Origin of the sequence: Mycobacterium sp. (assembly GCF_049608025.1) — a bacterium.
Taxonomy (GTDB): domain Bacteria; phylum Actinomycetota; class Actinomycetes; order Mycobacteriales; family Mycobacteriaceae; genus Mycobacterium.
On the sequence record NZ_JBMYXC010000028.1, the window covers coordinates 1 to 43393 of the forward strand.

A 43393-nucleotide genomic window follows, 5' to 3' on the forward strand; every position below is an offset into this window, starting at 1 on the left:
GATCACCACGCCAGCATAAGGGGATGGCGTCTGACGCTTTCCGGCAGCCGGGACAAACTGGCAGTTCACGACACGTGTTTGCGCTTTTTAGCTGTCCCGTGCCGGCCGCCTTCCCGGCGGTTCCGTACTTGCGTTTGCGTGCGCTGGCGAGTGTATAGTAAGCGTCACTCGACTTATGTCGGGTGTGGATCAGCCCGACCCCCCGGGGCTGATACACGACGACCTCCGCCTCCTCCCCCTTGGCGGGGGTCGTCCCTTTTGGTAGTGACTTTTATGGCGACGGCCCGCGAATTTTCACGGCTGCTCCCCGCAAGTTCCTTGGCGGCGACCCGCAAGTTCCTTGGCGGCGACCCGCGAATTTTCACGGCTGCGGCCCCCGAAGCGTTGGGTTGTGCGAACTCCAAGAAGTTGCCGAATCGCATTTCTTGGGGTCGTCCCAGTGCCTGATCTGTCCCCAACTCCGAGTTGATCCACAGATTCCAACCACGCACTTTCGGCAGGCCCGGCGACAGTCGACGCTTGGGTCATGACCAAGCCCGCAGATCCCCCGGGGATCCTGGCCGTGATCGACGGCAAGGCGCTCAAGACCGATATCGACCGCGTGGTGGCCGCCGCGGGCTTGCCGGTGGCGCGCACCAGTGACCCGTCCAGCCGCAGGGTTTGGACCAGTGCCGCGGCGATTCTTCTAGACGCCCGTGCCGCGCGGCGGTGCGCCGAGCGTGGAATGCCCCGGCGTGCGCGGGTATTCCTGGTCGGTAACGCCGAGCCCGGCCCAGCCGACTGGGAGGCCGCTGTTGCCGTTGGTGCGCAAGGAGTCATGACGTTGCCCGCAGGTGACAGCGATCTGATGGCGGCCCTTTCCGACGCCGCGGAGGCTTCGCCGGCATCGGGCAATCGCGGCGTACGCGGACCTGTCGTAGCTGTCCTTGCAGGTCGTGGTGGTGCCGGGGCTTCGGTGTTCGCCACCGCGCTGGCCCAAGAATCCGCCGAGTCGCTGCTCATCGACGGGGACCCCTGGGGCGGTGGACTCGATCTGGTTCTCGGTAGTGAAACAGAACCTGGCCTGCGCTGGCCCGATCTCTCCTCGGCCGGCGGCCGCCTGAGTTACGCGGCATTACGTGATGCCTTGCCGGGGCGGCACGGGGTCAGCCTGCTTTCGGGCGGGCGCGTACTGCCCGGCGATCCATCCGGCGGTGAGATCAGAAGCAGTGACAGCAGATGCAGCGAAATCAAGCCGGTGCCGCTGTCCGCGGTGATCGACGCGGGAAGCCGGGCGGGGGTGACGGTGGTCTGCGATGTGGCCCGGCAGCCGACCCCGGCCGCCGAGACCGCGCTCGCCGCTGCGGATCTCGTCGTGTTGATCACAACGGCTGACGTGCGCTCATGTGCGGCCTCGGCTGCTATCGCACTGTGGGCCTCGGCCGGCAACCCGAATACCGGGGTGCTGGTACGCGGTCCGTCTCCGGGCGGTCTCCGGCCCACCGACATCGCCCAGATCGTGGGTTTGCCGGTGCTGGCGTCGATGCGTCCCGAACCCGGTATCCGGCCTCGCCTCGAGCGCGGCGGGCTCAGGCTTGGGCGCCGTTCACCGTTGGCAGGTGCAGCCCGCAAAGTCCTCGCAGTCCTTTGCCAGAACCCGCACCTCGGACACCCCGCCGAGTCCAGGGCATGAGCGCATCGCTGGTCGATCGGGTGCGAGAGCGGCTCGCGGCCGACGGCGTACCGCTGCGGGCGAGCGTGGTGGCGGCAGCCATCCGTGCGGAATCCGGCGGCGTGCTCGGGGATACCGAGGTGTTGACCAGTCTTCGCGAAATGCAGACCGAACTGGTTGGGGTGGGAGTTCTGGAACCATTGCTGTGCGGTCCGGGTACTACCGATGTGCTGGTGACGGCCCCCGACGGCGTCTGGGTGGACGACGGCAACGGTTTGCGACGGAGTTCAGTTCGATTCGCGGACGAGGCTGCGGTGCGCCGGCTTGCCCAGCGGTTGGCGTTGAGCGCCGGACGCCGCCTCGACGAAGCCCAACCCTGGGTCGACGGGCATCTCAGCCATCTGGGCTCGGCCCACCCGGACGGCGTCCTTACCGTGCGATTTCACGCGGTGCTGCCTCCGGTTGCCGCGGCGGGCACGTGCCTGTCCTTGCGGGTACTGCGGCCGGCCACTCAGGATCTCGACGCGTTGGTGGAAACGGGCGCGATCGAGGCCGAGGCAGGCGAATTGGTGCGCGACGTCCTCGACGCGCGGTTGGCTTTCGTCGTCTCCGGCGGAACCGGAGCCGGCAAGACCACCCTGTTGGCGGCCATGCTCGGCGCCGTGAACGCAGACGAGCGCATCGTGTGTGTGGAGGATGCCGCCGAGTTGGCACCCCGGCACCCCCATCTGGTGAAGCTCATCGCCCGCTGCGCCAACGTCGAGGGCGTCGGCGAGGTGACCGTTCGCGACCTGGTCAAGCAGGCGCTGCGGATGCGGCCCGATCGGATCGTCATCGGTGAAGTCCGTGGAGCCGAGGTCATCGACCTGCTCGCGGCGCTGAACACCGGGCACGACGGTGGCGCGGGTACGGTGCACGCCAATAATCCGGCAGAGGTACCCGCCCGGTTCGAAGCGCTGGGGGCGCTTGGCGGACTCGATCGCGGCGCATTGCACAGTCAGCTGGCCGCCGCCATCCAGGTGGTACTACACGTGAGACGCGACAGCGCGGGAAGTCGCCATCTGAGCGAGGTGGGGCTGCTGCAACGTGGCGAGGACGGCCGAGTGTGTGTGCTGCCCTGCTGGAACCGGAACAGCGGTTTCGGGCGCGGCGCCGAGACTCTGGGCACCTTGGTGCGCGCACGAAGGCGACCGTGATTGGCGCGGCCCTGGCCTTGGCCGCGGCAGTGCTGCTCGTCCCGTCCTCCGCGCGGCAGCGTGCCCGGGCACTCATGATGCTGCGACGCCGACGCCAGCGGCTCACGGTGTTGCCTTTCGCGGTGACCGCTTGCGCAGCACTGTCGTTGCTGATGCCGTGGACTGCTCTTTCGGGGCTGGGCCTGCTGATCGCGACGTTTGTGGTGCGTCGCCGCCTCGGCCTTCGTCGGCGAGCCGCCATCGCGGAAGCATCCGCACTGCAGAGTGCTCTCGATGTTCTGGTCGGGGAGTTGAGGGTCGGCGCGCATCCCGTCGCCGCGATCGGCGTAGCCGCCCAGGAGTCGGACGGTTGCGTCGCCCACTCACTGCGTTCGGTCGCCTCGCGCGCCTTTCTGGGAGCCGATGTGGCTGCCGGATTGCGCGCCGAGGCGCAGCGGTCAACGTCGCCGGGCCACTGGGAGAGATTGGCGGTGTGTTGGCAACTCGCGCACACACATGGGTTGGCAATCGCGACCCTGATGCAGGCCGCGCAGCGAGACATCGTCGAGCGCCGACGCTTCCATCAGGGTGTGGAGGCAGGAATGGCCGGCGCTCGCGCGACCGCGGCGATCCTCGCCGGCCTGCCGCTGCTCGGTGTCCTGCTCGGTCAATCAATCGGTGCCGATCCATTGAGTTTCCTATTCTCACAAGGAGCGGGCGGCTGGTTTCTCGTCGTCGGCAGCGGTTTGACCTGTTGCGGCCTGCTCTGGTCCGATCGCATCACCGCGAAGGTATTGACATGACCTGGGCTGCAGTGCTTCTCGCGGCATCTGTGTTGGCAATACCCCGAGCATCGTTGACCCGGATGAGGGCAGATCTGCAGCCGGTTGGCGAACGTCGGCGACGCCCGGTCGTCGACGATGCGCTCTCGGCGGCGGCCACCCTGGACCTATTTGCCGCCTGTCTGCGCTCCGGAATGGCGGTGTCGAGGGCAGCGGCTGCAGTGGCTGAGTCCGCGCCCGCATCCATGGCTGCGCTGTTCCGGCGTGCGGCCGATCTCTTGGCGCTTGGGGCGGACCCGGCTACAGCTTGGGTGAGCCCTGTTCAACCGGCGGACAAAACCATTCAGGCGTTGATGAGGATGGCGCGCCGATCGGCGCGTTCGGGTGCCGGACTGGCGCAGGGGATCGAGGATCTCGCTCTTCAGCTTCGGGCCGAGGCAGTCGACGCTGCGAGGGTGAAGGCCGAGCGCGCCTCGGTGTTGATCGCGGGGCCGCTCGGGATGTGCTATCTGCCCGCGTTCCTGTGCTTGGGCGTTGTGCCGGTAATCGCTGGACTGGCCGGTGAGGTCCTGCGCTCGGGAGTGCTGTGATCAGAAATGAATGAGAGGATCCATGATGAGAGAACGTTTTCGGGACCTACGGACCCGCCTAGTCGTCGCGGCGGTAGCCGACGACGGCATGTCGACCGTCGAGTACGCGATCGGCACCATCGCTGCGGCCGCGTTCGGGGCCGTCCTCTACACCGTCGTCACCGGGGACTCGATCGTCGGTGCATTGACCAATATCATCAGCCGGGCGCTGAACACCAAGTCCTAGGTGGGGAATGCGGAATGGCCACCGCGGAAGCGGCTTTCGCGATCCTCGCATTGGTGGCAGTGCTGGCTGTCTGCCTGGCAGGCCTCACCGCAGTATCCATGCAGGTGCGCTGCGTGGACGCGGCTCGGGAGGCGGCCCGACTGGCCGCGCGGGGTGACGACCTGGGCGCCGACTGGGCGGCGCGCACCGTCGCACCCGGCGGCGCGGTGCTGCGCTTACGCCGCAACGGATCCTACGTGGTCGCCACGGTCACCTCGAGATCGCCTTTCCTACCGGGTGTTTCGATCGATGCAGAGGCTATCGCCGCGGCTGAACCCGCTGCTCGGTGATCGCGGCTCGGCCAGCCTGATTGCTGCCGCGATGATCGCGGCACTGGCCGTGGTGACCGTGGGCGGTGCACATGTTGGGGCGGCGGTCATCGCGCGACACCGGGCGCAGGCAGCCGCGGATCTTGCCGCCCTCGCCGGAGCGGCTTACCTGCCTGCCGGAGCCGACACCGCGTGTGCGCAGGCTGCTGTGCTGGCGCGTGCGATGGGCACGATTGCGCTCACTTGCGCGGCGGAGGGGTTGGACCTCGTCGTAACTGTGGAGGCCTCGCCCGCTGTCGGTCCAGCCTGGATGGGGGCAGCCCGGGCGGTGGCCAGGGCTGGTCCAATAGATGTGGCCAGGGTGGGCCCATAGATACCGCGAGCTAGTCCGTGCCGGTTTTTTTCGTGCCGATCTTCTTTGTGCCCGTCTTCTTCTTGGCGGCTTTTTTCGTGCCGGTCTTCTTCTTGGCGGCGTCCTTCTTGCGCGAGGGCGCCTTTCGCTCACTGCCGGTCGGCTCCTCGGGCCCATCGAGGCCGGCGACGGCGAGTTCTTCCTGCGTGGGTAACCGAAATGCAGCCGCTCCGGCGTAGACGCCTTCATTGAGTTCGACGCGGTCCACGGTCGCGTGAACCGGGGTCCATCCGCCATGGTGGGCGACCATCCTCAGCACACCCGAGGTACCCCCAGTGTCGAACTCCGCAGCCATTCTGGCCAGCGTGGCCTGATCGGCTGGGTGGGCCCGGTCTCCCACGATCCCCGCCCGCCAGTCGAAGAACGGCGCGGGGTCGTCGAGCCACTTCAGCAGAGCCCATTGCCTGGGGTCCACCAGCGCCCGGTGCACGCCCGGTTCTGCCGTGTCATCGAGGATGCGTTGACCGAGGAGGTCCTCCTGGATGCTGGGCCCCTCCTGCACGCTGCGCCAATTCATCGCCCGACAGATCAACCGGGCCTTGCCGTCATCCTGTTCCTCCGAAAGGGAACGGGTGACGAATCCGACCGTGATCCGCTCGCCCAGGTAGTCGGTGAAGTCCCAGGTATCGCAGATCGACTGCCCCGCTTCGGGGTTTATCACCATGCTGATGATCTCGGACTCGCTGGGATCGAGATCGCGCCGGGGAAGCGCCTCGGCGAACACCCGTCCCAACACGGGCGCCTGGTCTGGATCCCACCCACCGATGCGCAGCGACTCGGGGGTGTCGGTGACGGTTCTCGCTGTGAGATCCACGATCAACGATCCGACGAGCGGCCGCGGTGGCGGTTCCTCGTCGGGTGTCCCCACCCAGATCTGCACCCCATGGATTCGGTTGTCCGACATCTGGACAACCTCGGTGCGAATCACGCGGTCGTTCTTGGGCGTGATGCTCGTCAGGCCCGTGCCGGCGCGAACCGTCTCGCCGATGGCGGTCTGGATAGCCATCAGGTGTGGGTCTCGCCCCAAGAACGTGTCGACCGGTAGCAGATTCTTGGTGTGGGCGCCCTGCGCGACGACGGCAGGCTCGCTGCCCAGTGTTTCCACGAGCAGCCAGTCGTGGGTCATGGCGGTAAGCCTACCGAGGGGTTGGGAGTTCCTGCTGATCCCGTTGCCATGGAATCCGCCTTCTTGTGTTTCCGAGTAGCTCCGCGTGCCGCCGGACCGCCGCGCGGGAGTTGCAGCCACGGCGCTCACAAGGTAATTTGCCATCATCCTAGTAGTCAGGGTCCAGGACAGATCGTACGGCGCAGTTGGTCTTTCGGTCGGCGTGTTTTGTTTGCCGTGATTTTCGGCTACGGTTTCCTAGCTCTGGTATCCAGAGGCGATCGTCGAGGGGTCGACCGCCGGGTGGATTCATGGGATCGCAGCCGCGAGTAGGCTGGCCACCAGTCGCAACACCCGGACCGCACCTTCTTTGTCCAGGGGGTCGTTGCCGTTCCCACACTTGGGCGACTGCACGCAGGACGGACAACCCGTCGGGCAGTCGCAGGCCTCGATTGCCGCGGCGGTGGCCCGCCACCAGGTATCGATGGTGGCGAATCCGCTGGCGGCGAAGCCTGCGCCACCGGGATAGCCGTCGTAGACGAATATCGCCGGCTGCCCGTCGACCGGGCCTGCTGCGGTGGACACCCCACCGATGTCGCCGCGATCGCAGCCGGCGAGCAACGGCAGCAGACCGATCGCGGCGTGTTCGGCCGCGTGCAGCGATCCAGGAATTCGTAGCGGGCCGATACCGCTGTCGCGCAGCGCTTCCGACGTGATCGTGCACATCACGGCCATGGTCTCGAGGGTGCGCGTCGGCATATGGAGGTCGACGAAGTCGATCACCGCACCGTCGGTGCGGCGGCGCAGGTATCCGGTGACCGTGTTGCTGACCGACACGGGCACCAGCCCCACGGTGACCGGCCCATGGTCGCAACATTCGCCCGGCCCGATCACATCGATAGCGGTTAACTCGCGGGCGAATGTCGTGTATCCGGGATCCTCGGCGTGGACGAAGGCAATGCCGTCCTCGAAGTCGAGGGAATCGACTACGTAGCTGTCACCTTGGTGCAGATAAACCGCCCCGGGATGGACCGATGCGGGTGCCTGCCCCACCCCGGTACTGCCCACCATGCGGCCCGTACCGCCTTCCAGGATCGCGATCTGTCCGCCGCTGGAGCCGCGGATGTCCACCCCGGGGTGCGGATCGACTCCGGGGGCGGGGAAGTAGCCGTTCGGCCGCCGGCGCAGCAAACCATCGTCGACCAATGTGCTTGCCACCGCTTCGGCGTTCCAACTACGCACCTCGACTTCGGTCAACGGAAGCTCGGTTGCCGCGCAAAGCAGCTGTGGTCCAAGGACATACGGGTTGCGCGGGTCTATGACGACCCGCTCTATGGGTTTGTCGAGCAAAGCGGCGGGGTGGTGAACCAGATAGGTGTCCAGGGGATCGTCGCGGGCGATCAGCACCACAAGTGCTCCCTGCCCGCGTCTGCCGGCGCGTCCCGCCTGCTGCCAGAACGAGGCGACGGTGCCGGGGAAGCCGGCCAGAACCACGGCATCAAGACCCGCGATGTCCACCCCCGACTCCAGAGCGTTGGTCGTTGCCACGCCGCGAAGTTCACCGCTGGCCAACGCCCGTTCGAGTACGCGACGGTCCTCGGCGAGGTAGCCGGCACGGTAAGAGGCAACCTGTGTTGACAGGTGCGGTGCCGTCTCGGCCAAGCGGACCTTGGCGCCCAACGCGGTGAGTTCAGCGCCCCGGCGAGACCGCACGAAGGTGAGCATGTGTGCCCCCTCCTCGATCAGGTCGGCCATCACCCGGGCGGCCTCGGCGCCGGCCGTTCGTCGCACCGGGGCTCCGTTCTCCCCCGCGAGGCCGTCGATCAGGGCTGGCTCCCACAGCGCGACAGTGCGTGCCCCCTGGGGTGAGCCGTCGTCAGTCACCTCCACCACACTTTGACCTATCAACTGGGAGGCAGTGATCGCCGGCTGCGCGGTGGTCGCGCTGGCGAAGATGACGGTGGGCCCAGAAGTGTTGGGCCCAGAAGTGTTGGGCCCAGAAGTGTTGGGCCCGGAAGTGTTGGGCCCGGAAGTGTTGGGCCCGGAAGTGTTAGGCCCGGAGGAGCGGGCGCCGGTCGCCGAATATCGAGCGCACAGCCGCAGGAGGCGGCGCAGCACCATCGCGATGTTCGACCCGAAAACACCTCGATAGTAATGGCATTCGTCCACCACAACGTACTCCAGATTGCGCAGGAAGACCGCCCATCGGGAATGGTTGCGCAGCATCGACAGATGAATCATGTCCGGATTGGAGAAGATCCACCGGGACCGTTCCCTGGCGAAGCGCCGCACCTCCGCAGAACTGTCACCGTCGTAGGGCGTCGGCGCGACGTCGGTGAGTCCGGGCATCCCGGAGATCAGTGAGACGGCCGATCGCAATTGGTCGTGCCCGAGCGCCTTGGTCGGCGCCAGGTACAGAGCCCGCGACCGCGGGTTGGCGTTCAGCGCTGTCACTATCGGCAGTTGGTAGGCGAGCGACTTTCCTGACGCGGCACCTGTGCTGAGTATTACGTGGCGTCCACCGTGAGCAAGCTCGGCCGCCGCCAGCTGATGCGACCACGGTGCCTCGATGCCGCGATCGCGGAAGCTTCTCACCACATCTGGGTCGGCCCACCGGGGCCAGGCCCGTTTTCTGGCCCGCCGCGGGGGCAGGTCTGCGACATGGCGCAGGGGTTTTTCGTCCGCTGCGGTGCCCTCGACCGCGCAAGCCAGCAGTCGGCGGCCGAAATCCGACACCGGATCTGTCACCTCGGCTCCTCCCGGATGTCGCGCGAATGCTGCCCACTGGCTGCCGAAAAAGCGCCCAGATGCCCTCGCAGGTAAATTGTTCACTACGTGATTTCTCCGAGACTGTCACCAGCGGCCCCGAACATGGTTGACTAACGGCGGTCGCAGCTTCTGTGTTCGTGTATTTGCACTCGCAGGATCGACGTTGCGGTCGCGGTTCCTGCGAGGGTGATGGTCGGGTCGACTCCGAGCACTCCAACCAGGTATGGCGGTCGGAACGGGCCCGGTACACCGGAAGTCGGTGGACCGCTCCCGGTAACGAGAAGGAAAGTACGAGAGATGCCCCAGGGAACTGTGAAGTGGTTCAACGCGGAGAAGGGCTTCGGCTTTATCGCCCCCGAGGACGGCTCTGCTGATGTGTTTGTCCACTACACGGAAATTCAGGGCAGCGGCTTCCGCACCCTGGAAGAGAACCAGAAGGTCGAGTTTGAGGTCGGCCAGAGCCCCAAGGGGCCGCAGGCTACCGGCGTTCGGGCCGTCTGAGGAACAGCGGGCCTAACCAGAGACCTCTTGCCCACCCTCGCGTCATCCATCACGGAATGCGCGGGGGTGGTCTGTTTCTGCGTGGTGTCCGGGACTGGGCCTTGTGGCCCGGCAACCTCTGTGCGGTCAGGCTGCCTTAATGTCACTGGTGTGAGCCAGCTGTCCTTCTTCTCGGCTGAGTCGGTGCCACCGGCTATAGCCGACCTGACAGGAATCCTGGCTGCGCCCGGACAGGCGTCCGTCGTTCTCAGCGCACAGGTGCCGGTTGCGCGGTTGTCGGTCGTGGTGGACCGGTTGTGGCGCGCCGAGGCGCTGGCCGAGATGATCACCGAGGCCGGCTTGCAGGCCGAGATCGCGCGGACCGATGAGGACACGCCGCTGGTTCGTACCGCGCTGGATGCTCGCCTGGTCCAGATCGCCGGGGATTGGACGAGGGGAGCGGTCAAGACCGTGCCGCCGCAGTGGCTGCCCGGGCCCCGGGAACTGCGGGCGTGGACGCTGGCATCCGGAACGCCCGATTCCGGCCGTTTTTTGCTCGGATTGGACCCGCATGCGCCCGACACGCACTCTCCGCTGGCCTCGGCGATGATGAGAGTCGGCATAGCGCCGACACTCATCGGCACCCGCGGGACGCATCCGGCGCTGCGGATCAGTGGCCGACGGCGTCTATCGCGCCTGGTGGAGAATGTGGGGGAGCCCCCCGACCGCGCTGAAGCGGTGACAAATTGGCCGCGGATATAGATGCTTGGCGGACAACCGTCGCGCGGGGGCCAGTTTGCGTCGGCAGGCCGGGGGTGCGAAATTGTCAGTTGCCGGAGCGGCTTGCAGGAATGGTGCGGGCCGACCAGGCAGTAGAAGAAGTGGAGCTAGGCGAAGGTGGCTGACGACAACCGCGGCAGCGGGAGCAACGTCCGGCGACTCGTGATTGTCGAGTCGCCTACCAAAGCGCGCAAAATCGCGGGTTATCTGGGATCCGGCTACATCGTCGAATCGTCCCGGGGACACATCCGGGACCTTCCCAGGGCTGCCGCAGATGTCCCCGCCAAGTACAAATCGGAGCCGTGGGCGCGCCTCGGGGTCAATGTCGATGCCGACTTCGAACCGCTCTACATCATCAGCCCGGAGAAGAAGAGCACCGTCGCCGAGCTGAAAGACTTGCTCAAGAGCGTCGATGAACTGTATCTGGCCACGGACGGCGACCGTGAGGGCGAAGCGATCGCCTGGCATCTCCTCGAGACGCTGAAACCGCGCGTCCCGGTCAAGAGAATGGTGTTCCACGAAATCACCGAGCCGGCGATCCGGGCGGCAGCCGAGGATCCGCGCGACCTGGACAACGACCTGGTCGATGCCCAGGAGACCCGGCGCATCCTCGACCGACTCTACGGCTACGAGGTCAGCCCGGTGCTGTGGAAGAAGGTGGCGCCCAAGCTGTCGGCCGGCCGGGTCCAGTCCGTCGCGACCCGGATCATCGTCCAGCGGGAACGTGAACGGATGGCGTTCCGCAGCGCGGGTTACTGGGATGTCACCGCTGAACTCGACGCCAGTGTGTCCGATGCAGCCGCGTCCCCGCCCAGGTTCACCGCCAAGCTCAACACCGTCGATGGTCGAAGGGTGGCCACCGGCCGTGATTTCGACTCGTTGGGTGCGGTCAAGAAGCCCGCTGAGGTGCTGGTCCTCGATGAGGCGGCGGCGGGCGAGTTGGCTACGGGGTTGCGCGGCGCGCAGTTGCACGTGTCCTCTGTCGAGCAGAAGCCCTATACGCGCCGTCCCTACCCGCCGTTCATGACCTCGACGCTGCAGCAGGAGGCCGGCCGTAAGCTGCGGTTCTCCTCGGAGCGCACCATGAGCATCGCACAGCGTCTCTATGAGAACGGCTACATCACCTATATGCGAACCGACTCCACGACACTGTCGCAGTCGGCGATTTCGGCCGCCCGCAATCAGGCTCGCCAGCTTTACGGCGAGGAGTACCTGCACCCGTCGCCACGGCAATACACACGCAAGGTCAAGAACGCCCAGGAAGCCCACGAGGCGATCCGCCCTTCAGGTGATGTGTTCCAGACCCCGGGTCAGTTGCACTCGGCACTCGACAGCGACGAATTCCGGCTCTACGAGCTGATCTGGCAGCGCACGGTCGCTTCACAGATGGCCGATGCCCGTGGCACGACGCTGTCGCTGCGCATCGCCGGCAGCTCCCGGCTCGGCGACGCGGCCTCGAGGGACGTGGTGTTCAATGCCAGCGGCCGCACTATCACCTTCTCCGGCTTCCTCAAGGCCTATGTGGAGAGCCTGGACGAACAGGCCGGCGGTGAGGCTGACGACGCCGAGAGCCGGTTACCGAGCCTGACCCAGGGGCAGCGGGTTGACGCAACACGGTTGACGGCTGACGGGCACACCACCAGCCCGCCGGCCCGCTTCACCGAAGCTTCGCTGATCAAGACGCTGGAAGACTTCGGCATCGGCCGGCCGTCGACCTACTCGTCGATCATCAAGACCATTCAAGACCGAGGCTACGTGCACAAGAAGGGCAGCGCGCTGGTCCCGTCATGGGTGGCGTTCGCGGTCATCGGGCTGCTCGAGCAGCACTTCGCCCGATTGGTCGACTATGACTTCACCGCGGCGATGGAAGACGAACTCGATCAGATCGCCTCGGGCAACGAGCGAAGGTCCAACTGGCTCAACAACTTCTACTTCGGTGGTGATCACGGGGTCGATGGTTCGATCGCCCGCGAAGGTGGCCTCAAGAAGCTCGTCGGCGGCAACCTGGAGGAGATCGATGCCCGTCTGGTCAATTCGATCAAGCTCTTTGACGATGACCAGGGCCGCGTGGTCAACGTCCGCGTCGGCCGAAACGGTCCGTATCTCGAGCGAATGGTGGCTCAAGACCCAGCCAAGCCGGGGGAGCTCACCCCGCAGCGAGCCAACCTGAGCGACAATTTGACACCGGACGAGCTGACGCTGGAGCTCGCCGAAAAAGCTTTCGCCACACCGCAAGAGGGCCGCAAGCTGGGTATCGACCCGGCGTCGGGGCACGAGATCGTGGCCAAAGATGGGCGGTACGGGCCCTACGTCACCGAGGTGTTGCCCGCGCCGCCCGACGGTGACGACGGCTCAGCTGGAACTCCTGCGAAGAAGGGCAAGAAACCGACGGGTCCCAAGCCGCGCACCGGATCGCTCCTGCGCACAATGGATCTCGAAACGGTGACCCTCGAGGATGCGCTGAAGCTCCTCTCGCTACCGCGGGTGGTTGGGGTCGACCCCGCGAACAATGAGGAGGTCACCGCGCAGAACGGGCGTTACGGCCCATACCTTAAGCGCGGCACCGACTCTCGCTCGCTGGCCACCGAAGATCAAATGTTCACCATCACGTTGGACGAAGCTCTGAAGATCTACGCTGAGCCCAAGCGCCGCGGTAGGCAAGGGGCGGCGACCCCGCCTCTGCGTGAGTTGGGTGAAGATCCGAACAGCGGCAAGCCGATGGTCATCAAGGACGGACGGTTCGGTCCCTACGTCACCGACGGCGAGACCAACGCCAGCCTGCGAAAGGGTGACGACGTGCTGTCCATCACCGATGAGCGGGCCTCGGAGCTGTTGGCCGACCGACGGGCCCGGGGACCCGCCAAGAAAGCTCCGAAGAAGGCTGCCAAGAAAGCCGCCAAGAAAGCCGTCGCCAAGAAGACGGCCAAGAAGACCGTCGCCAAGAAGACCGCCAAGAAAGCTGTAGCCAAAAAGTCTCCGGCGAAGAAAGCGGCCAAGGGAAGCTAGCGGGTCAGGTCGACTTCCTCGGCCGTGACCAGTTTGATCGGGCGAGCCAGCTGTGTCGGCTCGGTGCGCCCGCGCAGTTCGACGGTCTCGGCGACATCCCAGGCCAGTGCTTCCGAATCCAGGGCATCGCGGACGGCGATGGCGGAGGCCAGGACGTGTCCCTTTTCCATCTTCGCCAGCTCGGTCAGCCGGGCGGCCTCGTTCACCGGGTCACCGATCACCGTGTACTCGAACCGGGCCTGGGCGCCGATGTGACCGGCGATCGCCCTGCCGGCGGAGACGCCAATGCCGAATTCGGTCTCTCCGAGCACATTGATGAGCTCGTCATGCAGCTCCCGGGATGCAGCCAGCGCCGCTCCGGAGGCGTTGGGGTGCTCGATCGGTGCGCCGAAAATGGCCAGTGCAGCGTCACCCTGGAATTTGTTGACCAGCCCGCCATGCCGGTGAACCACGTCGACGACTACCCGGAAGAAGTCATTGAGCAGGCTGACGACTTCGGCGGCCGGGCGTGTTGCTGCCAGGTGGGTCGAGCCGACCAGGTCGACGAACAAGACGGCGACCTCGCGCTCCTGTCCGCCGAGTTGGGTGCCACGTTCCAGCGCCCGGCGAGCGACATCCTCCCCGACGTAGCGGCCGAACAGGTCACGCAATCGCTGCCGTTCAGCGAGGTCGCGCACCATGTCGTTGAATCCGGCCTGTAGTAGCCCCAGCTCACTGGCATCGTAGATCTGCATGTGGGCGTTGTAGTTGCCGCGCTGCACCTCGCTGAGCGCCCAGCGCAGCTGGCGCAGTGGGTCCGCGATGGACATCGCGACCAACACTGTGCTCGAAAGCCCGATCACCAGCGCGACGATGGCCAGCAGCAGGATGGTCGTGGTGAGTCGGTCGGGGCGGGCGGTGAGGATCCCGAATTTGCTGCCCACCAGCGCAAGCACAATCGCCATTACCGGCACGCCGGTGGAGAGCAACCAGGTAAGCACCTGGCGCAGGACGACGCCTGCAGCGTGAAAGTTCTCCGGCACGCCGCCGCGCAGGGCCGCGACGGCGACCGGCCGAAGGATCCGCTCAGACTGCAGATAGCCGATGATGGCGGTGGCGGTGGCGCCCAATGCGGCGGCGACGGCAACCACAGGTGCGGACTTACTGGCCACCGGCCAGCTGGCGATGATGAACACCACCGATCCCAGCAGCCAGTTGGTAGCGCTGATCAGCGAGCGATAGAACGGCATCTTGAGCGCCCGCATCCGGGCCTTTTCGGTTTCCGCCGGGTCACGATCGCCGAGCAGTAGGTCGCGTCGCTGCCAGCGCATGACTGGGATGAGCATGCGCAGCGACAAGTAGGACGCAAAGGTGAACGACACGAACAGGTAGCCCAGGAATATGGCCAGGTTGGCGGCCGGCAGATCCTGCAGCTGGAGGCGGTCCTCGGGAGGTAGACCCAAGCGCAGGAAGCCCAGAACCCACAGGGCGCCGATGATGTCGGCCTGCAGCATGCCCAGCGTGAACACCGGCCACGGGGTGCGCACGATCCAGCGGACGAGTGCGCTGATTCGCCCGCTCTCGGTCGCTTCGTCAGCCATTGGATTACCGTATCGGGCTCGGCTGAGGGTGACGGGGCGTCTGGAGCGGACGTGTCGGTTCGCGGCACTACTGTTATTGGCGATGGCAGCTGTTTTTTCGCGTCTGGTGGGCCAGCACGCTGTGGAATCCGAGTTGATCGCGGCGGCGAGAGCCGCCCGCGGTGATTCGGCTCACTCTGAGGGGCCCGGTGAGACGATGGCCGCAATCGGCCTGATGACCCACGCCTGGCTGATCACCGGGCCACCGGGTTCGGGTCGGTCGGTGGCCGCTTTGTGTTTCGCCGCCGCCTTGCAGTGCACCTCGGAGGGCGCGCCGGGCTGCGGGGAGTGCCGGGCCTGCACCACCACGATGGCGGGCACCCACGCCGACGTTCGGCGGACCATTCCGGAGGGACTGTCCATCGGCGTCGCAGAGATGCGGGCCATCGTGCAGATCGCGTCGCGGCGGCCCGGTACCGGCCGCTGGCAGATCGTGGTAATCGAGGACGCCGACCGCCTCACCGAGGGCGCGGCCAACGCACTGCTGAAAGTAGTGGAGGAGCCGCCGCCCTCCACGGTGTTCCTGTTGTGTGCACCCTCGGTTGATCCGGAGGACATCGCCATCACGCTGAGGTCGCGTTGCCGGCACGTCGCCCTGGTAACCCCGCCGGTGGACGCCATTGCCGGGGTGCTGATGGGGTCCGACGGACTGTCGGAAAAGGACGCGGCCTGGGCAGCCTCGGTCAGCGGTGGGCATGTTGGGCGGGCCCGACGGCTGGCGACCGATGAGCAGGCGCGGCAGAGACGTCTACGCGCGCTGGGTCTCGCTCGGGACGCCGCGACGCCATCGCGGGCCTATGCAGCCGCCGAAGAGTTGGTGGCTACCGCAGAGACGGAAGCCAAGGCTCTGACCGGGGGCCGCAACGAGGCTGAGGCGGAGGAGTTGCGTACCGCGCTGGGCGCGGGCGGCACGGGTAAAGGCACCGCGGGGTCGGTGCGTCGTGGCGCCGGTGCGATCAAGGACCTCGAGCGGCGCCAGAAATCACGTCAGACCCGTGCGTCGCGGGACGCGCTCGACCGGGCGCTGATCGACCTCGCAACGTACTTCCGTGATGCTCTGTTCATCGCGTCGGGCGCGGGTCAGGTGACGCCCAACCATCCCGATATGGCTGAGAAGGTGGCGGCGATGGCGGCCCACGTGCCGCCGGAAAAGCTGTTGCGGTGCATCGAGGCGGTACTGGACTGCCGCGCGGCCCTGGCGGTCAACGTCAAACCCAAATTCGCAGTGGACGCCATGGTCGGCACTGTCGGGCAGGCGCTGCGCGGCTGACATCCGTCGGGCTGGAGAAGGTGCTGGTTTCACGCACGTGGTGCAGGGGATCAACTTGGGTCGCCGGAGGCCGCTGTCGTAGACTCAGGCCGCCCGACGGTGTCGATCGCTATTTGCGTCAGCGTTCATCGCCCTGGCAAGCCGCCTTAGCTCAGTCGGCAGAGCGATTCACTCGTAATGAATAGGTCGGGGGTTCGACTCCCCCAGGCGGCTCTGGTTGGAATCTCAGGACATGGGAATAGCCCGAACCCTCGCTCAGGGGTTGGGCTATTTCGGTGGGCGGCTGGGATATTTCCCTGGCGGCTGATGGTCGGGCCGCCGGCTCGCCCTCATCTCGACCACGTACCGACCGGCGCCGGCCTGCCGAAGAGATATCCCTGCGCGCGATCCACTCCCATCTCGGCAAGCCGTTCCAGTACCTCCTGCGACTCGACGCCTTCGGCGATGGTGGTCAGTCCGTAGGCCCGCGCCACGACGACAATCGTGTTGACGATGCGTTCGTCGTCGCGATCCTCCAGCATGCCCCGGACGAAGGTCAGGTCGATTTTCAATTCGCACAGATCAAGATGCCGCAGTTCGGTGAAGGAGCCGTATCCGGTACCGAAGTCATCTAGAGCTACCCGGCAACCCAGACCCCTCATGGACATGGAAAACGACTTGGCGACCGCAGGCGAAGCGAGGGCGGTGTTCTCGGTGATCTCGAAAGTGATCCTGTCCGTGACGTCTGGGCCAGCCGAGGCGAGCGCCTCGATGATCTTTTGGATGGCCTTTGCGTCGCAGATTGTTTGGCCGGTGATGTTCACGCTCACCTGCCTGCCGGCACGGGCCAATTCGATTGCGCGGCCGACCATGTATTGATCGATCACCGGCATCAATCCATGCTGTTCGCATTGGGGAAGAAATTCGCTCGGCGGCAGGATCTCTTCTGCACCTGAGGTACGTAGCCGTACCAGCAGCTCCTCTTCGACGGTCGCTTTGGTCGCAACATCGACAATCGGTTGCGAATAGACCAGGAGCCTTTCCTCGCTGATGGCCGTGGCGACAAGATCTTGCCACTTGGCTCGTTCGGCGGCCTCCTGCTGGTTCTTCCTGCTGTCAGTAATGTCAGTTCGTATCGTGACCAGCTCTGTGATTGCGCCCGCGGCGTTGCGCAACGGGAATCGGTGGGTCATGAACAAGGTGTGGTCTGGCCCCAGCTGGATGGACTCTTCCTCGATGGAAGGATCGCCAACCAGAAGTCCAGGAGCAGCGAGCCTAGAGCGTTGAAGGACGTCGGGCGGCAGGATTTCGTCCTCGGTCCGGCCGATCACTTCCTCAGCAGATTCGTATCCGAACAATTGGCAGAACGCGGTGTTGACCAGGGTGTAGCGGTGCCGTGAATCTCGGACCGAGACTGCCGACGGCGTCTTTCCCACCACCGATTCGAAACGCTTTTTTTCGACCTTTTGTATATTCCTCGCTTCGATCAGGCTGTCGCGCATGGCTGCCACGGCCGTCGAGATCACCTGAACCTCGTGGGGACCAGCACCGCCGATGGGGCTGTCATAGACGCCGTCCGCCACGGCGCGTATGTCGCTCACCAGCCGGGCAACCGGCCGGTTGACCATCCGAACCATCATCGTGACGATGCCGGCGATGACGACCACCAAGGCAGCTGCCGCACTGTACTGAACGAGGTTTGCCGTCCGCTGCACTGACCGAAGCTGCTGAAGCCCTTCGGCTATCAGGGTCTCGATCCGCGTGCTGAGAGCGCCAGCCCGTTCGCGGAGCTTGTCGAACAACTCCTTGCCGTCGAGAACTAGCGGGCTGAGCTGTTCCTGGGTTATCGACGCGGCGCGCTGCGCGGCGATTTGAGGCTCGGCCGCCTGCTCCCGCCAGGTGGCGGCCGCTGCGACGACATCCTCGAACAACGTGAGGAGTTGGCCTCCATCCGGCGCGCGGGAAAGCTCGGTACGAAGCTCGTCGACCAGCCGATTGGCCTCGGCGGTGCCGGAGTTGTAGGGCGCGAGGGTAACCGGGTCGCCGGTGAGCAGAAACCCTCGCTGGCCGGTCTCCTGGTTGAGATATGCGCGGGCCAACTGCGAACTCTTGACCCGGACCGGTAGGAGACGGTTTTCGAGATCGGAGACAATGCGCCCGACAGAGGCCTGAGACAGCATCGAAGTCGATATCGTGACCGCGAAAACCAGAATGATCGCACCAGCTAGAACGGCAACCAGTTGGTTAAGGGAAAGGCGCAATGCCATTCAGCCGCCCCTCACCGATGAACAGAGACCGTCGGGTATCACCGTACCCATCGCCGGCAACCGCACGAAGGAATTCTCGATCGTGGTAGCCGAGCCCGTTGAGCAGGATTAACTCTCGCCAGTCACGCGAGGCACCATGGAATCCGAAAGTTTGTGTGCGCCGGAAATAATCGCAGGCCCTCACACTTGCCTACCGCGGAGCCGCGTACCCGACCGGACCGGAGGCGACACACACCGAAAGCGCCGCCGTTTCTGCCCGCACGGTGATCGCATTGCCGGCGCCCGGCAATCGCACGTAGACCCGGTTGAGACCAGGCCGAACCGGAACCTTGACCCGGTCGCCTTCGGTCAGGGACAGGGTCATCGAGCCGTCGCTGTTGGCCAGATAGTTGAACTCGACGGTCCAGTCAGCGGGAAGTAACGGTCCGTCCAACGGCATACGCACCGGGATATCGGGCTGCACCAGGTATCCGCACTGTGGAGCGGGTCCGGGCAGGATGAAGCGCACCCAGGTCACTTTCGCGTCCGCCAGGTTTCCCGAGGCGTCCAGCATGCGTAGTTCACCTGTAGCAGAGGAGAATTCCGGGCGATCTTCGAGGAGACCGAACATATGGCTGGCGAGATTCTCCGGCCATGCCACTCGCTGTAGCACCAGCGGATCAACCTCCTGATCCAACATCGGCGCGTCCGACGAGGCATGCGCCGTTGCCAGAGCGGCCCGTGCGTTGTGCAGGTATGGCTGTGCGGGGTTGTCGCGCCAACTGGTCAGGAAGGTCGCCGTCGAGTACAGACAGCTCGCCACGAACGCCACCGTCAGGCAGGCGACCGTGGCCGACCTCCTCGCCGACGAGTCCAGCCAACCCGAGCGTGCCCGGTTGGGTGCGCACAGGCCGACCGCCGCCAGCAGCGTCAGCACGACAACGAGATCGGGCAGGTAGCGCAATGTCTGGGCCAATTCCAGCGCGGTGAACTGCGATGATCGCATGAGGTAGATCGGTACCTGGCAGGCCACTGCGTACCCCAGTGCGGCCAGCCACACACCGCCGATGCGCTGCTTACGAACCATCGTCAGCGCGATGACCGCCGCCAGCACGGCCCAGCCGAGGACCATCACCGCTGCCGGCGGCGTCGCCCACGGAGAGGCCGGAGCCCAGCGTTGCCAATTCCACGGCCCACCAACCAGACCCGGCACGATCCCGTGAGTGAAGGAGCGCCACAACAGATCCCTCGTCATCGACAGGTCGAAGCTCCAACGCTGCTGGTCCACGACGATCAGATACACCCCGACCCAGGCGACGGTAAGCGCCAGACACGCCGTCCACAGACGCGCTGCCGCACGCCAGACCGTTCCGACCGAACCGGTACCGGTCACGTGACAATGAAGCGCGGCGACGGTGAACGCGACGAACGGAATGATCGCGGATTTCTCGAAGAACAACAGCCCGCCGAGGTACGCCAGTGCGCCGGTGAACACATAGCGGCGGTTGCCGGTGCGCACCAGTAGAATCGCGTCGGCGCACACCCATGCCATCGCGGCCAGCATCGGCAGCGAATTCAATGCCGCCGCCCACCACGCGAACCCCGGGACAGCCAGCGGTGTGAACAGGGCGAATGTCAAGGGCACCAATAGCACCGGGCGCCAGCCCAGGATCACATGCAGCGCCCGCAGCAGCGCCAGCGAAGCCAGCAACGAGAGCACTACGAGGCTGATGGCCGGACCCGCCCAGTTCAGCGGTGCAAGTCGGGTGATGGTGCCGGCCAACAGAAATGCGCCGGGCATCACATGGCCGTCGTGGTCGTCGAAAAGGTATGCCGGTGACAGCAGGCTCTGGGTCCCGGCCCGGCCGACGAGGATCAAGTCGTCCCAGTAATAGTAGCCTCCGAACGCCAGGACTGCTCGGATGCCCAATTGGACAGCGATCAGCGACAGAGCTGTGCGGGCGACCCAGGTTTTCACGAGCGCGGGTAGGCGTCTCCGGCGCGCTGGCGGGCGGCCCACGCCGAGGCCACCATGTCGTGAAGTGAATGTCGCATGGCCCAGCCCAGATCCCGGGCGGCGAGATCGCCTGCCGCCACAATGCGCGCCGGGTCGCCCGGCCGCCGGGGCATGATCTCGGGTTCGAAATCAATACCGGTGACCTCACGGATTGCCGTCATGATCGCCCGTACGGATGTGCCGTCACCGCTGCCGAGGTTGTATACCGACTCCACCGGCAGACCCTCATCGAGTCTGCGGGCCGCAGCGACGTGTGCCAGCGCCAAGTCCGAGACATGGATGTAATCGCGCACGCAGCTGCCGTCCGGCGTCGGGTAGTCATCGCCGTTGATGGTCGGTGTGGCTCCGCGATAGAGCATGTCGAACACCCTCGGAAACAGATTGTGCGGGCTGGTGTCGAACAACTGATCTGAGCCCGAGCCGACCACATTGAAATAGCGCAGGCTGGTATGCCGAAGTCCATGGGCAACCTCGGCATCGCGCAGCAGCCACTCACCGATCAGTTTTGTTTCCCCATAAGGTGATTGGGGTTCGGTGGGGGTGGTTTCATCCACGATCTCGACATTTGGTGTGCCGAATGTGGCAGCGCTGGAGGAGAACACGATCCTGTCCACACCCACGAGCTGCATCGCTTGTAACAGGTTGACGGTGGATGTCACGTTCTGCTCGTAGGTGTGCAGGGGGCGCTTGACGGACTCACCCGCGTACTTGTATCCCGCGATGTGGATGACGCCGTGCAACTCGAAGCGCCGCAGGGTGTCCTCGATCAACGCCCTGTCGAGCAGGGTTCCTCGGATGAAGGTTGCGGATTCGGGAACGAAGTGCTCGAATCCGCTGGACAGGTCGTCGATCACCACTACCGGAACGTCGGCATCTAGCAGGGCGCGGGCCACATGCGACCCGATGTACCCAGCTCCGCCGGTCACCAGCCAGCCCATCTCGTCTCCTTTGCGCTTCAATGCAGCGTATTCCGTCGGTGTTGCAGGCTAGCCCGCAGCGCGGGCCAGCGCGCTCAGGTGCATTGCTATGCCCAGCAGCGGCCCGCAGAGCAGGGCGACCACCGTGCGGGCCTCGAGGTCGAGGGGCAGCAGCAACAGCAGTCCCGAAGCAACCGTGGCGCACAACCATCCCGCCGAATAGGCTCGGTGCAGCGCAGCGGCGACTGTCGCCGCGCCGGTCAGCGTCAGCAATGCGATCGCGGCGGCGGCAGCGGTGAGCCACGCCAGCAGCGCACCATCGGCGAGGTATTCGGGGCCGAAGGCTTCCCGCAGCAACCAAGGCCCGAACGCTCCGGCAAGAGCGACCCCGACCACGCCGAGCCCACCGATCAGCGCGGCGGGCACCACAAGTGCCCGCATCCGGTGCCTGCGCTGGTCGACGAAATGCGCAATCAGATTGCCCTGCATGGCGGTCAGCGGCACCAGCAGGGGCGCACGGGTCAACGTGACAGCGAGGATAACCACCCCGCCCGCTGCGCCGAGTTCGCCACCCGACGTGACTTTCAGCAGTACGGGAAATCCCATCACCAGGACCGCGCTTGCGCCTGCCGCGGTAATCGAGTGCGCGGCGCCGCGTAGGAACGTCGTCGTCGGACCCGAGGCGAGCAGCCGCGCGGCCGATCTCGTGGTGGGCGAGACCAGGAGCAGGAACAGCCACGCGATCGAACCGGCGACAGTGGCCCACAGGTATCCGCCGAGCCCCCAGCCCACCGCGAAAGTGGCGGCCGCCAACGTGACCCGAAGCACCGCGTCAGCGACCATCAGGGTCCCGTACTGGGACCACCGGTCGACCCCCGCGAGAGCGCCGAGCAGCGTGGTGTGCAGACAGAACCCGGCCAGGCCGACGCACAACAGCGCGACGCTGAGCAGGCGGTCCTCGGTGAAAACCTGCTCGGACCACAGCGGCGAGGTGGCGGCGATCACCACCGCGGCGGTCAGGCCGACCCCGGTGGCGACTCGCATCGGGTGAGTGCGTTGCTCCGCGGGATCCGCAGTAGGGTCTGCCTGCCCCAACCGGACTTCGCGCGTGGTCTCCTGTAACAGTCCGAAGGCAGCCCCGCTGACCAGCCCGAATGCGCCCCAGAACACCCCGAACACCGAGAACCCGGCGGGTTGGAGGTCGCGCGCCGCGAGGTAGAGCACCGCATATCCGCACAGTGCCGACACTGCGGTGGCGGACCCGACACGGACAACGCTGCTCCTTGTGACCGCGCCCGAGGGGCCGACAACCGCGTCGGTCACGCCCGCGTGTCCAGCGGGGGAACCTCGGTTGAGTACAGCCACGCGGTCCACAGGGCGTGCAACGAATGCTTGGAATAGTGCGAGGCCAAGGAGATGAAGTCGTCGGTGACCACGGTGCTGTGCCGGTAGCGGGTCGTCCAATCCTTGAGCAAGGCAAAGAAATCGGGATCGCCGATCTCCTTGCGCAGCGCGTGCAGGGTGAGCGCTCCGCGTTTGTACACCCGATCGTCGAACATGTCGGGCGGTCCGGGGTCGGCGAGCACCAGGTTCTGCGATGAGCTGAGCAACCGCTGGTGATAGTGGCGTGCGAGGTCCTCGGCGGTGCGCTCTCCGCTGTGCTCCGACCACAGCCACTCGGCGTAGCAGGCGAACCCTTCATGCAGCCAGATGTGGCGCCAGCGCTGAGCGGTGACCGAGTTACCGAACCACTGGTGGGCGAGTTCGTGGGCGATCAGCCGTTCAAAACTCCGCTGCCCGTCGCAGTGGTTGGCGCCGAAGATCGAGATGCCCTGTGCCTCAAGTGGAATCTCGAGAACATCATCGGTCACCACCACTGTGTAGCCGTCGGCCAACGGGTAGGCGCCGAACAGCTTCACGAACAACCTCATCATCTGCGGCTGACGGCCGAAATCGTGATCGAAGTCTGCGCGTAGCCGATCGGGCAGGACCGAGAAGGTCTCGACGCCGTTCTTGGACATCCGGTGTCTGTTGTACATCCCGATCTGCAGCGTGATGAGATAGGTGGAGGTGGGTTCGGCCTGCTCGTAGTTCCAGGTGGTCATTCCGGCACGGGCTCGCCGGGCCAGGAGCTTGCCGTTGGCGATCGCGAAGTAGGGGCTTTCCGTGCTGATCTGGACCCGGAAGCTGGCCTTGGCGCTGGGGTGATCATCGCAAGGAAACCAGGAGGCTGCCCCATTGGGCTGCCCGGCGACCAACACGCCCTCGGTCAACTCCTCGAAACCGACTTCGCCCCAATGGGAACGGATCGGACGGGGGCGGCCACCGTAGCGCACGACTACCGTCATCGCTGTTTCGGCGGGTAGCCGTTCCGAAAGGGTGATGTGCAGTTTCCCTGCCGCGGTGCGGAACTGAGCGGTTCGCTTACCGTTCACGGTCACCTTGGCCACGGCGAGCGCGTCTGACAGGTCAAGGGTGAAGGTCTTCAGCTCGGCCAATGTGACAGCGCGGATCGTGGCCGAGCCCGCAAGCCGGTTGATCGCCACCTTGTACTCGAGTTCGAGTTCGTAGCGTGACACGCGGTAGCCGAAATTTCCGGTGCTGGGGATGTAGGGGTCGATGACCGGTTGTCCGTTCTTCTTGGCTGTCCGTCTAGGCCGTATCACCCGCTACGCCCTGTCACGCTGCAGCCCGTTTCTTCGGCTTGGGGTTCGGTGAGGCTCCCTGTTTTTTTCGGGCCGGATTCCAGGGAGCGATCGGGTTGCCCTGCCATCGCGTCGACGGCGGCACCTCGTCGCCGCGCATCACCAGCGAGGCCGGCCCGATGGTCGCCCCCGCGCCGATGCGCGCCGCGGGCAATGCCACGCAGTGCGGCCCCAGGGTGGCGCCGGGGTCGAGGACTACGGTGTCCATCCGCATGATGCGGTCGTGAAACAAATGGGTCTGCACCACGCACCCGCGACTGACGGTGGAGCCTTCCCCAAGGGTCACCAGGTCGGCTTCGGGAAGCCAGTAGGTTTCACACCACACACCTCGCCCGATCTTTGCGCCCAGCGCCCGCAGCCACAGATTCATCACCGGTGTGCCGGCCGCGGCCCGGGCGAACCACGGTGCCGCGACGGTTTCGACGAACGTGTCCGATACCTCGTTGCGCCAGACGAACGACGACCACAGCGGATGTTCGATGGCGGTGATCCGTCCCACCACCAGCCATTTGGCCACCACGGCGACGGCGCCGGCGACCGCTCCCGCGGCGAGTAGGACCAGCCCGGCGGCCAGTGCGGCCCAGGGCCAGCCGAGGGTCACCACCAGGGCCTGGATGGCGAAGAGCACCGCCACCCCGATGGCGAACGTCGCGACGACGGGTATCAGCCGGAAGGTCTCCACCGTTGCTCGCAACGCCTTCAGACGTCGGGACGGCTGGAACGTGCGCAGTGCGTCGGCGGCGGTCGGTTCGCGACGCAGCCGCACCGGCGGGCTACCCAGCCAGGATGAGCCTGCCTTGGCCTTGCGTGGTGCTGCCGAGAGCACCGCCACCAGGCCATCGTCGGGCACCCGGCGCCCGGGCTGGGTGATGCCGGAGTTCCCCAGAAATGCCCGCTTGCCGATGGTCGCCCGCGCGACGTGGATCCATCCGCCACCCAGTTCATAGGACGCGACCATGGTGTCGTCTGCGAGGAATGCGCTGTCGGAGACCACGGTGAACTTGGGGATCAACAGTGCCGTCGAGATCTCGGTGCCCCGGCCCACCTTCGCCCCCAGCAGTCGAAACCACCATGGGGTGAGCAGGCTGGCGTAGATGGGGAACAAGTAGTTACGGGCCGCGTCCATCAGTCTTTCGGTGGCCCACAGTTGCCAGCCCGAACGGCTGCGGACCGGGTGATAGCCCTCGTGCAGGCCGATGGCGAGCAGGCGCACGGCAAGCACCGTCAGCGTCGCATACGTCAGCAAAGCCGCCAGGGTGGCCGGTATCACCCACGCCATTGCCGGCAATATCGCTGCACCGATCGAGGAGTCGGCATCGCGCACACCCCAGCCGATCACGGCCAGCCCCGCGGCCAGCGCAGCCAGTGGAAGCGCCCCCAGCAGCATCGATGTCACGCCGTACATGGCGACCCACACCGGCGCCCTGGCCGGCCGCTGGGCCGGCCACGGATGCTTGGCCTTGCCGGACTTCACCGCCGGGGAACCTTTCCAATACTGGCGGTTCTTCACCTTTCCGACCACGGCGGAGCCGGGTGCCACGTCGGCGTTCTTGCCGATCGTCGCCCCGGGAAGAAGCGTCGTCCGCGCACCGACGGTGGCGTCATTGCCCACGGTGATCGGGCCGAGGTGGAACAGGTCGCCGTCGATCCAATGGCCGTTCAGGTCGACTTCGGGCTCGATGGAGCAGCGGTGCCCCAGCGTCAGCATCCCGGTCACCGGTGGTGCGGAGTGCAGGTCGACGCCTTTGCCGACCCGGTTGCCCAGCGCGCGGGCGTAATAGACCAGCCACGGCGCACCCGCCATGTTCTCCGCGCCGCTGGCCTCGGCCAGGCGTTCGGCCAGCCATACCCGCAGGTGCACCGACCCGCCGCGACGGTAGGTGCCTGGGGCCAGGTTGGCGGCCAGCACGCGGGCCCCGAGCACCGCGATGCCCATGCGACCCACCGGGGCGACGAACAGCAGGAACCCGGCCACGATCCACCACCAGTCGATCGGCTTCGCCCACGGCACCAGCGACAGGGCGTCGGCGACGTTGTTGGCGACCGCCAGCCAGACCACCCACTGCAGGCCGGTCAGTGTCGCCAACGGCACCGTCAGCGCGACCTGCACCGCTTGGGTCAGGCGGGATACCGGGTTCACGTCGCGGGTCTCAACCGCCGCCGGGGGAGTGAGGTCGTCGAGGTAGTCGGCCAGCGAACCCAGCCGGGGATGATCGTAGAGTTCGGCCACCGTCATCTGCGGGTACCGCTGTCGTAACGCGGCGATGAGCTGTGCCGCCGACAAGGATCCACCGCCGAGGGCGAAGAAATCCGCCTCCGGCCCGTCGACCGGCGCGGCCAGTACGTCACGCCACAGCCCGGCCAGCCAACCCAAAGTGCCGCCCAGCTCGGGGACGGCTTCGTCGGCGGTACCGACCGGCCACGGCAGGGCATCGCGATCCACCTTTCCCGACGTGCGGGTGGGTAATTCGTCGACGACCACCAACCGGGGCACCAACGCCGCGGGGAGGGCCGAGGCCAACTGCGCGCGGGCAGCGGCCAGATCAAAGGGTTGATCTGTGCCTGGAGTGGTGCCGACTCCGGCCGGCGCGGTGACGAGGTATCCCACCAGCAATGATGTACCGCTGGCGGTCTTCCGCACCGCCGCGGCGGCGCCGCTGACTCCGGGCAGGCTCACCAGCGCGGTGTCCACCTCGCCGAGCTCGATGCGGCGCCCGCCGACCTTGACCTGATCGTCTGCGCGTCCGACGAAGTACAACCCGTCGGATTCCAACCGCACCAGGTCACCGCTGCGGTACGCGCGGCTCCAATGCCCCTGATGGCTCAGAGAGGGCATGGCGGCGTATTTCTCGGTGTCCTTGTCGAGGTCTAGGTAGCGGGCCAGCCCCACCCCGCCGATGACGAGTTCGCCGACCTCGCCGATGCGCACCGGTGCGCCGGTGTTGTCGACGACGGCGAGATCCCATCCCGGCAGCGGCAGGCCGATGCTCACCGGGGTGCTCCCGTCCAGCTTCGCGGCGCAGGCGACCACGGTCGCCTCGGTCGGCCCGTAGGTGTTCCACACCTCCCGGCCCACCGAGTCGGGTCCGGAAGCGAGCCGCTCGGCCAATTCCGACGGGCAGGCTTCGCCGCCGAAGATCAGCAGCCGCACCGACTCCAGCGCCTCGGCCGGCCACAACGACGCCAGCGTGGGCACGGTGGACACCACGGTGATGTCGCGCGATACCAGCCACGGGCCCAGATCCATACCGCTGCGCACCAGCGATCGCGGCGCCGGCACTAGGCATGCGCCATGCCGCCACGCCAGCCACATCTCCTCGCAGGACGCGTCGAACGCGACCGACAACCCGGCCAACACCCGGTCTCCGGGGCCGATCGGGTTGCTTTGCAGGAACATCTTCGCTTCGGCGTCGACGAAAGCCGCCGCGCTGCGGTGGGTGACGGCGACGCCCTTTGGGGTTCCGGTGGACCCGGATGTGAAGATGATCCACGCGTCGTCTCGACCCAGAGGCGCCGAGGCGCGCCAACCTCGTGACGAACCGGTCCCGCGGACTAGGCCCTGCTCGGTGATCACCGCGACGACGTCGGCCTCGGTGAACACCAGTTCGGCGCGCTCCTGCGGGTCGTCGGCGTCGACCGGAACGTAGGCAGCGCCGGTGGCCAGTGTCGCCAGGATGGCCACATACAGCGCATAGTTGCCCGACGGCATCCGGATTCCGATGCGGTCGCCGCGGCCGATGCCACGGACTGCGAGCCAGGCGACACTTTCTTCGATATCGGAGACCAACTCGGCGTAGGTGAGTTGGACGGTGCCGTCGTCGAGCGCAGGCGCGTCGGGATAACGGCGCGCGCTCTCGTACAGGATGTCGATCAAGGTGCGTGGCTCGCAGGCGCTTGCCGAACGCACGAATTGAGGGGGGATCTGCGGGGCCGGATCCGCTGCTGTCACGGGTCCAAACTACTCAGGCCGCGGGGCTACTTCACGTTGGTCGGCGCCTTGTTTCGCGTGTCGGGAAGCTCACTGGCAGAATGACCCGATCGAAGGGGAGCATCCCTTCGACCCGGCGTCGTCACGACGCCGGCCGCGCTCCTCACAGTGGTGAATAGCCGGTCAGCGGTGAACAACCGGACGGCCGGTGCGGGGGGCACACCAACGACGCGCAGGCCGATGTGGTGGACGAGACCTCGGGCGTTGTCCGGCGGCCGGAGGTTTGATGAACGTATCGGGACTCGAGTGGGCGATCACGCTCAGCGTGACCATCGCGATCCTGCTGACCGATGTGCTGGTTTTCGGGCGGAGGCCGCACGTGCCCTCCCGGCGCGAGACCGGGACCGCGCTGACCGTCTACATCGGCCTCGCAATCGCATTCGGACTGTGGACGTGGTTTTACCACGGGAGCCAGTTCGGACTCGAGTTCTTCGCCGGGTGGCTCACCGAGTACAGCCTCTCGGTCGACAACCTCTTCATCTTCTTGATCATCATGGCCAGCTTCAAGGTGCCGCGGATCTACCAGCAGCAGGCCCTGCTGGTCGGCATCATCCTGGCGCTGGTCTTCCGCGGCATCTTCATCGCCCTCGGCGCCGTGGCCATCAACCGGTTCTCCTGGGTGTTCTACCTTTTCGGGGCGTTCCTGATCTACACCGCGATCAAGTTGGTCCGCGACACCGAACACGACGACGACGGCGATAACGCGGTCGTCCGATTCGCCCAGCGCCATCTGAAGTTCACCGACCAGTGGGAGGGCCTGCGGCTGTGGGTCAAGGATCCTGGCGCGACGGGCAAGCGCCTGATGACTCCGATGTTTCTGGTCATCGTGGCGCTGGGCACCACCGACCTGCTGTTCGCGCTGGACTCCATTCCCGCCATCTACGGGCTGACCAGGGAGCCCTATCTGGTGTTCACAGCCAACGTGTTCGCGCTGATGGGTCTGCGCCAGCTGTACTTCCTGTTGGGCGACCTGCTCAAGCGGCTGGTGTACCTGTCGCAGGGGCTTGCGGTCATCCTGGGCTTCATCGGGGTGAAACTGCTGCTGCACGCGTTGCACGAGAACGAGTTGCCGTTCATCAACGGCGGCCGGCCTGTTCCGGTGCCGGTGATCCCGACGCTGGCCAGCCTCGGCGTTATCGTCATCACGCTATTCGTCACTGCGATGGCCAGCCTGTACAAGACCAGGGTGCACGATGTGCGTAAGAACGGCGGTGCCTCGAAACCGGTTGCTGACCACGACCCATCGGCGTCGGCCTGAGCCCGCTGTCACCAGTTGTCGGCCGTCACCAATTGTCGTAGCCGCCTTCGGGACCCAACATCCGCTCGAGGCGGGTGCGGTTGATCCGGGCCAACTCGTTGCGGACCGCCTTGCGCGCTGTCTCGTCGTCGTTGTGGAGGCCGTCGGACACCCCGCCGGGTCGCCGGCCGATGTCCGGAAAGGCCTGAAGCATGGAGTCGACCGACTCCTCGCTGAGTCCGAAGAGCAGCGAGTCGGCGCAGCGAAACAGCTGATCGTGACTATCGAACGGGCGTGCACGGGCGAGGTCGGCGGCTAGGGGAACGCTGAAGCAGCACTCGAAGACGGCGTGCACGGCGCGGCGCATGGGCAGCGCGTTAAAGGCGTCAAGCCTTATTCCCTGGTGCAGAAGCATATGGACATGATCGAAGCCGGAAGGAACGACGGCGTTACTCCGTGTTACAGCCAGGCAAATTTGTGCAGTGGCCGAAAATCAGTCTGGACACCGCGGTCCCGACGGTTCAGCGGTCCCGACGGTTCAGTGGCCGTCGGCCTTGAATCGCTCGATCGAGCGCAGCACCTCGGCCTCGGCGTCCGTGCGGCCCACCCAGTCGGCGGCCTCGACGAACTTCCCGGGTTCGAGGTCCTTGTAATGAACGAAGAAGTGCTTGATGGCTTCCAACTCGAACGACGAAACGTCGCCGATGTCGGTGATGTGATCCCACCGTGGGTCGGTGAGCACGCACAGCACCTTGTCGTCGCCGCCATGCTCGTCGGTCATCCGGAACATGCCCACCGGGCGGGCCTGCAGTATGCAGCCGGGGAACACCGGCTCGGGCAGCAGCACCAGCGCGTCCAGCGGATCTCCGTCTTCGCCGAGCGTGTCCTCGATGTAGCCGTAGTCGGTCGGATAGCCCATCGCCGTGAACAGGTAGCGGTCCAGCTTCACCTTGCCGCTGTGGTGGTCCACCTCGTACTTGTTTCGAGATCCCTTCGGGATCTCGATGAGGACATCGAACTGCACCGTGGAGACTCCTTTGGCTCGGGGTCGGGCTCGGGGTCGGGGATGCTGCGGGTCACAGGCGGAGTCCAGCCTATATAGGGGGCGATACTCTGCACTACAGGGGTGGCTTGGGTATCGATCGAAAGCAGGAGGAACATGCGGCCGACTCAGTGGCGGCGATCGACCCATGTGGCGGTCGGGGTGGCGGTGCTGCTGCTGGTTGCCGTCGTGGTCGCGGCGACCGCGCTGCTCACCAAAGGTGAAAGTGACTCGATCGCGGTCGAACCCGCACCTGCTCCGGCAACCGCGGCGCCCGCTGTTGTTCCGGTCCCCGACTCCGCGGACGCCCCGACGACTGACGGACTGGCCGCGGCGCTGGCGCCTGCGCTCGCTGACCCGAATCTGGGTAGGTTCACCGCACGCATCACCGACGCGTTGACCGGTAGGCAGATCTGGGCGCAGGGTGCCGAGGTGCCGATGCAGCCGGCGTCGACGAACAAGGCGCTGACCGCTGCTGCGGCGCTGCTGACCTTGGACCGTGACGCCCGGTTGACGACGCGGGTGCTGGCCGGCGACCAACCCGGCGTGGTGGTGCTGGTCGGCGGCGGCGATCAGACCCTGTCGGCTGCGCCACTCGATGAAGACACCTGGTACCGGGACGCTGCGCGCATCGTCGATCTGGCCGACCAGGTGCGTCGCAGCGGTGTCAGCGTCAAGGCAGTGCAGGTGGATATCAGCGCCTACAGCGGTCCCACGCTGGCGCCGGGCTGGGATCCGCGGGACATCGACGGCGGCGACATCGCACCGATGGAGTCGGTGATGCTCGATGGCGGACGCACCCAGCCGGTGAGCGTGGAATCGCGGCGCTCGAAGACACCGGCGCTGGATGCGGGCCGCGCCCTGGCGGCGGCGTTGCAAGTCGACCCGGCGAAGGTGACGGTGTCGTCGTCGGCGGCGGCAGGTGCGGAGGGCAACGAGATCGCCTCGGTGCAGTCGCCGCCGCTGATGGAGCGGCTGCGCGTCATGATGACCTTCTCGGACAATGTGATGGCGGAGTCCATCGGCCGTGAGGTCGCTGCGCAGCTGAACCTGCCCCAGAGTTTCGATGGGGCCGCCCGGGCGGTGTTGAGCACGCTCGGCGGCGCCGGCATCGACACCAGCGGGGCCCAGCTGTTCGACTCCAGCGGTCTGTCGGTGGACGACCGGCTCACCGCTGCGACCATCGACGAAGTGATCAACGCCGCGGCCGGCGACGACCAGCCGCGGTTGCGCCCGCTGGTGGAAATGCTGCCGATCGCCGGAGGTAGTGGCACCCTGTCCAATCGCTATCTGGACAACGACGAGGGCCGTGCCGCGGCGGGGTACCTCCGCGCCAAGACCGGCTCGCTGACCGGCACCAATTCACTGGCCGGAATCGTCACCGACCAGAGCGGTCGAGTGCTCACGTTCGCGCTGTTGTCCAACGACGCCGGGCCGAGCGGGCGCACCGCGCTGGACGCCTTCGCCGCGGTTTTGCGTTCCTGCGGATGCCGGATATGAGCCCGCCGGCCAAGTCCGGCTTGACCATCGGGCGCGCTGTCGACTGGGATCTGGCGGCGACCCTCGGGGGCAGGCTGGCACGCCCGGAACCGCCGGCCACCGACTACACCCGCAGGCAGGCTATCGAGCAGCTCGCCGAGTCAGCCCGCGCTGCCGAGCTTCCCGTCCGCGAGGTGACCGGTCTGATCGAGGGCGGCGAGATTCCGGAGGCGCGAATCGTCAACCGGTCCCAGTGGATTCGCGCCGCGGCCCACTCCATGCGGGCGATGATCGGGGCGGGGGAAGGCACCGGCACCGAGGGCGGAGCCAAGCCCGGTGTGATCAGCGGGAGCATCGCCGGCGCCCAAACCGGCGCTGTGCTGGCGTTCGTATCGTCAGGCATCCTCGGGCAGTATGACCCGTTCGCCGACGGAAGGCTCGAAGTAAGGGCCCAGGCCGGGAGGGCAGGGGACGACCCGGGAGGTGCACATCTGGGTGGCGAGCTACTCCTGGTGTACCCCAACGTGATCGCGGTGGAACGTCAGCTGCGGGTGCAGCCCGCGGACTTCCGCATGTGGGTGTGTCTGCACGAGGTCACCCACCGGGTGCAGTTTCGGGCCAATCCCTGGTTGGCCGGACACATGACGGGTGCGCTGGCGGTTCTTACCGAGGATGCCGGTGAGGATGTCACGCGCGTTGTCGGCCGGCTGGCCGAGTATCTGCGCGGATTCCGTGGCGCTTCGAAAAATGATGGTATGCAGTCGAATCCGACGGGTATCCTCGGGTTACTCCGGGCTGTCCAGTCCGAGCCGCAGCGAAAGGCGCTGGATCAACTGCTGGTGCTGGGGACCCTGCTGGAGGGCCATGCCGAGCATGTGATGGATGCAGTTGGACCCGCCGTGGTGCCGTCGGTCGCGGCGATCAGGCGCCGGTTCGACCACCGCAGGCAACGCAAGCAGCCCCCGCTGCAGCGACTCATGCGCGCGCTGCTGGGTATCGACGCCAAGATGAGCCAGTACACCCGAGGCAAGGCCTTTGTCGACGAGGTGGTGTCCAAGGTGGGGATGCAGCGCTTCAACGCTGTGTGGTCCGGCCCCGAAAGCCTCCCGCTGCCAAGCGAAATCGATGAACCGCGGCGATGGATCGACCGGGTGCTGTAGCCGAGCTGCGCGCTGCGGTCGCGCGCTTTGGCCGTGATCATGCCGCAGGCGACGAGCGCTGGTGCGTCGCATTGTCCGGGGGGGCCGACTCGCTGGCTCTGGCGGCGGCGGCGGCCCCCGTGCTGCCCACCACCGCGCTGGTGGTCGACCACCGCCTCCAGGCCGACTCGTCGGCGGTCGCCGCGGCTGCGTGCGACCAGGCCCTCGCACTGGGATGCGTTGGCGCAGAATTACTTTGCGTTGATGTCGGTACCGCCGGTGGCCCAGAAGCGGCCGCCCGCATCGCGCGGTACCGCGCGCTCGACGCAGCCCGGGCGGGCGCGCCGGTGTTGCTGGCCCACACGCTGGACGATCAGGCCGAGACGGTACTGCTGGGCCTGGGTCGAGGATCGGGTGCCCGTTCGATTGCCGGCATGCGGCCGTGTGACCCACCCTGGCATCGGCCCTTGCTCGGGGTGCGGCGGCAATTGACCCATGCGGCCTGCGCCGAGCTGGGACTGACACCGTGGCAGGACCCGCACAACGCCGACCGCCGGTTCACCAGGGTCCGGCTGCGTGCCGAAGTCCTGCCGCTGCTCGAGGACGTCCTGGGCGGAGGGGTGGCCGAGGCCCTCGCACGGACCGCCACTGCGCTGCGCGAGGACACCGACACGCTCGATGGCACCGCCTCGGCGATCCTTGCCGGGTTGGGCGCGGAAATGCATGTTGAGCGCCTCCCCATCGCCACGCTGGCCCCGTTGCCGGCGGCGGTCCGGCGCCGGGTGATCAGGGGGTGGCTACTGAGCGGTGGAGCCGTCGGGCTGACGGACAAACAGGTCCGCGCCGTCGACGCGCTGGTCACCGACTGGCGAGGCCAGGGTGGGGTGGCGGTGCCCAGCGCAGAACCTCGGATGCGGCTGTTCGCGGGTCGCCGAAAGGAAATGTTGATGCTGCACCGAGAAGCGGTGTGAGGACTCGCGTTGGTCATCGCGGCCACCGCATGGCACGCTGTGGACGTGCCTGCGCATACTGCGGAGTTGTACCCCGGGGACATCAAGTCGGTATTGCTGTCGGAAGAACAGGTCCGGTCCAAGACTGCCGAACTCGGAGAGCAGATAGCCGGCGATTACCGCGATGCAGTGCTGGGGACAACCGGGCAGGATCTGCTTCTCATCACCGTGCTCAAGGGTGCGGTCATGTTCGTCACCGATTTGGCCCGGGCGATACCGCTGCCGACCCAGCTGGAATTCATGGCTGTCAGCTCGTATGGATCGGCGACGTCATCTTCTGGCGTGGTACGCATCCTCAAGGACCTCGACCGCGACATCAATGACCGTGACGTGCTGATCGTCGAGGATATCGTCGATTCCGGGCTGACGCTGTCGTGGCTGCTCCGGAACCTGGCGACCAGGCGTCCGCGGTCGCTACGGGTGTGCACCCTGCTGCGCAAGCTTGACGTGGTGCGCCCCGACGTCGAGATCTCCTACGTCGGCTTTGACATCCCCAACGAGTTCGTCGTCGGATACGGGCTGGACTACGCCGAGCGCTACCGCGACCTCCCCTACATCGGCACCCTCGACCCGAAGGTGTACGAGGACACTTAGGCCGAAGGTCTACAGGCGGCCGGAGAACGGCGCAGAATGCGGTCATGACCGATTCGGCTCGGAAAACGACGGCCCCGAGAAAAACCGCCCTGAGGATCTGCCCACTGTGCGAAGCGACCTGCGGCCTGACGCTGACCATCGATGACGGGCGAGTCGTCGGGTCCAGGGGCGACCACGACGATGTGTTCAGCGCGGGCTACATCTGCCCTAAGGGCGCGAGTTTCGCCGAACTGGACAACGATCCCGACCGCCTGGAGGCACCGTTGGTGCGCCGGGACGGAACGCTCACCGAAGCAACCTGGGACGAGGCGTTCGCCGCCGTGGCGACGGGACTGGGCAGGGCAATCGGCGACCACGGCGGCGCATCGGTGGGCGTGTTCCTCGGCAACCCGAACGCCCACACCGTCGCGGGCGCGCTGTACCCGCCGTTGATCATCCGCGGGCTCGGCACCCGTCACGTCTACTCGGCGAGCACGCTCGACCAGATGCCCAAACACGTGGCGGTGGGCCTGATGTTCGGCAGCCCCGTCGCATTCCCGGTGCCCGACCTCGATCGAACCGACTATTTGGTGATCATCGGGGCGAACCCGCTGGTCTCCAATGGCAGCCTGGCCACCGCGGCGGACTTCGGCGGCAAATTGCGCAGCCTGCGCAAGCGTGGCGGCACGCTGGTCGTCATCGACCCCGCCCGCACCCGCACCGCCGGACTCGCCGACCGGCACCTGGCGCCGCGGCCCGGTACCGACGCGGCCCTGCTGTTCGCCGTTGTCCACGTCCTGTTCGAGGAGGATCTGGTCGATCTGGGCGCGCTGGCCGATTACGTGTCCGGGGTGGAAAAGGTCGGCGAACTGGCCCGTGATTTTTCGCCGCAGACCGTCGCCCCGTACTGCGGGGTGGAGGCTGACGAGATCCGGACACTGGCTCGAGAGCTGGCCGGGGCCTCTGGGGCCGCGGTGTACGGCCGAATGGGCACCTCCACAGTCGAATTCGGCACGGTGGGGAGCTGGCTGGTCGACGTGGTCAACATACTGACCGGAAACCTGGACCGCCCCGGCGGTGCGATGTTCCCGCTGTCGCCCGTCGCGCCCGCACCCCGAGGGCGGCGGCGCGGCCGCGGATTCGCAATCGGCCGCTGGCACAGCCGGGTTTCGGGGCGGCCCGAGGCGCTCTCGGAGTTACCCGCCGCGGTGCTGGCAGAGGAGATCGAGACCCCCGGCGATGGCCAGATCAAGGCCATGATCACCATCGCGGGTAACCCAATTCTGTCCGCACCGGACGGAGACCGGCTCGACCGAGCCCTGGCCGGGGTGGATTTCATGGTGAGCGTCGACCCTTACCTCAACGAGACCACCCGGCACGCCGATGTCATCCTGCCGCCCCCACCGCCCTCGCGTAGCCCACACTTCGACTTCGCGCTGAACAACCTCGCGGTGCGCAACAACGCGCGCTACTCAGCGCCGGTGCTGACGCCGCAGACGGGTCCCGATGAAGCCGAGATCCTCTCCCGAATCGCTCTGGTTATCTACGGAGTCGGCGTCGACGCGGACCCGGCTCTGGTTGACGAGCAGGTCATTGCCGGCACTCTGGCCAAGGAGGCCGCGGATGTGGCCTCGCCGGTCGCAGGCCGAGCGGTTGACGAGCTAACCAGCATGCTCGACGACGGTCCGGGCTACGAGCGCCGGCTCGACATGATGCTTCGGCTCGGCGCATACGGTGACGGGTTCGGGTCCCGGCCCGAGGGCCTGACACTCAAGCGGCTCAAGTCGGCCCCGCACGGCATCGACCTGGGCCCGCTGCGGCCGCGGCTGCCCGATCTGCTTCGCACCGCTTCGGGTCTGATCGAGTTGGCCCCGCCGCCGCTGGTTGCCGACGCGGCCCGACTGCGCGACTCGTTGGGGCATCGAAGCGATGGGTTCGTGCTGATCGGGCGGCGGCACCTGCGGTCCAACAACAGCTGGATGCACAACCTGCCCGCGCTGGCCGGTGGCACGAACCGATGCACACTGCAGATTCACCCCGACGATGCCGCCCAACTCGGACTGTCGGACACCGCAGTGATCAAAGGGCCAGGCGGTGAACTCGTGGTGCCCGTCGAGATGACCGAGGGCATCCGCCGCGGTGTGTTGTCGCTGCCGCACGGCTGGGGTCACGATCGCGACGGCACCGGGCAGAAGCTGGCGGCGAGGCACCCCGGGGTGAACATGAATCAACTGAGCGACGGCTCGGTGCTCGACCCGCTGTCCGGCACGGCGGTGCTCAACGGCATCCCCGTCTTCATCGAACCGGGACCCAGCGTCGAACCGGGACCCAGCGTCGAACCGGTAGTCAGCCTCAGCTGAGCGTCAGGTCAACTCCCAGACCACCGTCACGCTGAAACTCACCGTCTGTGTGCCGGGCTCCAGCGGGACCGCGGCCTCCATCGCCGCCCGCGGGGCAGACTTCGGCTGGGGTGGCATGGCGCCGCCCGACTCCGAAATCGAGAGCACTTTGCCCAGGTCGAGCCCGGACAGGTTGGCGTACTGGCCGGCGCGGTCCTTGGCGTCTTTGAATGCCCTTGTGCGCGCATCGCGCACCAGCTGGGAGTCATCCTCGATGGAGTAGCTGATCGAATTGATGCGAGCGGAGTCGCCGCCGGTGCTGACGATCAGGCCGATCGCCTCGGAGGCCAGGTCGAGGTCGCGGATCGTGACGTTGATCGAGTTGGTGGCCCGGTAGGCGATGATCGCGTTGTTCTCCGGGGCGTACTGCGGCTGCAGATCGGCCTCCGTGGTGGCCAGGTCCTCACGGTCGATGCCGGCGTCGACGAGTGCGTCGATCACGGCCTGCTGCTGATCATTGGTCTGGTTCATCGCGGCGGTGGCATCTGGTGCGACAGATTCCATCGAAGCGTCCACTGTCAGCGTGTCGGGTGTGCCCTGCACCTGCCCGGCGCCGACGACCGTCACCTGCCGGGGATCGAGATCAGGTGTCACTGCCGGGCTCGGCTGCACATCACACGCGGTCAGCGTAGCCGCGGCGAGGCCGGCGGCGACAAAGCCCACAAGTCTGGTCGTGGTGAACTTGGCTGCCCTGTGTGCCTGCGGTGCGATCAGCATGCCTGGCACCTTATCGCGTCTCTGGCCGGATCCTTTGTTCGACAATGGGATCGGTAGAGGGGAGATCGGCGAGGAACTCGAGCAGCACGCGGGTGACGTCGCGCGGGCGTTCCTCGGTCAGCCAATGGCCGGCCCCTTCGATCATCACCTCGCGGTATTCGCCGCCGACGACTTCGCCGGCGCGGTGTCGCGGCGTGTAGGCCAGGGTGGCATCGGCGGTGCCGCCGATGAACAGGGCGGGCACCTCGATTGTCGCCGCCGGGGGTGTGGCCGTCAGCTCCCAGTTACGGTCGAAACAGCGGTACCAATTGAGCGGTCCGGTGAACCCGTTGCGGGTGAACTCATCGACGTAGACGTCGAAGTCCTCTTGGCTGATCCACCCGGGAAGCCCGCCGGGTTCTGGAATACGGGCCAGGAACCCCTCGGGCCCGGGAGCCAGCATCCGCAGCGCCGCGGCCTGGTCGTCGGCAGGTGGGGTGGCGAACAGGCGCCTCAGCGTGGTGGCCGGGTCCCGCGCCAACTCGGCGTCGGCGGGGCCGGGTTCCTGGAAGTAGAGAATGTAGAAGAAGTTCTCCCCGAAGATCCGCCGGAATGCCTGTGTCGTCGGCACCCGCGGGCGGGGCACCGGGGGCAGGCTCAGGCCGGCGACCGCGTGGAATCGGTCGGGGTGCAGCAGTGGTGCCGTCCACGCCACCACCGCACCGAAATCGTGGCCGACCAGCGTCGCCTGCTCGGCACCGACAGCATCGAGGAGTCCGACCACGTCGGCGCTGAGTTCGGCGACGGTGTAGGCCTCGACGGCCGTCGGGCAGTCGGAGCCACCGTATCCTCGCTGGTCGGGGGCCAGAACGTGATAGCCCGCGGCGGCCAGCTCCTGGACTTGGTGGCGCCACGAAAAGGCCAGTGCAGGAAATCCGTGGCAGAGCACCACCACCGGCGCGCCAGGCTCTCCGGCTTCGGTTACCCGCAGCGAAACCCCGTTCGTCTCGATGTTCCTGACAACCAGCCGCGACCGCACGTCTGACACCCAACCACGTCGAGCCCGCAGTCGAGTGTCGAGTCGACATTCGCACCCGAGCTCAGTTTCGCGAGCAAGTGAGCTCCGGGAACTGCCAGACGTTGGTCTAGCGGTAGCCTTGACTGTTCCAGCTGCGCGCGTATTGGAAGGATTTGGCCGCTGCCCCGCCAGCGGCCGTAGGTATCGATGAACCGCATAGACGTATGAACCGCAAGACTGTGATCCGCATGCTCACGGTGATCGCCGTGGTGCTGCTGCTCGGGTGGTCGTTCTTCTACTTCAGCGACGACACTCGAGGGTTCAAGCCTGTCGACACCTCGGTGGCGATGGCCCAGATCGACGGCGACAACGTCACGAGCGCGCAGATCGACGACCGCGAACAGCAGTTGCGGCTCGACTTGAAGAACGGCAACGGCGACACCGAGAACAGCAACAAGATCATCACCAAGTACCCCACCGGATACGGGGTCCAGCTGTTCGAGGCGTTGAGCGCCAAGGGCTCGAAGATCAACACCGTCGTCAACCAGAGCAGCATGCTCGGCACGCTGCTGATCTACATGCTCCCGCTGCTGCTGCTCGTCGGGTTGTTCGTGATGTTCTCCCGCATGCAGTCCGGCGGGCGGATGGGATTCGGCTTCGGTAAATCGAAGGCCAAGCAGCTCACCAAGGACATGCCCAAGACGACTTTCGCCGATGTCGCCGGCGTGGACGAGGCGGTCGAGGAGCTCTACGAGATCAAGGACTTCCTGCAAAACCCGTCGCGGTATCAGGCGTTGGGCGCCAAGATCCCCAAGGGGGTGCTGCTCTTCGGTCCGCCCGGTACCGGCAAGACGCTGTTGGCCCGCGCGGTCGCCGGTGAGGCGGGTGTGCCGTTCTTCACGATCTCCGGCTCGGACTTCGTAGAGATGTTCGTGGGCGTCGGTGCCTCCCGGGTGCGCGACATGTTCGAGCAGGCCAAGCAGAACAGTCCGTGCATCATTTTCGTCGACGAGATCGACGCGGTCGGCCGTCAGCGTGGCGCAGGAATGGGTGGCGGGCACGATGAGCGCGAACAGACACTGAATCAGCTGCTGGTGGAGATGGACGGCTTCGGCGAGCGTCAGGGGGTCATTCTGATCGCCGCCACCAACCGGCCCGACATCCTGGACCCGGCGCTGCTGCGGCCGGGCCGCTTCGACCGCCAGATTCCGGTTTCCAGCCCCGATCTGGCCGGCCGGCGAGCGGTGCTGAAGGTGCACTCGCAGGGCAAGCCGATCGCACCCGACGCCGACCTGGACGGGTTGGCCAAACGCACCGTCGGTATGTCCGGCGCCGACTTGGCCAACGTGATCAACGAGGCGGCACTTCTGACCGCCCGCGAGAACGGCACCGTCATCACCGGGCCGGCCTTGGAGGAGGCTGTTGACCGGGTTGTCGGCGGGCCACGCCGCAAGGGTCGCATCATCAGTGAGCACGAGAAGAAGATCACCGCCTACCACGAAGGCGGGCACACACTGGCGGCCTGGGCGATGCCCGACATCGAGCCGATCTACAAGGTGACGATTCTGGCCCGCGGACGCACCGGCGGACACGCAATGTCGGTACCCGAGGACGACAAAGGGCTGATGACGCGCTCGGAGATGATCGCGCGGTTGGTTTTCGCGATGGGCGGGCGTGCCGCCGAGGAACTCGTGTTCCGCGAGCCGACCACCGGGGCGTCCTCCGATATCGATCAGGCCACCAAGATCGCCCGCGCGATGGTCACCGAGTACGGAATGAGCTCCAAGCTCGGCGCCGTGCGGTACGGCACCGAGCATGGGGACCCGTTCCTCGGCCGCACGATGGGCACCCAGGCCGACTACAGCCACGAGGTCGCCCAGATCATCGACGACGAGGTACGCAAGCTCATCGAGGCGGCCCACACCGAGGCCTGGGAGATTCTCACCGAGTATCGCGATGTGCTCGACGTTCTGGCCGGTGAGCTCTTGGAGAAGGAGACTCTGCACCGCGTCGAATTGCAGGCCATCTTCGGTGAGGTGAAGAAACGGCCCCGCCTGACCATGTTCGACGATTTCGGTGGTCGGGTGCCCTCGGACAAGCCGCCGATCAAGACACCCGGCGAACTGGCCATCGAGCGCGGCGAACCATGGCCCCAGCCGGTGCCGGAGCCCGCCTTCAAGACCGCCATCGCGCAGGCCTCTGAGGCGGCCGCCCGAGCAGAACACAAGAACGGTGCCAACGGCGCCGGACCGAACGGCGCGGGCGTTAACGGTGGTCCCGCCAATGGTGCGACGCAGCCGGACTACGGCGCGCCCGCCGGCTGGCATGCACCCGGTTGGCCGCCGCCGCCCGGGGCGCCGCAGCCGCCCGGAGCGCCGCCGCCGCCCGGAGCGCCGCAACAGCAACCGCCACCCGGGGCGCCGCAACAGCATCAACCGCCGGGGCGCCGGTATCCGGCCCCGCCGCCGGCGGGCTGGCAGGGTGGTCCGCCGCCGCCGGCTCCTGCTTATCCGGGTTATCCTCCGTATCAGCACTATCGGCAGCCCGGACAACACGCTGCACAGGCCGGCGCGCCGGCACCAGGTCCGGAGTCGGCGCCGGGTCCGAAGGAGGATCCCGGCGACCGGGGCGGCAGGCATAGAGATCGGGCGGATCCGCCGAATCACGGTTGATCGTGTCTGATATCTCAATGGACTGATACGTGAATGGAGCCTCAGATGACTCAGTCGTCCAGCAAGAATTCGGCCTCCTTCCCCACCTCTGATTTCGATCAAGCCCGCGCGGAACTGGCAGTCCGCGAGCTGTTGATCGCGATCGGCGAGGACCCCGACCGACAGGGTCTGATCGACACCCCGGGGCGGGTGGCCCGTGCCTACAAGGAGATGTTCGCCGGCCTGTACACCGATCCCGACGAGGTTCTGGGCACCACATTCGACGAACAGCACGATGAAATGGTGCTGGTCAAGGATATTCCGATGTACTCGACGTGTGAGCATCATCTCGTCGCATTCCACGGAGTTGCGCACGTCGGGTACATCCCGGGGCATGACGGTCGGGTGACCGGTCTGTCGAAACTTGCCCGCGTCGTCGACCTCTATGCCAAGCGGCCCCAGGTGCAGGAGCGGCTGACCGGCCAGGTCGCCGATGCGCTGATGCGTAAGCTCGACCCCCGTGGTGCCATCGTGGTCATGGAGGCCGAACACCTCTGCATGGCCATGCGTGGCATACGGAAGCCCGGCGCCGTCACGACGACTTCGGCGGTGCGTGGACAGTTGAAGACCGACACGGCATCTCGCGCCGAGGCTCTGGAACTGATCCTGCGACGGTGAGCGTGAAAGTTATCGGGGTCGTCAACGTCACCGACGATTCCTTCTCCGATGGGGGCCTGTACCTCGACTGCGATCGCGCCGTCGAGCGCGGTGTCGACCTGGTCGCCCAGGGTGCCTCGATCGTCGATATCGGAGGTGAGTCGACCCGCCCGGGCGCGGCCGGAGTAGACCCTCGGATTGAGCTGGCCCGAGTACTTCCTGTCGTCAAACAGCTTGCTCAGCAGGGGATTACGATCAGCATCGATACCATGCACGCTGCGGTCGCTGATGCGGCGCTGGAGGCCGGTGCGGCGATTGTCAACGACGTTTCCGGCGGCAACGCAGACCCGAACATGGCCAGGGTTGTCGCCGGCGCCGGAGTGCCCTGGGTGCTCATGCACTGGCGGTCGGCCGGAAGCGACCGGCCGCACGACGTGCCCGTCTACGGTGACGTGGTCGCCGAGGTGCGGGACGAACTCATGGCCGCAGTGGACGCCGCAGTACGTGCCGGGGTAGATCCGGCCAAGCTGATCGTCGATCCGGGCCTCGGTTTCGCCAAGGCGGCACAACATAATTGGGCGTTGCTCAATGCGCTGCCCGAGTTCGTCCGGACCGGCATTCCGGTCCTGGTGGGTGCGTCACGCAAGCGATTCCTCGGTGCGTTGCTGGCCGGGGCCGACGGGGAGCCCAGGCCGCCGAGCGGCCGGGAGATTGCCACTGCTGTTGTCTCGGCGCTGGCCGGGTGGCATGGGGCGTGGGGTGTCCGGGTCCATGACGTGCGTGCATCAGCCGATGCGCTCGCCGTCGTCGCGGCCTGGCAGGGCGGAAATGCCGGACGGCGCGAGGAAGGTGGACTGTGACTGATCGAATCGAGTTGCGGGGACTGAAAGTTCGGGGCAATCACGGTGTATTCGACCATGAGCTCCGGGACGGGCAGGACTTCGTCGTGGACATCACCGTATGGCTCGATCTTTCAGCGGCGGCCACCAGCGATGACCTCACCGACACCTTGGACTACGGGGTTTTGGCGCAGCGGGCTGCCGATGTCGTCAGCGGGCCTCCGCGGCAGCTGATCGAGACGGTCGCGGCCGAGATAGCCGAGGACGTGATGCGGGACGAGCGGGTGCATGCGGTGGAAGCTGTGGTGCACAAGCCCGGCGCTCCGATTCCGTTGGAGTTCCTCGACGTGGCCGTGGTGGCTCGACGTTCGCGCCGCGCCGGCCCGGACGCCGGGCAGGTGAAGCTGCGATGACATCAGTCGTGTTGTCCATCGGTTCCAATGTCGGCGACCGGATGGGGTGGCTGCAGTCGGTGGTCGACGGACTCGAAGCCGTGCAGGCCGTATCACCTGTCTACGAGACTGAGGCCTGGGGCGGCGTCGACCAGGCACCTTTCCTCAACGCCGTTGTGGTCGCCGATGATCCGACACTGGACGCGCACGGCTGGCTGCGCCGCGCGCACGTGCTG

Annotated in this window: 35 protein-coding genes and 1 tRNA gene; 23 read left to right on the top strand and 13 right to left on the bottom strand. The window is 66.4% G+C overall.

Translation table 11 applies throughout. The features are described from left to right. Positions 1–526: 526 nt before the first annotated feature. The 7 genes from ssd to ACPGXI_RS11035 are packed head-to-tail and all read left to right on the top strand — an operon-like array spanning position 527 to position 5105. A complete protein-coding gene (gene ssd, locus ACPGXI_RS11005) occupies positions 527–1672 on the top strand; it encodes a septum site-determining protein Ssd (RefSeq protein ID WP_526652733.1) in 1146 nt (381 codons plus the stop codon). Next, the gene (locus ACPGXI_RS11010; protein ID WP_526652735.1) at positions 1669–2847 is read left to right on the top strand and encodes a TadA family conjugal transfer-associated ATPase; all 1179 of its coding nucleotides are present in this window, start codon (positions 1669–1671) and stop codon (positions 2845–2847) included. Before ssd ends, ACPGXI_RS11010 begins: the two co-directional genes overlap by 4 nt. Next, complete coding sequence (locus ACPGXI_RS11015) at positions 2844–3629, top strand: type II secretion system F family protein (protein WP_526652737.1); 786 nt, start codon at positions 2844–2846, stop codon at positions 3627–3629. Before ACPGXI_RS11010 ends, ACPGXI_RS11015 begins: the two co-directional genes overlap by 4 nt. Continuing rightward, positions 3626–4198, top strand: coding sequence for a type II secretion system F family protein (locus tag ACPGXI_RS11020; protein ID WP_526652739.1), 573 nt, complete (start codon positions 3626–3628; stop codon positions 4196–4198). The genes ACPGXI_RS11015 and ACPGXI_RS11020 overlap by 4 nt, the downstream gene beginning before the upstream one ends. Before the next feature lie 25 nt (positions 4199–4223). Continuing rightward, a complete protein-coding gene (locus ACPGXI_RS11025; protein WP_526652741.1) occupies positions 4224–4424 on the top strand; it encodes a DUF4244 domain-containing protein in 201 nt (66 codons plus the stop codon). Positions 4425–4438: 14 nt separating this feature from the next. Beyond that, positions 4439–4753, top strand: coding sequence for a TadE family type IV pilus minor pilin (locus ACPGXI_RS11030; RefSeq protein ID WP_526652743.1), 315 nt, complete (start codon positions 4439–4441; stop codon positions 4751–4753). Next, positions 4713–5105 (top strand): Rv3654c family TadE-like protein, encoded by a 393-nt coding sequence (locus ACPGXI_RS11035; protein ID WP_526652745.1) that lies wholly within the window; start codon positions 4713–4715, stop codon positions 5103–5105. Before ACPGXI_RS11030 ends, ACPGXI_RS11035 begins: the two co-directional genes overlap by 41 nt. A 10-nt stretch (positions 5106–5115) precedes the next feature. Here ACPGXI_RS11035 and ACPGXI_RS11040 read toward each other — a convergent pair whose 3' ends face one another. Then, positions 5116–6270, bottom strand: coding sequence for a PAS domain-containing protein (locus ACPGXI_RS11040; RefSeq protein WP_526652747.1), 1155 nt, complete (start codon positions 6268–6270; stop codon positions 5116–5118). Positions 6271–6558: 288 nt separating this feature from the next. Beyond that, complete coding sequence (locus ACPGXI_RS11045) at positions 6559–8997, bottom strand: DEAD/DEAH box helicase (RefSeq protein WP_526652749.1); 2439 nt, start codon at positions 8995–8997, stop codon at positions 6559–6561. 318 nt (positions 8998–9315) lie between these two features. On the opposite strand from ACPGXI_RS11045, the gene ACPGXI_RS11050 reads away from it, so the two are divergent. The 3 genes from ACPGXI_RS11050 (at position 9316) to topA (ending at position 13284) form a co-directional block, all read left to right on the top strand. Beyond that, entirely contained in the window at positions 9316–9519 is a 204-nt protein-coding gene (locus ACPGXI_RS11050; protein WP_006243848.1) for a cold-shock protein, read from the top strand. Between the two features lie 150 nt (positions 9520–9669). Then, a complete protein-coding gene (locus ACPGXI_RS11055; RefSeq protein WP_526652751.1) occupies positions 9670–10260 on the top strand; it encodes a hypothetical protein in 591 nt (196 codons plus the stop codon). A 135-nt stretch (positions 10261–10395) separates the two neighbouring features. Then, positions 10396–13284 carry a type I DNA topoisomerase gene (topA, locus tag ACPGXI_RS11060; protein ID WP_526652753.1) on the top strand — a complete coding sequence of 963 codons (2889 nt, stop codon included), beginning with the start codon at positions 10396–10398 and terminating at the stop codon, positions 13282–13284. Here the strand turns inward: topA and ACPGXI_RS11065 are convergent. Next, positions 13281–14864 carry an adenylate/guanylate cyclase domain-containing protein gene (locus ACPGXI_RS11065; RefSeq protein ID WP_526652755.1) on the bottom strand — a complete coding sequence of 528 codons (1584 nt, stop codon included), beginning with the start codon at positions 14862–14864 and terminating at the stop codon, positions 13281–13283. The genes topA and ACPGXI_RS11065 overlap by 4 nt on opposite strands. An 82-nt stretch (positions 14865–14946) precedes the next feature. On the opposite strand from ACPGXI_RS11065, the gene ACPGXI_RS11070 reads away from it, so the two are divergent. Both ACPGXI_RS11070 and ACPGXI_RS11075 read left to right on the top strand, forming a co-directional pair. Beyond that, positions 14947–16173 (top strand): DNA polymerase III subunit delta', encoded by a 1227-nt coding sequence (locus ACPGXI_RS11070; protein ID WP_526652757.1) that lies wholly within the window; start codon positions 14947–14949, stop codon positions 16171–16173. A 140-nt stretch (positions 16174–16313) separates the two neighbouring features. Continuing rightward, positions 16314–16386, top strand: a tRNA-Thr gene (locus tag ACPGXI_RS11075). A 116-nt stretch (positions 16387–16502) separates the two neighbouring features. Here the strand turns inward: ACPGXI_RS11075 and ACPGXI_RS11080 are convergent. The 6 genes from ACPGXI_RS11080 to ACPGXI_RS11105 all read right to left on the bottom strand — a co-directional run bounded on the left by ACPGXI_RS11080 (position 16503) and on the right by ACPGXI_RS11105 (position 27986). Next, complete coding sequence (locus tag ACPGXI_RS11080) at positions 16503–18419, bottom strand: EAL domain-containing protein (RefSeq protein ID WP_526652759.1); 1917 nt, start codon at positions 18417–18419, stop codon at positions 16503–16505. 190 nt (positions 18420–18609) lie between these two features. Next, the gene (locus tag ACPGXI_RS11085) at positions 18610–20376 is read right to left on the bottom strand and encodes a hypothetical protein (RefSeq protein ID WP_526652796.1); all 1767 of its coding nucleotides are present in this window, start codon (positions 20374–20376) and stop codon (positions 18610–18612) included. After that, positions 20373–21353: a UDP-glucose 4-epimerase GalE gene (gene galE / locus ACPGXI_RS11090; RefSeq protein ID WP_526652761.1), complete on the bottom strand. Its 981-nt coding sequence runs from the start codon at positions 21351–21353 to the stop codon at positions 20373–20375. The genes ACPGXI_RS11085 and galE overlap by 4 nt, the downstream gene beginning before the upstream one ends. 48 nt (positions 21354–21401) lie before the next feature. After that, positions 21402–22655: a polysaccharide biosynthesis protein gene (locus ACPGXI_RS11095; RefSeq protein WP_526652763.1), complete on the bottom strand. Its 1254-nt coding sequence runs from the start codon at positions 22653–22655 to the stop codon at positions 21402–21404. Then, positions 22652–23998 carry a M1 family metallopeptidase gene (locus ACPGXI_RS11100; protein ID WP_526652765.1) on the bottom strand — a complete coding sequence of 449 codons (1347 nt, stop codon included), beginning with the start codon at positions 23996–23998 and terminating at the stop codon, positions 22652–22654. The genes ACPGXI_RS11095 and ACPGXI_RS11100 overlap by 4 nt, the downstream gene beginning before the upstream one ends. Positions 23999–24011: 13 nt before the next feature. Further along, positions 24012–27986 carry a Pls/PosA family non-ribosomal peptide synthetase gene (locus ACPGXI_RS11105; RefSeq protein ID WP_526652767.1) on the bottom strand — a complete coding sequence of 1325 codons (3975 nt, stop codon included), beginning with the start codon at positions 27984–27986 and terminating at the stop codon, positions 24012–24014. Between the two features lie 265 nt (positions 27987–28251). Between ACPGXI_RS11105 and ACPGXI_RS11110 the strand changes: the two genes are divergently transcribed. Beyond that, positions 28252–29283, top strand: a complete 1032-nt coding sequence (locus tag ACPGXI_RS11110; RefSeq protein ID WP_526652769.1) for a TerC family protein — start codon at positions 28252–28254, stop codon at positions 29281–29283. 25 nt (positions 29284–29308) lie between these two features. Here the strand turns inward: ACPGXI_RS11110 and ACPGXI_RS11115 are convergent, their stop codons facing one another. Next, a complete protein-coding gene (locus tag ACPGXI_RS11115; RefSeq protein ID WP_526652771.1) occupies positions 29309–29677 on the bottom strand; it encodes a 2-oxo-4-hydroxy-4-carboxy-5-ureidoimidazoline decarboxylase in 369 nt (122 codons plus the stop codon). 123 nt (positions 29678–29800) lie between these two features. Then, positions 29801–30286 carry an inorganic diphosphatase gene (locus ACPGXI_RS11120; RefSeq protein ID WP_526652773.1) on the bottom strand — a complete coding sequence of 162 codons (486 nt, stop codon included), beginning with the start codon at positions 30284–30286 and terminating at the stop codon, positions 29801–29803. Positions 30287–30421: 135 nt separating this feature from the next. Between ACPGXI_RS11120 and dacB the strand changes: the two genes are divergently transcribed. Genes dacB through ACPGXI_RS11145 form a run of 5 tightly spaced genes read left to right on the top strand, consistent with a single transcriptional unit; the run spans position 30422 to position 36865 of the window. Continuing rightward, positions 30422–31804, top strand: coding sequence for a D-alanyl-D-alanine carboxypeptidase/D-alanyl-D-alanine endopeptidase (gene dacB, locus ACPGXI_RS11125; protein WP_526652775.1), 1383 nt, complete (start codon positions 30422–30424; stop codon positions 31802–31804). Next, the gene (locus ACPGXI_RS11130) at positions 31801–32943 is read left to right on the top strand and encodes an Rv3626c family coenzyme F420 biosynthesis-associated protein (RefSeq protein WP_526652777.1); all 1143 of its coding nucleotides are present in this window, start codon (positions 31801–31803) and stop codon (positions 32941–32943) included. The genes dacB and ACPGXI_RS11130 overlap by 4 nt, the downstream gene beginning before the upstream one ends. After that, a complete protein-coding gene (gene tilS, locus ACPGXI_RS11135) occupies positions 32922–33893 on the top strand; it encodes a tRNA lysidine(34) synthetase TilS (protein WP_526652779.1) in 972 nt (323 codons plus the stop codon). Before ACPGXI_RS11130 ends, tilS begins: the two co-directional genes overlap by 22 nt. A 9-nt stretch (positions 33894–33902) precedes the next feature. Continuing rightward, complete coding sequence (gene hpt, locus ACPGXI_RS11140) at positions 33903–34526, top strand: hypoxanthine phosphoribosyltransferase (protein WP_526652781.1); 624 nt, start codon at positions 33903–33905, stop codon at positions 34524–34526. A gap of 44 nt (positions 34527–34570) precedes the next feature. Beyond that, positions 34571–36865 carry a molybdopterin-dependent oxidoreductase gene (locus ACPGXI_RS11145; protein WP_526652783.1) on the top strand — a complete coding sequence of 765 codons (2295 nt, stop codon included), beginning with the start codon at positions 34571–34573 and terminating at the stop codon, positions 36863–36865. A gap of 3 nt (positions 36866–36868) precedes the next feature. Here the strand turns inward: ACPGXI_RS11145 and ACPGXI_RS11150 are convergent, their stop codons facing one another. Continuing rightward, positions 36869–37621, bottom strand: coding sequence for an SIMPL domain-containing protein (locus ACPGXI_RS11150; RefSeq protein WP_526652785.1), 753 nt, complete (start codon positions 37619–37621; stop codon positions 36869–36871). A gap of 10 nt (positions 37622–37631) precedes the next feature. Further along, positions 37632–38648: an alpha/beta fold hydrolase gene (locus ACPGXI_RS11155; protein ID WP_526652787.1), complete on the bottom strand. Its 1017-nt coding sequence runs from the start codon at positions 38646–38648 to the stop codon at positions 37632–37634. 194 nt (positions 38649–38842) lie between these two features. Between ACPGXI_RS11155 and ftsH the strand changes: the two genes are divergently transcribed. The 5 genes from ftsH to ACPGXI_RS11180 form a co-directional block, all read left to right on the top strand. Continuing rightward, the gene (gene ftsH, locus ACPGXI_RS11160; protein WP_526652789.1) at positions 38843–41290 is read left to right on the top strand and encodes an ATP-dependent zinc metalloprotease FtsH; all 2448 of its coding nucleotides are present in this window, start codon (positions 38843–38845) and stop codon (positions 41288–41290) included. Positions 41291–41335: 45 nt separating this feature from the next. Continuing rightward, a complete protein-coding gene (gene folE / locus ACPGXI_RS11165) occupies positions 41336–41947 on the top strand; it encodes a GTP cyclohydrolase I FolE (RefSeq protein ID WP_526652791.1) in 612 nt (203 codons plus the stop codon). A 2-nt stretch (positions 41948–41949) separates the two neighbouring features. Then, entirely contained in the window at positions 41950–42786 is an 837-nt protein-coding gene (gene folP / locus ACPGXI_RS11170; protein WP_526652798.1) for a dihydropteroate synthase, read from the top strand. Further along, positions 42783–43178: a dihydroneopterin aldolase gene (gene folB / locus ACPGXI_RS11175; RefSeq protein WP_526652793.1), complete on the top strand. Its 396-nt coding sequence runs from the start codon at positions 42783–42785 to the stop codon at positions 43176–43178. Before folP ends, folB begins: the two co-directional genes overlap by 4 nt. Continuing rightward, on the top strand, positions 43175–43393 hold a 219-nt coding region (locus tag ACPGXI_RS11180; protein WP_526652795.1), incomplete at its 3' end, for a 2-amino-4-hydroxy-6-hydroxymethyldihydropteridine diphosphokinase. The genes folB and ACPGXI_RS11180, both read left to right, overlap by 4 nt.

Excerpts from the sequence above, each read along its gene's own strand:
- ssd (WP_526652733.1), top strand. The coding sequence starts at position 527 with ATGACCAAGCCCGCAGATCCCCCGGGGATCCTGGCCGTGATCGACGGC.
- ACPGXI_RS11010 (WP_526652735.1), top strand. The coding sequence starts at position 1,669 with ATGAGCGCATCGCTGGTCGATCGGGTGCGAGAGCGGCTCGCGGCCGAC.
- ACPGXI_RS11020 (WP_526652739.1), top strand. The coding sequence starts at position 3,626 with ATGACCTGGGCTGCAGTGCTTCTCGCGGCATCTGTGTTGGCAATACCC.
- ACPGXI_RS11025 (WP_526652741.1), top strand. The coding sequence starts at position 4,224 with ATGAGAGAACGTTTTCGGGACCTACGGACCCGCCTAGTCGTCGCGGCG.
- ACPGXI_RS11030 (WP_526652743.1), top strand. The coding sequence starts at position 4,439 with ATGGCCACCGCGGAAGCGGCTTTCGCGATCCTCGCATTGGTGGCAGTG.
- ACPGXI_RS11035 (WP_526652745.1), top strand. The coding sequence starts at position 4,713 with ATGCAGAGGCTATCGCCGCGGCTGAACCCGCTGCTCGGTGATCGCGGC.
- ACPGXI_RS11040 (WP_526652747.1), bottom strand. The coding sequence starts at position 6,270 with ATGACCCACGACTGGCTGCTCGTGGAAACACTGGGCAGCGAGCCTGCC.
- ACPGXI_RS11050 (WP_006243848.1), top strand. The coding sequence starts at position 9,316 with ATGCCCCAGGGAACTGTGAAGTGGTTCAACGCGGAGAAGGGCTTCGGC.
- ACPGXI_RS11065 (WP_526652755.1), bottom strand. The coding sequence starts at position 14,864 with ATGGCTGACGAAGCGACCGAGAGCGGGCGAATCAGCGCACTCGTCCGC.
- ACPGXI_RS11070 (WP_526652757.1), top strand. The coding sequence starts at position 14,947 with ATGGCAGCTGTTTTTTCGCGTCTGGTGGGCCAGCACGCTGTGGAATCC.
- ACPGXI_RS11080 (WP_526652759.1), bottom strand. The coding sequence starts at position 18,419 with ATGGCATTGCGCCTTTCCCTTAACCAACTGGTTGCCGTTCTAGCTGGT.
- galE (WP_526652761.1), bottom strand. The coding sequence starts at position 21,353 with ATGGGCTGGCTGGTGACCGGCGGAGCTGGGTACATCGGGTCGCATGTG.
- ACPGXI_RS11110 (WP_526652769.1), top strand. The coding sequence starts at position 28,252 with ATGAACGTATCGGGACTCGAGTGGGCGATCACGCTCAGCGTGACCATC.
- ACPGXI_RS11115 (WP_526652771.1), bottom strand. The coding sequence starts at position 29,677 with ATGCTTCTGCACCAGGGAATAAGGCTTGACGCCTTTAACGCGCTGCCC.
- dacB (WP_526652775.1), top strand. The coding sequence starts at position 30,422 with ATGCGGCCGACTCAGTGGCGGCGATCGACCCATGTGGCGGTCGGGGTG.
- ACPGXI_RS11130 (WP_526652777.1), top strand. The coding sequence starts at position 31,801 with ATGAGCCCGCCGGCCAAGTCCGGCTTGACCATCGGGCGCGCTGTCGAC.
- tilS (WP_526652779.1), top strand. The coding sequence starts at position 32,922 with ATGGATCGACCGGGTGCTGTAGCCGAGCTGCGCGCTGCGGTCGCGCGC.
- ACPGXI_RS11145 (WP_526652783.1), top strand. The coding sequence starts at position 34,571 with ATGACCGATTCGGCTCGGAAAACGACGGCCCCGAGAAAAACCGCCCTG.
- ACPGXI_RS11150 (WP_526652785.1), bottom strand. The coding sequence starts at position 37,621 with ATGCTGATCGCACCGCAGGCACACAGGGCAGCCAAGTTCACCACGACC.
- ftsH (WP_526652789.1), top strand. The coding sequence starts at position 38,843 with ATGAACCGCAAGACTGTGATCCGCATGCTCACGGTGATCGCCGTGGTG.
- folE (WP_526652791.1), top strand. The coding sequence starts at position 41,336 with ATGACTCAGTCGTCCAGCAAGAATTCGGCCTCCTTCCCCACCTCTGAT.